We start from the raw sequence: 55,303 nt of genomic DNA, 5'->3' as shown, positions 1-55,303 counted from the left end.
AAAGCGTATAACAAATAGGCATGGAGCGCACGCCTTGAATAAATTGAATTACCGACAGACCGAAATGCTCTGGGCCATCGTCATGGCCGGCTCGATCAGCGGCGCGGCGCGGCTGCTGAACATCTCGCAGCCGGCGGTCAGCCGGATGCTGGCGCAGACCGAGAAGAGCATGGCCGTGACGCTCTTCGAGCGGGTCCGCGGGCGGCTGCGGCCCACCCCGCAAGTCCACAGCCTGTTTGAGGAAATCGAGAAAACCCAGCGCATGATGCAGCGGGTCAACGATCTGGCCGACGCGCTGTCCGAGCACGGCACGGGCGTGCTGCGCCTGGCCTCCATTCCCAGCCTGGCGCAGTTCCTGGTGCCGCGCGCGGTGGCGCGCTTCCAGCGGCGGCATCCGGAGCTGCTGCTGCGGCTGAACACCTCGGCCCTGCCCAGCCTGATCACCGACGTGCTGCAAGGCGAGGCCGAGCTGGGCCTGGTGGTGATGCAGGCGGACCACCCCTTCCTGACCTCCCAGCTCCTGCATGTGGGGCGCATGGTGGCGGCCATCCCCAAGAGCCATGCGCTGGCGGGCCGGGAGTCGGTCAGCCTGGCGGATCTTTCCCCGCATCCGCACATCGTGGTCGGCACCCGCATGCCTTTCGGCATGCTGGTGCTGGGCGCGTTCGAGCAGGCCGGGCTGCCCTGCCGCATGTGCGCCGACGTGCCCTGGAGCCAGTTGGCGTGCGCCCTGGTCAATGCCGGGGTGGGGATCGCCATCGTGGATGAATTCACGGTCATGCAGAACACCATGCCGGACGTCGTGATCGTGCCGCTGCAGGAGCGCATCCCCCTGAATATCTCGGCCGTCTATGCCAGCAACCGGGAGCCGTCGCAGATCGCCATGCAGTTCATCAAGGAGCTGCGCGAGGTGCTGGCGGAGGCGTTTCCCGGCGCGGATAAGGGTTAGTCCTTAACTTGCGGTTATGGTTTGAACTGTTCATAATCGCCTCCAAATAGAGCGGCCATCCAACCCGAGACGGCCCGGAGGAAGACATCATGAGCAGCAGTCCCGCCCTGGCGGCGGGCGCGGCTTCGCATCGCGCGCAGGACCTGCGCGCCGTGCGGTTGCGCACCCGCATCGCAGTGACCCTCTTCGCCGCGCTGGCGGCCGGCCTTGCCGTGATCCCCATGGCGACCTCGAACATCTCCTTCGCGTTCTACCTGATGCTGTGGATCACCATGGCCAGCGCCATGAACATCTGCGTCGGGTTCACGGGCTATCTGCCCTTCGGCTATGTGGTGTTCTACGGCGTGGGCTCCTACGCCACCGGCATCTGCTACAAGATCCTGGGCTGGCCCATCCTGCCGTCGCTGCTGGCCGCGGGCGGCGTGGGCGTGGCGATCGCGCTGCTCCTGGCGCCCACCCTGCGCCTGCGCGGCGTGTACTTCGGCATCGTGAGCCTGGCGCTGGCCACCATCGTCAAGCTGATCATTTCCAATCTGCCGCAGTCGTTCACCGGCGGCAGCATGGGCATCATCCTGTCTTCGGCCAACAATCCCACGCACAGCTACTACGCCATGCTGATCGTCATGGGCGCCACGCTGGCCACCGTCACCTGGCTGTCCGTGTCCGGCCTGGGCCGCGCGCTCAAGGCCATACGCGACGACGACGGCGCGGCCGCCTGCGTCGGGATCCACGTTCCCAATACCCGCCTGAAGGCCTGGCTGCTGGCCGCCCTGTTTCCGGCGCTGGCCGGCGGCATCGAGGCCTGGTACACGAACGTCGTCGACCCGGAATACGCCTTCCATGTGCTGATCACGGCAAAAAGCATCATCTATGCGATGGCGGGCGGCTTCGGCACCATTCTCGGGCCGGTGGTCGGAACGCTGGCGCTGCTGGGCATCGACCACATGATCTGGCAGAAATTCCCGGTGGTGAACCTGCTGCTGCTGGGCCTCATCATCGTCCTGCTGATGCTGTTCCTGCCGCGGGGCATCGTGGGCAGCCTGATCAAACGCAAGCCGCAACTGCGCCGCTACATCGCCTGAGGACCCCGCCATGACCGGACTGCTTATCCAAGGCCTGATCAACGGCCTGATCCTGGGCGCCATCTACGGCCTGATCGGCGTGGGGCTCAACGTCGTCTTCGGCGTGCTGCGGGTGGTGAACTTCGCGCACGGCGAGTTCCTGGTGCTGGGCGCGTACTTCGCGTTCTACCTGCTGGAGTACGCGGGCATCAATCCGCTGGCGGCCCTGCCGCTGGCGTTCGCCGCCTTCTTCCTGGCCGGCTACCTGCTGTACTTCGTGCTGATTCCCAGGCTGTCGAAGGCGGACGATCCGGAGATCAGCTCGCTGCTGCTGATGTTCGGCGTGTCCATCATGCTGGGCGCGCTGATGCTGCTGGCGTTCGACGCGGATGCCCGCTCCCTGCCTTACGAGATCCAGCCCGTCTTCCTGAAGTTCGGCCCGGTCCTGATCCCCACGGTGCGCCTGCTGGCGCTGGCCATTGCGCTGGCCATCATCGCCGCGCTGACGGTGTTCCTGTACCGCACCCAGTTGGGCAAGGCGCTGCGCGCCATCATCATGAACCGCGACGCGGTGCGCATCGTGGGCATCAACGCGGAGCGGCTGTCGGCCGTGGCGTTCGGCCTGGGCGTGGGCCTGGCGGCGGCCAGCGGCGTGCTGGTCGCCATGGTGTTCCCGGCGTTCTCGCCGTTCATGGGCAACGACTACACGCTGATCGGCTTCATCGTCATCGTGCTGGGCGGCCTGGGGCATCCGGTGGGCGCCCTGGTCGGCGCGTTGCTGTTCGGCATCACCGAGCAGGTGTCGGTGGTGTTCTTCAACCCCTCCATCGCCACCATCTGCGGTTTCGCGCTGATGGTCGCCACCATCTTCATCCGGCCCAGCGGCCTGTTCGGCCGCCAGGCGCTGCGCTAACCGGGAGCCGGACGCATCATGTTGAAAGTCACGAATCTCAAGAAGCGCTTCGGCGGCCTGGTGGCGCTGCAGGGCGTGGACCTGGAGGTGCCGAAGGGCTCCATCCTGGGCATCATCGGCATGAACGGGTCGGGCAAGACCACGATGCTCAATTGCATCAACGGCATCTACACGCCGGACGAGGGCCGCATCGAGCTGGACGGCCGCGACATCGGCGGGCGCCCGGTGCACGAGGTGGCCCGGCTGGGCGTGGGGCGCACCTTCCAGGTGCCGCGCATCTTCCGCCAGCTGACGCTGCTGGACAACCTGGAGGTGGCGCAGCAGCAGACAGGCCGCAGCGCCGACGAGCGCTACGCGCAATCCGAGTACTGGCTGCACAAGGTGGAGCTGCACCGCTTGCGGCACAACTACGCCGAGGAGCTGTCGGGCGGCCAGCAGAAACTGGTGGAGCTCGCGCGCATCATGGTGGCGCAGCCCAAGGTCGTGCTGCTGGACGAGCCGTTCGCGGGCGTCAACCCGGCGCTCGCGCAGCTGCTGATCTCGGTGATCCGCGAACTGCCCGCCGGCCACGATTGCTCGGTGGTGCTGGTGTCGCACGACCTGACCTCCATCTACCAGCTGTCCCACCACATCATCGTCATGAACGAAGGCGCTATCCTCAGCCAGGGCAACGCCGATCAAGTGCGCGCCGACCCGCGGGTGGTCGAAGCCTATCTGGGAGCCTGACATGAGCACCGCGATCCTTGCGCTGGAAGACGTGACCGTGGCCTATCACGGCGACATCACGATTCTGAACCGCATCAATGTCCAGGCGCGCGCGGGCAAGGTCACCGGCGTGATCGGCCCCAACGGCGCCGGGAAATCCACGGTGCTCAAGACCTTGTTCGGCTTTCTGCCGCCGCGCACCGGCCGCATCACGCTGCGCGGCAAGGACATCAGCGCGCAGCCCTCGCATGAGCGCGCCAGCCACGGCGTGGCGTTCGTGCCGCAGCACCGCAGCCTGTTCGGCGACCTGTCCGTGCACGACAACCTGCTGCTGGGCTGCTGGCCGTTTCGCCGCGACAAGGCGCGCGTGCGCCAGCGCATCGACTCGGTCTACGAGCGCTTTCCCATCCTGGCGCAAAAGCGCAACGACCCGGTGTCCAGCATGAGCGGCGGGCAGCAGCGCTTCGTGGAATTCGGCCGGGCGCTGCTCATCGAGCCTTCGGTGATCCTGCTGGACGAGCCCACGGCGATGCTGGCGCCCAAGATCTCCAAGGAGATCTACGCGCTGATCCGCGGCTTTGCGGACGAAGGCATGACGGTGGTGCTGGTGGACCAGAACGTGCGGCGCTGCGCCGAGGTGTCCGACTATATGTACATCCTGGAGCTCGGGCGCAACAAGGCGGAAGGTTCGCGCGAGGCGTTCGAGGAAGAAGGCGGCCTGCGCGAGATGGTCGCCTCGTGGATGGACTACAAGATCGACTGAGGCCCGCCGGGGCGAGCCCCGGCGGACCCGGCGTCAGATGACGCCGCGTATGCCGGCAATGCCGTGCGCGCCGTGGCGCAGCGCCTGCGACACGGTCTGGGTGGACTGCCCGCCCAGCGCGAACACCGGAATGCCGGCGTCGCGATTGCCTTCCACAAAGCCTTCCCAGCCCAGCGTCTGCGCGCCGGGGTGGCTGGGCGTGTCCAGCACCGGGCCCAGCACCGCGAAGTCGGCACCGATGTCGCGGCCGTGGACGACCTGGGCGTTGTCGTGCGCGGAAATGCCGACCAGCGCGCCCTTGGGCAGTTCGGGGCGGGCGGCCAGCCGCGCCGCGTCCGCCGTGCGCAGATGCACGCCGTCGGCTTCCTTCCACCAGGCGGCGGGGTGGACGCTGTTGACCAGCACGCGCGCGCCGGCGGCGCGGCAGCGCTTGATCATCTGCTGCAGCACCTCATGCAGCGAGCTCGCGCCCGGGCCGTCGGGCCACTGCGGCTCGCGCAATTGCACGAGCTTCACGCCCCGCGCCAGCGCGGCCTCCAGGCGGCCCAGGAATGCGGCGACGCCCGCTCGCGAACCGATGGAGCTGATGCCGTAGGTGGTGGGCAGCTGCAGCCAGCGCAGCGGGGGCAGGGTGGCGGGCAGCAGGTCGCCCACCGATGCCGCGTTGGCGGGATTCACCCATTCCAGGCGCTGGTTTTCCAGGCTTTGCGGCTCGCCTTCCCAGCCGGTGACGTGGCAGAACGCCAGCCGCACCGTGGTGTGCGGGTAGACGTGCACGTAGGTGACCCAGCGGCGCGACTGCGTGACGCGGATGCCGATCTCTTCCTGCAGCTCGCGAGCCAGCGCCTCCAGCACGGTCTCGCCGGGCTCCAGCTTGCCGCCCGGCAGTTCCCACCAGCCGGACCACGGCTTGCCTTCGGGCCGCTGGCCCAGCAGCAGCATGCCGTCCGGACGCAGGATCAGGCCGGCGGCGACGTCGACGATTTTTTCAGACATGGCGGGCCGCCCAGTCGCGCGCGAATTGATAGGCCACGCGGCCGGACCGCGAGCCGCGCTCGATCGTCCATTGCAGCGCTTCGGTGCGCGAGGGCTCGATCTGCGATTCCGGGCAGCCGAGTTCGCGCAGCCAGTGGTACACGATGTCCAGGTAGTCGTCCTGCTTGAAGGGATAGAACGACAGCCACAGGCCAAAGCGCTCGGACAGCGAGATCTTTTCCTCGACGGTCTCGCCGGGGTGGATCTCGCCGTCGGGCTGGTGCTTGGCCTGCAGGTTCTCGCTCATGTATTCCGGCATCAGGTGGCGCCGGTTGGACGTGGCGTAGATCAGCACGTTGTCGCCCGAGGCCGAGACCGAGCCGTCCAGCACCGATTTCAGCGCCTTGTAGCCGGGTTCGCCTTCCTCGAAGGACAGGTCGTCGCAAAACACGATGAAGCGTTCGGGGCGCGCGGCCACCAGCTCGACGATGTCGGCCAGGTCGCCGAGGTCGGACTTGTCCACTTCGATCAGGCGCAGCCCGCGCCCGCCGTAGGCGGCCAGCATGGCCTTGACCAGCGAGCTCTTGCCGGTGCCGCGGGCGCCGGTCATGAGCACGTTGTTGGCGGGCTTGTTCTCAAGGAACTGCAGCGTGTTGCGGTCGATGGTGGCCTTCTGGCGCTCGATGTGCTGGAGGTCTTCCATGTCGATGCGCGCCACGTGGCGCACGGCGTCCAGCCAGCCGCGCGCGCCGCGCTTGCGCCAGCGGAACGCGTGGGCGCTCCAGTCGATCTCGGGCGTGGCCGGAGGCAGAAAGGCCTCAAGCTGCGCCAGCACGCGCTCGGCGCGCTGGATAAGGGTGGTGAACTCGGTGGCCGTCATGGTCGATCAGGAGCGGTAGTCGGCGTTGATCGAGACATACTCGTGGGAGAAGTCGCAGGTGTAGACAGTGTCGCTCACCTGGCCGCGGCCCAGCGCGATGCGCACCGAGATCTCGGCCTGCTTCATTACGCGCTGGCCGTCGGCTTCCTGGTAGTCGGGGTTGCGTCCGCCGTCCTTGGCCACCAGCACGTCGTCCAGCCACAGGCGGATGTTGGACACGTCCAGGTCATCGATGCCGGCGTAGCCGACGGCGGCCAGGATGCGTCCCAGGTTGGGGTCGGACGCGAAGAAGGCGGTCTTGACCAGCGGCGAGTGCGCCACGGCATAGGCCACCTTCAGGGCTTCCTCGGTGGTGCCGGCTTCTTCGACGCGGATGGTCATGAACTTGGTGGCGCCTTCGGCGTCGCGCACGATCTTGGTCGCCAGGTCCAGCGCGGCGGCCGTCAGGGCCTCGCGCACGGCGGCGTAGGCGGCGTCGGATTCGCTATTGACGTTGACGCCCGACTTGCCGGTGGCGGCGATGATGAAGGAGTCATTCGTGGAAGTGTCGCCGTCCACGGTGATGCGGTTGAACGAGGCGTCGGCGATTTCCACGGCCAGCTTGCGCAGGAGCGGCTGGGCGATGCCGGCGTCGGTGGCCAGGAAGCTCAGCATCGTGGCCATGTTGGGGCGGATCATGCCCGCGCCCTTGCTGATGCCGGTGAAGGTGACCGTCTTGCCGCCGATCTGCGCCTTGGCCGACGAGATCTTCGGCAGCGTGTCGGTGGTCATGATGCCGTGGGCGGCGCTGGACCAGTGGTCGGCCGCCAGGTCGGCGATGGCGCCCGGCAGGCCCGCGACCAGGCGGTCCAGGGGCAGCGGCTCCAGGATGACGCCGGTGGAGAACGGCAGGATCTGCGAGGCGGGCACGCCCAGCAGCTTGCCCAGCGCGTCGCAGGTGTCCTTCGCTTTCTTCAGGCCTTCTTCGCCGGTGCCGGCGTTGGCGTTGCCCGTGTTGATGACCAGCGCGCTGATGGGGCCGCCGGCGGCCAGATGGGCCTGGCAGACTTGCACGGGGGCCGCGCAGAAGCGGTTGCGCGTGAACACGCCGGCCACGCTGGCGCCTTCGGCCAGCCGGAACACCGTCAGGTCACGTCGGTTGGCTTTGCGGATGCCGGCCTCGGTGACGCCGATTTCTACACCGGCAACAGGAAAAATTTCGGACTCGGAGGGGATCTGCAAATTAACGGCCATGACTTCGTCTCTTGAAGTGAGCGGGACGGAACCGCCGCCAGGCACGGCGGCGCGCGGGGGAAAGCTTCGTATTATCCCACCGCTTTGCGGCAGGGGCTTGTCAGCCGGCGGTCAGGGGCCGATCCGCATGGCGGCCACGTCCAGCACGCCGGCTTCGCGGTTGTTGAGCACGCTGCGCACGGTGCCGTCCGGCGCCTGCAGCACCGATTTGCCCGCCGGCACGTCTTCGCCGCCGGCCCGGCGCGCCGAACGCCCGCGCGAAGGCGAGAACAGCAGGTCGCCCGGCTGGGCGCCCGGCACCCGCGTGGTGGCGGCCAGCACGCGGGTGCCGGGCGGATAGCTCATGTCGCCCAGCACGGTGTCGCGGGCCATCAGGCCCTCGAAGCCAAGCATGCGGCGCTGGTTGTCCAGCCGCACGTCCACTTTCAGCAGCGGAATCTGGCCGACGGTCAGGGAGTCGCTGCCTTCGGTGCGCAGCAGCCAGCGGGGCGCGGCGCTGGCCGCGTCCAGCGGGGTGCCGCGGGCGGCGTCCTCCACTTTCAGCCATGCGCCCGGGGGCACCGGCTGCTGATCCAGCATATTGCCGATGGCCAGGTGACAGCTGGCGAAGCGGGGGTGTCCGCCCTGCATCACGAATTCGATCCGGTGGCCGTGCGCGCAGAGCCAGCCTTCCAGCGCCTGGTCGCGGGCGATCTCCACGGAGAGCGTCTCGGCCTGCCGGCTGGTGGCCGGGTAGCGGAACAGGCGCGAGGCCACGATGCCCTGGACGGGGGCGGGATGGGCGTCCGGGAATACCGCGCGGTCGAACGAGGCCAGTTCGCCGGGCGTGGCCAGGCTGAGCACGGTGCCGGCGGGCATCTGGACGCCGGCCAGCTGGGTGGGCTGGGCCAGCACCGTCTTGCGGCTGTCGTCGGCCCGCGCCTCGCGCTGGGCCGAGAACCACAGGCTGAACTGCTGGTAGGGGAAGATGGCGCCGACGGCCGCCAGAAAGGCCAGCATCAGGCTGCCGGCGCGCCGGTGTTCGCCCAGCCACAGCCGGGCGCTGCGGGAGGTGGCCAACACGGCCAGCCAGGTCAGCAGCGTAGAGAGGCAGGCCAGCGAGACCGCCATCAGTACGTAGAAATTACCGCCAGGAAGAGAAACCGGAATCATGGCGGCAATTATGCGCCAATCCGGGCGCCGGATTCAGCGCCGCGGAGGGATCAGTCCTTGGCGGATTCGGACCGGGTGGCCACGACCTGCAGCTTGAGTTCGCCCAGCGCCTGGAACAGCGCATTGCGGCTGGCCTCGGGCAGGTCCTCGAACATGGACTTGACCCAGGATTCATGGGCGCGCGCCATGCGGGCAAAGCTCTTCTTGCCCTGCGGCGTCAGCTTGATCAGGGAACTGCGGCGGTCGGATTCGACCTTGGCGCGCACCACCAGCCCTTCTTTTTCGAGCTGGTCGGTGATGCCGGTGATATTGCCGTTGGTGACCATCATGTGGCGCGACAGCTCGCCCATCTTCATGCCCTTGGGCGCGCGCTGCAGCTGCGCCATCAGGTCGAAGCGGGGCAGGGTGGTGTCGAATTCGTTGCGCAGGCGGCTGCGGATCTCGCTTTCGATGAGATTGGCGCAGGTCAGCATGCGCAGCCACAGGCGCAGCGCGTGGTGATCGTCGGGCGCGGCGCGGGATTCCAGGTCGGGGGCGTCAGTCATGGCTAAGAAGATTACCGGGAATGCGTGAAGGTGCGGGCATCAGCCCCATCTGATCGAAGATGGCTTGGGTCAGCGGGCTGTGCGGGTCGTTGAGCGTCAGGACGATATCGTAGTGATTTGTGCCGGGCATGGGGACATAGCGTCCGGGAAAGCCGCGCTCGCGCCACGCGGCGAGGTAGTCGTCGCTCTGGCGCTTGAACTCGTCGGTCTCGGTTTCGCCGTAGCTCAGCACCAGCGGGCAGCCTGTCTGCGGCAGGTGCAGCGCCGGGCTGTTGCGGATGGCGTCGGCCTCGCTCATGCGCATCCACTCGTTGATGTGGGTGTGCACCAGCGGGCGCAGGTCGAACAGGCCGGACAGGGGGGCGGCGCCGCGGATCACGTCGGGCGGCACCTCGTAGCTCGCATGCCAGCCGCCGGCCAGCAGCGCGCCGACCAGGTGCCCGCCCGCGGAACTGCCGCAGACGTGGATGCGCGCGGGATCTCCGCCGTACTCGGCGATGTGGCGATGGATCCAGGCCAGCGCGCGCCGGTTCTGGTCCACGATGCGGTCCAGCGTCACGGCGGGCGCCAGCGAATAGTTCACCGATACGACCACCGCGCCCGCGTTGGTGAACGCCGGCGCCATGCTGCTGGATTCGTTCTTGGACAAGAGGCGCCAGTAGCCGCCGTGGATGAACACGAACACCGGCGCGCCGGGCGCCGCTTGGGCGGGCAGGAATATGTCCAGCAGCTCATCGGCGTGGTCGCCGAACGGCACGTCCAGCGCGCAGTCCAGCGCCTGTCGCGCCGCGGCGCTGTCCTCGGCGTACTTCTTGAGTATCGGCTGGATGTCGGGTACTGTCGCGCGAGCGTTGTACTGGACGTCCAATTCGGCGCGGTCGTAGTTGCGGTAGAGGGTGGCCATGGCGAGACGCTGGTGGGAACAATCGGTGGATAAATTCGGTAAGTAAAGTTGGTGGGTAAAGCCGATGGGCAAAACCCGTTAGTAAAAACCCTTTGGTAAAAACCCTAGACTTGTTTTGACGAATACTTTAAACCTAAACTATGAACCACGCCAGTTTTCCCTATGCTGCATAACGGGATTGCGGTGTTGCTAGACCATTATTGCAAGCCACAGTTTGACGGCGGCGCAACGGCGCCGGCAGGCCGGGCATAGAAGTCTTTCGAATCGCACCTTCAAAAAGAACACCCTCTGCGCGGGCTCGCGCACGGAGCACACCACCATGCGTTTGATCACTTCCCTTTTGGCCGCTGCCGCGCTCGTTCCGGCACTGGCCTCGGCCGATCCCGTCAAGGTCGGCATCGCCAACGATATTTCCGGCCCGTTCTCGGCGCTGGGCGCCGAAGCCCGCGACGGCTTCAACCTGGCCATCAAGCAGCTGGGCAGCAAGCTGGGCGGACAGCCCGCCGAATTCGTGCAGACCGACATGGGCGGCAACCCCGACCAGGCCCGCCAGCTCGTCACGCGCTACATCCAGCGCGACAAGGTCGACTTCTTCACCGGCCCCATCGGCTCGAACGTGGCCCTGGCCGTCGGCCCCGCGCTCTTCGCCGCCAAGGTGCCCTACCTGTCGAACAACCCCGGCCCCAGCCAGTTCGCCGGCGCCCAGTGCAACAACTACTGGTTCGGCACGTCCTACCAGAACGACGCCTTCCACGAAGCGGCCGGCAAGGTCGCGGCCGACCGCGGCTTCAAGAAGATGTTCATCATGGCCCCGGACTACCCGGCCGGCAAGGATGCGCTGAACGGCTTCAAGCGCGGCTACAAGACCGCGCCGGGCGAAGAGGTCTACACCAAGCTCGGCCAGATCGACTACGCCGCCGAGATCGCGCAGATCCGCGCCGCCAAGCCGGACGCCGTCTACATCTTCCTGCCGGGCGGCATGGGCATCAACTTCGTCAAGCAGTTCGTCTCCGCCGGCCTGTCGCAAAGCGTCAAGCTGATCGGCCCGGGCTTCTCGGCCGACGAAGACGTGATCCAGGCCGTGGGCGAACCCATGCTGGGCATGTACAACACGGCGCAATGGTCGCATGACCTGGACGTTCCGCAGAACAAGGCTTTCGTCGAGGCCTTCCGCAAGGAATACAACGGCCGCTATCCCTCGGTCTACGCCGCCCAGGCCTACGACGTGATCATGGCCATGGACGCCGCCGTCAAGCAGGCCGGCGGCAAGGCCTCCGACCGCGAAGCCATCGTGAAGGCGCTGGAAAAGGCCGACTACCCGTCGGTGCGCGGCAGCTACACCTACGGCAAGAACCACTACCCCATCCAGGCCTACTACCTGCGCGTCGTGGACAAGGACGGCAGCGGCCGCATCACCAACAAGCTGGTGGGCAAGGTGTTCGACAAGTACCAGGACGTCTACGTCGGCGAGTGCAAGCTCTAGGGTGGAGCCCACGGCCGAAGCGCTGCGCATTTTCCCTCAGGCGGGCCCCCCTCAGGCGGGCCCCCCTCGCGGGGGCGTCGCGGCGGACCGGCAAAGCCGGTTCCGCGCGACCCCGCCTGCCGGGGGGCGTTTCATGCGCTGCGGATAGTGGGCCGCACGATGCATATTTAGGTGGCTTTGGTGATTTGGCCGCGAACGAGGCCATCGGCAATTCGCGGCAAGGGGGAAGTTTTCATGACGTTTACGCTGATCGTCGAGCAATTGCTGAACGGTCTGCAGTTTGGGTTGATGTTGTTTCTGATCGCGGCCGGGCTGACCCTGGTGTTCGGCATCATGGACATCATGAATCTGGCTCACGGCTCGCTGTACATGGCCGGCGCCTATGTCGCCGCCGAAACCATGCAGCGCACAGGTTCATTCACCGCGGCCGTCCTGGTGGCGGCCGTCGCCACCGGCCTGGTCGGCGTGGCGCTGGAACTCACCCTGATACGCCGGCTGGCGCTGCGCGACCACCTGGCCCAGGTGCTGGGCACCTTTGCCGTCATCCTCATCGCCAATGACCTGGTCAAGATGATCTGGGGCCCGGCCCCGGTCATGCTCAACATGCCGGCGATGCTGTCCGGCCCGGTGCGCCTCTTGCCCGACCTGCTGTATCCCGCCTACCGCCTGATGATCATCGTATTCGGCGTGGCGTCGGCCGTTGGCCTGTACTGGTTCGTGACGCGCACCCGGGCCGGCGTGCTGGTGCGGGCGGGCGCGTCCAACCGCCAGATGGCCACCCTGATGGGCGTGCGCGTGCCCCTGCTTTTCCTGGGCGTGTTCGTGCTGGGCGCGATGCTGGCCGCCGTTGCCGGCGCGCTGCTGGGCCCGATCACCTCGGTCCAGGTGGGCATGGGCGAGGAAATCCTGATCCTGGTGCTGGTGTGCATCGTCATCGGCGGCATCGGCTCCATCCGGGGCGCCTTCGTCGGCGCCTTGCTCGTGGGCATGGTCGACACGGCGGGGCGGGCATTCCTGCCCATGCTGCTGCGCCAGGTCTTTTCCCCGGCCGTGGCTTCCAGCGTCGGGCCGACGCTGGCGGCCATCGCCATTTATGTACTGATGGCGGCTGTGCTGGTGTTCCGGCCCTCCGGCCTGTTTCCGGCGCGGGGCTGATCATGAGAACCACACTCTGGACCGTGGTCCTGCTGGCCGCGCTGGCGGTATTCCCGCTGGTCGCGCCGGCGCTGGGCCTGGACTTCTATATTTCCTTCGTGCGGCGCGTGCTGATCTACGCGCTGGCCGCGACCAGCCTGAACCTGATCCTGGGCTATGGCGGCATGGTGGCGCTGGGGCATGCGGCGTTCTTCGGCGCGGGCGCCTATGCGGTGGGCATCCTGGCCATGGCGGGCGTCACGTCCGCCCTGATCGTGTGGCCCGCGGCCATGCTGCTGGCGGCGGTGCTGGCCTGCATCACGGGCGCGATCTCGCTGCGCACCCGCGGCGTGTACTTCATCATGATCACGCTGGCGTTTGCGCAGATGCTGTTCTATATCTTCATCTCGCTGCGCCAATATGGCGGGGAAGACGGGCTGAACCTGCCCGGCTATTCCACCTTGCCCGGCATCGACCTGGCCCACGACGTGAGCTTCTACTACCTGGTGCTGGCGCTGTTCGCGCTGTCCATGTGGGTGTTCGGGCGCGTGGTCGCCTCGCGCTTCGGCACGGCCCTGCAGGGCATCCGCGAGAACGAGTCGCGCATGGAATCCATGGGCTACCCGGTCTACCGCATCAAGCTCATGGCCTTCACGCTGAGCGGCGCGGCCGCCGGGCTGGCCGGCGCGCTGCTGGCCAATCACAACCTCTTCATCTCGCCCAGCCTGATGCACTGGACCCAGTCGGCCAACCTGCTGATCATGGTGCTGGTGGGCGGGATCGGCCTGCGCTATGGCGGCGTGGTCGGCGCGGTGGTGATGCTGACCCTGGAAGAAACGCTGCGCATGTGGACCGAATACTGGCATCTGCCCCTGGGCGTGCTGCTGCTGTGCGTGGTGTTTGGCGCGCCGCGCGGCCTGGTGGGCCTGTTCGGCCCCTTGTTCGGCGGACGCGCCGCCCCGCAATCCGGCAAGGTGGGATCATGACCGCTGCTACGAACGCTTCTACAAAGGCCGCGGCGCCCGCCTTGCAGGCTTGCGGACTGGTGCGCCGCTTCGGCGCGCTGGTGGCCACCGACAATGTGTCGCTGTCCCTGAACCCGGGCGAGATCCACGCCCTGATCGGCCCCAACGGCGCGGGCAAGTCCACGCTGATCCACCTGCTGTCCGGCACGCTGTCCGCCGATTCGGGCTCCCTGACCGTGGGCGGGCGCGACGTTACCGGCATGAACGCGCACCAGCGCGTGGCCGCGGGGCTGTCGCGGTCCTACCAGATCACCAATATCTTCAAGCAGTCCAGCGTGCTGGACAATCTGGTGCTGGCCGTTCAGGCCCATGCGGGCAGCAGCTTCCGCTTCTGGAAGCCGCGCGCGGCCGAATCCGCGCTGTATGAACAGGCGCGCGAGCTGGCCCGGGAATGCGCCATCGACGCCAGCCTGCTGGAACGCCCGGCCGGCACCCTGCCGCACGGCGAGCAGCGCAAGGTGGAGTTCGCCCTGGCGCTGGCCGCCCGGCCCAGCGTGCTGCTGCTGGACGAGCCCATGGCGGGCATGGGGCCCGACGAGACCGTCCGGCTGACCGAACTGATTGAATCCATGCGGGGACGCGCCGCCATGCTGCTGGTCGAACACGACATGCAGGCGGTGTTCCGCCTGGCCGACCGCCTGTCGGTGCTGGTGTACGGCCGTGTGATCGCCACCGGCGCCCCGGACGAAATCCGCGCCAACCCGGAAGTGCGGCAAGCCTACCTGGGCGACGAGGAGACCGCGTGATGCTGACCATTGAATCGGCCAAGAGCGGCTACGGCGCGAGCCAGGTGTTGTTCGGCGTGGACCTGGAGATCGGCGCGGGCCAGGTCGTGACCCTGCTGGGCCGCAACGGCATGGGCAAGACCACGCTGCTGCGCACGCTGTTCGGCCAGTTGCCGCTGCGCGGCGGCAAGATCCATTTCGCGGGGCAGGACATCAGCGGCTGGACCCCGGACCGCATCGCGCGAGTCGGCATGGCCATCGTCCCGGAAGGGCGGCAGTGCTTTCCCAACCTGACCGTGCGCGAGCACCTGACGGCCTTCGTGGCGTCGCGCAACCCCGATATCCGCGAACCCTGGACGCCGGAACGCGTGTTCGAGCTCTTTCCCCGGCTGAGCGAGCGCGCCCGCAACATGGGCAACCAGCTCTCGGGCGGCGAGCAGCAGATGCTGGCGATAGGCCGGGCGCTCGTGACCAACCCCCGGCTGCTGATCCTGGACGAGGCCACCGAAGGTCTGGCGCCGAAGATCCGCGAGGAAATCTGGAATTGCCTCGCGCGCCTGCGCGAGGCGGGGCAGACCATCCTCGTCATCGACAAATATGTCGAAAGGTTGCTGAGCCTGGCGGACCGCCACGTCATCCTGGAACGCGGCAAGGTGGTGTGGACGGGCGACTCCCCCGCCCTCGACGCCGACCGCGGCCTCTGGGAACGCTACCTTGGCGTGTAGCGGGAAAGCCTCACCGGCGGCCGGTCAGGCGTAACAGCAAATGATATAAATCGCAATAAATCAGGATTTATATTGCTGGCTTGCAACTTAAGGTGTCCCGGACGCATCCGGATGTATACACCTGTTTCAATTGCCCCCGCTGTTCTCTACACTAGCCGCGCCAGGCCCACCGCACCGGTGCGCCGGCGATCAGGCTGAGGGATGAGTTCGCATGGCGAAATGGGGTTTGCGCAGAAAATCACTGATGGCGCTGCTGTTGGCGTGCCTGGTCGCCCTGGCGCCGGCCGCCTTGATCGGCTGGCAGGTGCTCGACGGGGTCAGGGACCACTTCGGCCGCGCCTTCGCCGACAATTTCACGCAGCTGAACCGCCAGCGCATCCTGGCGCCGGTGTCGCGCGAGCTGGCGCTGTCCCAGCGCCTGGCCGACAGCGAGGTCACGCGCCGCTGGCTGCGCAACGAGAGCGATCCGGCCGCCCGCGAGCTGTTCTTCCGCGAGGCCGACGGCTACCGCCGCGACCTGCTGGGCCGCGCCTATTTCATCGCCAGCGCCGCCACCGGCAACTACTACTTCAACGACGACCAGCCTCTGTCCGAGACGCCGCGCTACACGCTGAGCAAGAGCGCCGCCGACGACGGCTGGTTCTACGCCACCATCAAGTCCCCGGCCAGGTACAACATCAACGTCAATCCGGACCTGAAGCTCAAGACCACGAAGGTCTGGATCAACGTGCAGGTCCGGGACGGCGACAAGGTCATGGGCCTGACCGGCGCGGGCCTGGACGTGGGCGGCTTCCTGCGCGAATTCGTCAATAGCGGCCAGCCCGGCGTCACCCCCATCATCGTCGACGAAGAAGGCGCCATCCAGGCGCACATGGACCCCTCGCTCATCGCCTACAACTCGGGCGCGGGCGGCGCGGGCGGCAAGGGCATGGTCTTCAACCTGCTGGACGCCGGCGAAGGCCGCGCCGAACTGCTGTCGGCCATGCACGCCGCCCAGGCCGATCCGCAGTCCGTGCAATCGGCCTGGGTGAAGATGGACGGCGTGCGCCAACTGGTGTCCGTGGCCTACATGCCCGAACTGCACTGGCACGTGCTGACCGTGGTGGACCTGGGCGCCGCCCGCGTGCTGGACACGGATTGGCTATGGCCGGCGGCGATCGGCCTGGTGGTGCTGTTCGCCGCCATGCTGCTGTGCTTTGGCTACGCGATCGAACGGCTGATGCTGCGCCCCTTGCGCCGCCTGCAGCAGTCGGCCCGCGCCATCGCCGACGGCAGCTACGACGTGCGCCTGCCGCCGGGCGGGCAGGACGAGATCGGCGACCTGAGCCGCGCCTTCGGGGTCATGGCCGACAAGGTGCGCAAGCACACGGCCGAGCTGGAGACCAAGGTGCGCGAACGCACCTCGGAACTGGAGGACGCCAACCGCGCCATGGCCGCGGCGCACAAGAAGATCGGCGATTCGATCGACTACGCCAGCCTGATCCAGCGCGCCATCCTGCCGGACCGCCAGCTCACCCAGTCGCTGGGCGCGCACCATTTCGTGCTGTGGAAGCCCCGCGACGTGGTGGGCGGCGACTTCTACGTGTTCCGCTCCGACGGCGCCAACTGCCTGCTGGGCATCATGGACTGCGCCGGCCACGGCGTGCCCGGCGCGCTGATGACGATGCTGGCCCGCGCCGCCATCGACCTGGCGATCACCGAAGTCGGGCCGGGCGATCCGGCAGGCATCCTGACGCGCACCGACAACGCCATCCGGGCCATGCTTGCGGATGCGCAACTGCCGCGGGCCCTGGCCACCAATACCGATGCGGGCCTGGTATATATTGACCGCCAGACCGGCCGGCTGCTGTACGCGGGCGCGAAGATCAGCCTGTACGCAAGCGACGGCGAGAGCCTGCGCGAGGTGCCCGGCGCCAAGCGCGCGCTGGGCGACAAGCGCATGGGGGTTTACGAGAATATTGCGCTGCAGATGGAGCCGGGCTGGACCTATTACCTGGCGACCGACGGCTTTCTCGACCAGGCGGGCGGCGAGCACGGTTTCGGTTTCGGCAACACGCGTTTCGCCGACATGCTCAAGAGACACGCCCGCCGGCCGTTAACTGAACAGGCAATCGCCTTCACCCAGGCGCTTGCCGAGTATCAGGGCGGCCGGCCACAGCGTGACGACATTACCTTGCTGTCTTTCCGTTTCGAATAATCGTTATCAGGGCGGTACCCCCATGAATGCCTCCGATCTCTACGCGTTGGGCGAGCGGTTCGACCAGAACCGCACCCTGCTGTGTTTCAACGGGCCGATCTCTCGCAGCCTGATCGAGGAAATCGGCAATGCGCTGAAGAATTACCTGAACGCCGAGCATGTGCGGCCCGCGGAAGCCATGGACGTGTTTTCGGTCTATATCGAGATGATCCAGAACATCCGCCAGTACGCGGCCCTGAACGGCGACGTGGACGCCTCGGCCACGGTCGTGATCGGCCGCCGCGACGAAAGCCGCTACGTGGTGTCCGCCGGCAACCTGGTGAAATCCGAGGACGGGCACAGCCTGGTCGCGCGGATCCAGGAACTGGCCGAACTGGACAAGGCCGCGCTGAAGGCCGAATACAAGGCGCAGCTGCACAAGCCGCGCACTCAGGGCGTGGCCTCGGGCGCGGGCCTGGGGCTGATAGACATCGCGCGCCGCGCCGGCGCTCCGCTGGAAGCCAGCCTGACCCCTGCCGCGCAGGCGGGCAAGGCCTTCTTCAGCCTGAGCGTCGTGGTCTGAGGGCGCGCCCGCTTCAAGGATTATTTTCGGAGTATTTGATGAAAGACCTGAACATTCCCGGGACCCAGTCCACGCCCGCCATCACCGCCGACGCAGCCGCCGGCGTGCTGGCGATGCGCGGCGATTCCTATCCCGAGAATTCCTTCGAACTGTTCGGCCCCGTCATCGAATGGGTCGAGGCGTACCTGCAAGACAGCGCCGCGCCCCTGAACCTGGAACTTGAACTGCTGTATCTCAACACCAGCAGCATCAAGTCGGTCATGGACATCTTCGATGTGTTGGAGGCGGCGCACCGCAAGGGCCGCCAGGTCAACGTCACCTGGTTCTACGACATGCGCAACGAGCGCGTCGGAGAGCTGGCAGAGGAATTCAAGGAAGACTGCACCTTTCCGTTTTCGGTCGTCGGCCGCCAATGAAGCCGGGCGCCGCCGAACTGGATCAGCGCATCGCCGAACTGCTGGCGGACCCGGCCCATGCCGGCCACCCGCTGCGCGAGGCGCTGGAAGCGCTCTGGCGGCACACCGGCGATCAGATGGCGCGCATCCAGCGGGTGACCCAGCTGTCGGACGCCTACCAGACCATGGCGCACGAGCGCGAGCTGGGGCTGTGCGACCAGTTCGACCGGCATTTGCGCCGGCTGACCCGCATCGCGCGGATCTCGGATCACTACCAGAACATGATGCGGGATCTGAACAAGGCGCTGGAAGAAACCTCCAGCCGCGATCCCCTGACGGGCCTCTTGAACCGGCGCGCCCTGATGGAAATGATCAAGCAAGAGGTCCAGCGCGTCTCGCGCAGCGGCGAGAGTTTCGTCGTCGCCATGCTGGACGTGGATCACTTCAAGGCCGTCAACGATCGCTACGGCCATGAAACGGGCGACCGCGCGCTGGTGGAGCTGGCGGGCGTGCTGGGCGTAAGCCTGCGCGAGTACGACCTTTGCGGCCGCTGGGGCGGCGAGGAATTCCTGGTGCTGCTTCCCCAAACGCAGCCGGACGCGGCGCAGGCCGTCATGGACCGGCTGGTCGGCGACGTGCGCGGCCTGGCGGTCGCCGCGGGCGACGACGTCCTCAGGCTGACGGTCAGCATCGGCATGGCGTATCACCAGCTGGGCGAAACCTTCTCGGAGACGCTCAGCCGGGCGGATCAGGCGTTGTACCTGGCCAAGCAGGATGGACGCGACCGCGTTGCGCTTGGTTTCCCCAGGCGCTGAATGAAACCGGATCAGCTGTTTTCCGGTATGGAGCCCCTTATGCTTGATTCTCATCTTGGCGGTTCGAGCGCGAGCCCCCAAGGCGCCGCGTGGCATGTGGGCAATTACCTGGCGTCGATGAACCGGGCGCTTCTGCTGTTCGACTTCGACGCCACCGGCGCCCTGCTGAACGCGAATGACAATTTCCTGGCCGCGGTGGGCTATGCCCGCGAAGAGACCCTGGCGCTGCGCCACGACATGCTGTGCGACAGCATGGACGAAGGCAAGGGCATCGCCAGCGGCGAGCGGATCTGGGCCCGGCTGAGCCGGGGCCAGCACTTCTCGGGCACCTGCCGCTACCGCAAGAAGGACGGAAGCTCCCTCTGGATCGAGGCGACCTACCTGCCCATGCTGGACGATGCCGGCGAGGTTGGCCGCATCTCGGTCATTTCGCGCAAGTCCATCGCCGACGCCGAGCGCCAGGAAGAGATCCGCCTGCTGCTGCTGGGCATCAACGAAACCGGCAACGCGGTGGCCGTGTCCGGCTGCGACGGGCGCATCGTCTACGTGAACGACGGCTTTCACCGCATGCTGGGCTTTTCCCGCAGCGACGCCGTGGACCAGGAACTGGGCGAGCTGCTGGCCGGCGGCCGGCCCGACGGCGGCACGCGCGAAGAGCTGGACCGCCGCATCGCCTGCCGCGAGGGCTATCACAAGGACGTGCTGGTCTATGACCGCGGCGGCAAGCCGCTGTGGGTCTCCGTCATGGCCAATTCCGTGTTCGACGACCGCGGCACCCTGGTCAATATTGTGGACGTGCTGACCGACATCACGCCCACCAAGGTGCACGAGGTCCTGCAGCGCCGGGTGCTGCAGGCGATGGTCAACGAGGCTTCGGTGGTCGAGGTCATGAACATGGTGTGCCGCGAGGTCGAGCGCCTGGCGCCCGAAGTGGCGGCCACCGTGCTGCGCGTGGACGACGCCGGAATGCTTCGCCCGCTCGCGGCGCCCAGCCTGCCGCAGGCCTACGCGGACGCGCTGGAAGGGGTGGCGATCGGCCCGCAGGCGGGCGCCTGCGGCACCAGCGCGTTCCTGGGGCGTCCGGTCATCGTGCCGGACATCGCCACGGATCCGCTGTGGGACGATTACCGGCATCTGCCGCTGCCCGACGACATCAAGGCGTGCTGGTCGTCGCCAATCAAGTCGAGCGACGGCCGGGTGATCGGCACCTTCGGCTTCTATTTCCGCGAACGCCGCCTGCCGGACGATTTTCACCACCGCCTGGTGGACGTGTGCGTCTACCTGTGCGCGCTGGCGCTGGAGCGCGAGGAAGCCCGCGCCCGGATCCGCCAGCTGGCCTTCTATGACGAGCTGACGGGCCTGCCCAATCGCAACCTGCTGCTGGCGCAGGCCGAGCAGGCAATCGCGCGCGCCGAGCCGGATCGCAAGCGGGTCGCGGTGCTGTTCCTGGACCTGGACCGTTTCAAGCAGGTCAACGACACGCTGGGCCACCCGATCGGCGATGCGCTGCTGCGCGACGTGGCCCAGCGCCTGCGCCGGCTGGCGCGGCCCGCCGATATCGTGGGCCGGCTGTCGGGCGACGAGTTCGTGATGCTGATGCCGGACTTCGAGCACGGCCGCCTGACCGCGGCGGCGGAGCACATCCTGGTGGCGCTGGCGCAGCCCTTCACGGTGGGCGGCGTGACGCTGAATCCGTCGGTCAGCATCGGCATCAGCGTGTTCCCGGAGAACGGGCGCGACATGGACACGCTGCTGCGCCATGCCGACATGGCCATGTACCAGGCCAAGACGGCGGGCCGCAACCGCATTTCGTTCTTCAGCGCGGAAATGAACCGCCAGGCGCAGGAACGGCTGGCGCTGGAGGCGGCGCTGCGCGATGCGCTGGAGGCCAAGGCCTTGCGCCTGCATTACCAGCCGCAGGTGGGCCTGAAGAACGGCAGCCTGTACGGGGTGGAGGCGCTGGCCCGCTGGCGCCATCCCACGTTGGGCGACATTTCACCGGCGCGTTTCGTGCCGCTGGCCGAGGAGTGCGGACTGATCGGCGACCTGGGCGACTGGGCGGTGCGCGAGGCCTGCTCGCAGCTGGCGATCTGGCGCAACAACGGCTTGCGGGTGCCGTCGGTGTCGGTGAACCTGTCGGCCACGAATTTTCACAATCTCAACCTGCCGCGGATGATTGCGGCGACGCTGGCGGAGTTTGGGCTGGCGCCGGCGGACCTGATGCTGGAGATCACCGAAGGCGTGGTGCTGGACGCCACGGCCGGCACGCTGCGGACGATCGCGGAGCTGCATCGGCTGGGGGTGCGGTTGTCGATGGATGATTTCGGGACGGGGTATTCGAGCCTGGGCCATTTGCGGCGGCTGATCGTGGATGAGCTCAAGCTGGACCGGAGCTTTGTCCAGGGGCTGGAGAGCGACGACGCGGCCAGGGCTTTGACGAGCGCGGTGATACGGATCGGGGAGAGCTTGAGTCTGCCTGTGGTTGCCGAGGGCGTCGAGAATGAGGAGCAGCGGCGGTTCTTGATCGAGCAGGGGTGTGCTGCGGGGCAGGGGTTTCTGTTTTCGCCGCCTTTGCCGGCGGGGGATCTTGAAGAATGGCTTCGAGGTAGGCCTTAGGGTTTTTGCTTCGGGCGTGGTCTTCAGGACGCCTGTCGCGTCGGCGGCCTGATACCGAACTAGGTAACTAGGTGTCTGACACCCATGAAACGACGGCTCAAGCTGAAGATCGTCTCACACGGGTGTCAGACACCGGCAGAGAAACTAGGTGTCTGACACCCATGAAACGACGGCTCAGGCTGAAGATCGTCTCACACGGGTGTCAGACACCGGCAGAGAAACTAGGTGTCTGACACCCATGAAACGACGGCTCAAGCTGAAGATCGTCTCACACGGGTGTCAGACACCGGCAGAGCAATGACAGGGCCAAGATTTTCGGTTCGCCGCTAATCGCCATTTCAGCTCCGGCGCCCATCACCACCCCTACCCCCTGATGCTGGAGCCATTAGCAAACCAGCCTCCGCATTCGCGCAAGCGAGCCTCGCCACGACGACCGACGTCGTGTATCCCACTTGCGGCCGCTCGCAGCCATGCCGGCCGCGCCGAGGGGCGGGTCAAGGACTCACGCGAACGCAGCTAAAGACCTCAAACCTCCAAAAAGGTGTCTTTAACATGTCCCCATTTACCTCGCCGATCTAAATACTTTCCCTCATTTGCACACCCCCCGCCTTCAGGTATATATTTCAAGCCTAAACTATCCAGACCTAAATATCTGCGGCGCCCCGCTCCAGCATCAAGAGCGACTGTCGCGTACTTCGGAGCGTATACGGCAATGAAAATAGTCTGCATCGGCGGTGGTCCCGCCGGCCTGTATTTCGGTCTGCTGATGAAACTGCAGAACCCCGCGAACGAAATCACCGTCATCGAGCGCAATCGCCCTTACGACACCTTCGGCTGGGGCGTGGTGTTCTCCGACGCCACCATGCAGAACCTGCGCGAAGCCGACCCCGTTTCCGCCCAGACCATCGGCGATGCGTTCAATCACTGGGACGACATCGACATCAACTTCAAGGGCCGCAGCATCCGCAGCAGCGGCCACGGCTTCATCGGCATCGGCCGCAAGAAGCTGCTGAACATCCTGCAGGCGCGCTGCGAAGATGTCGGCGTAAAGCTGGTGTTCGAGAACTTCGTGCAGGACGACCAGGCCATTGCCCGCGACTACGACGCGGATCTCGTCATCGCATCCGACGGCATCAACAGCCAGGTCCGCACCCGCTACGCCGACACGTTCCACCCCGACATCGATCAGCGCCGCTGCCGCTTCGTGTGGCTGGGCACCAAGAAGGTGTTCGACGCGTTCACCTTCGCCTTCGTGCAGACCGAACACGGCTGGTTCCAGGCGCATGCCTACCGCTACGAGGACGGCATGTCCACGTTCATCGTGGAAACGCCCGAGGAAACGTGGCAGGCGGCCGGCATCGAACAGATGAGCCAGGAAGAGGGCATCGCCTACTGCGAAAAGCTGTTCGCGCCGTGGCTGGACGGCAATCCGCTGATCAGCAACGCCACGCACCTGCGCGGTTCGGCCATCTGGATCCGTTTCCCGCGCGTCATCTGCAACACCTGGGTCCACTGGAACACGCTGCAGACCGCCCGCGGCCTGCGCCGCGTCCCCGTCGTGCTGATGGGCGACGCCGCCCACACCGCCCACTTTTCCATCGGCTCGGGCACCAAGCTGGCGCTGGAAGACTCCATTGAGCTGGCGCGCTGCCTGAGCGGCGCGGAAGGCAGCGTGGAGGCCGGCCTGAAGCACTACGAAGAAGTTCGCAGCGTGGAAGTGCTGAAGATCCAGAACGCCGCCCGCAACTCCACCGAATGGTTCGAGAACGTCGAGCGCTACGCCGACCTGGAGCCCGAACAGTTCGCGTATTCGCTGCTGACCCGCTCGCAGCGCATCTCGCACGAGAACCTGCGCTTGCGCGACCCGGCCTGGCTGGAAGGCTTCGAACGCTGGATCGCGGAACGCGCCGGCGCGGCCACCGCCCAGGGCGAGCGACCCGCCATTCCCATGCTGACGCCGTATCAGGCGCGCGGCGTGCGTCTGAAGAACCGCATCCTGGTGTCGCCGATGGCCATGTATTCCTGCACCGACGGCGTGCCGGGCGATTTCCACCTTGTCCACCTGGGCGCGCGCGCCATGGGCGGCGCGGGGCTGGTCATGGTCGAAATGACCTGCGTGTCGCCCGACGGCCGCATCACCCCGGGATGCCCGGGCCTGTGGAACGACGATCAGCAGCAGGCGTTTGCCCGCATCGTGAATTTTGTGCACGGCAACAGCGACGCCCGCATCGGTATGCAGCTGGGCCACGCCGGCCGCAAGGGGTCGACGCAGCTGGGCTGGCAGAAGATCGATCACCCGCTGGCCGAGGGCAACTGGCCGCTGGTGTCGGCCTCGGCCCTGCCGTACATCGAGGGCGTGTCGCAGACGCCGCGCGCCATGGCGCGCGCCGACATGGACGACGTGCGCGACGACTTCGTCGCCGCGGCCCGCCGCGCCGCCGCCGCCGGCTTCGACTGGCTGGAGCTGCACTGCGCGCACGGCTACCTGCTGTCCAGCTTCATTTCGCCGCTGACCAACCATCGCGAAGACGAGTACGGCGGCAGCCTGGAAAACCGCCTGCGCTTTCCGCTGGAGGTCTTCCGCGCGGTGCGCGCCGTCTGGCCCGAGGACAAGCCCATGTCGGTGCGGATCTCCGCCAGCGACTGGGTGGAAGGCGGTATCACCGCCGACGACGCGGTGGAAATCGCGCGCTACTTCAAGGCTGCCGGCGCCGACATGATCGACTGCTCGTCGGGCCAGGTCAGCAAGGAAGAAAAGCCGGTCTACGGCCGCATGTTCCAGACCCCGTTCGCCGACCGCGTCCGCAACGAGGCGGGCATTCCCACGATCGCGGTGGGCGCCATCTTCGAAGCCGACCACGCCAACGGCATCATCGCCTCGGGCCGCGCCGACCTCTGCGCCCTTGCACGTCCCCATTTGGCTGACGCCTCCTGGACGCTACGCGAAGCGGCGCGGGTAGGCTACCGTGAGGTTGCCTGGCCGAACCAGTATTTCGCCGGCAAGCGCCAGCTGGAAACCAACTTCGAACGCGCCGCCGCCATGGCGCAACTGGACATCAAATGAACGCAACTCCGCTACCGCTTGCCGGGCGCCACGCCCTGGTGACGGGGGGCGCCCGCGGCATCGGCCTGGCCAGCGCCCGGGCGCTGCTGCAGCGCGGCGCCCGCGTCACGCTGCTGGGCCGCGACGGCGCGGCGCTGGACGCCGCGGCCGACAGCCTGGCCAGCCTGGGGCAGGTGCAGACCGTCAGCGCGGACATTGCCGACGAAGCCTCGGTGCGCGCGGCATTCGCGCAGGCCGAGGTCGAGTTCGGCCCCGTGCTGGTGCTGGTGAACAACGCCGGCCAGGCCGTCAGCCAGCGCTTTGACCGCACCGACGCCGCGCTGTGGCAGCAGATGATCGCCGTCAATCTCACCGGCACCTTCCACTGCATCCAGGCCGCCTTGCCCGGCATGCTGCAGGAAAAATGGGGCCGCGTAATCAACGTGGCCAGCACCGCGGGCCTGATCGGCTACGGCTATGTCAGCGCTTACTGCGCCGCCAAGCACGGCGTCATTGGCCTGACCCGCTCGCTGGCGCTGGAAACCGCGCAGAAGGGCGTCACCGTCAACGCGGTCTGCCCCGGCTACACCGAGACCGACATCGTGCGCGGCGCGGTCTCGAACATCGTCGACAAGACCGGCCTCACGCCGGAAGCCGCCCGCGCCAAGCTGGCCGAGCGCAATCCGCAGGGCCGCCTGGTGCAGCCCGAGGAAGTGGCCGAGACGGTCGCCTGGCTGGCCCTGCCGGCCTCGGCCTCCGTCAATGGCCAGGCGATCGCCGTAGACGGCGGCGAAGTGATGACCGGCTGAAGCCGGCAGCCCATCCACCCCAGCATTCACGAACGGAGACACCATGAGCACCCAGCCCGAAGAGCACACCATGAAGCATCACAAGCGTCCTTTTGCCGGCTACCAGGCAAAGACGTTCCTGTGGCAGGTGTCGGCCGACGGCAAGATCGGCACCGTCACGCTGAACCGGCCCGAGCGCAAGAATCCGCTGACGTTCGACTCCTACGCCGAACTGCGCGACTTGTTCCGTTCGCTGGTGTACGCCACCGACGTCAAGGTGGTGGTGGTGACGGGGGCGGGCGGCAACTTCTGCTCCGGCGGCGACGTGCACGAGATCATCGGTCCGCTCACGAAGATGAGCATGCCCGAACTCCTGGATTTCACCCGCATGACGGGCGACCTGGTCAAGGCCATGCGCGCCTGCCCGCAACCCATCGTGGCGGCGGTGGACGGCGTCTGCGCCGGCGCGGGCGCCATGGTGGCGCTGGCGTCCGACATGCGCCTGGGCACGCCGGCGGCGCGCACCGCCTTCCTGTTCACGCGGGTGGGCCTGGCCGGCGCCGACATGGGCGCCTGCACGCTGCTGCCGCGCATGATCGGCCAGGGCCGCGCCTCCGAACTGTTGTACACGGGCCGCGCCATGACGGCCGAAGAGGGCGCGAGCTGGGGATTTTTCAACGCGCTGCATGAATCGGCCGAGCTGGGCGAGGCCGCCCAGAAGCTGGCGGCGCAACTGGCCGCGGGCCCGACCTTCGCCCACGGCGTCACCAAGAAGCTGCTGCACCAGGAATGGAACATGGGCGTGGACGAGGCCATCGAGGCCGAGGCCGAGGCCCAGGCCATCTGCATGCAGACGCGCGACTTCCATCGCGCCTACGAGGCCTTCGTGGCCAAGCAAAAGCCGGTCTTCGAGGGGAACTGATGATGCGCGACTCAAGCTGGCTTGATTGGCCCTTCTTCGACGACGCGCACCGCAAGCTGGCGCATGAGGTCGACGCCTGGTGCGAAAAGTCGCTGAACGACGTGGACCACCACGACGCCGACGGCGCCTGCAAGAAGCTGGTGAAGGCCATGGGCAAGGCCGGCTGGCTGCGCTACGCGGTCGCGGGCGGCCCTGGCGGAGCCTGGGGCGGCGCGCTGCCCGAGGTCGATTCCCGCGCCGTATGCATTCTGCGCGAAACCCTTGCCCGCCACGAAGGGCTGGCCGACTTCGCCTTCGCCATGCAGGGCCTGGGCAGCGGCGCGATTTCGCTGATGGGCTCGGACGCGCTGCGCCAGCGCTACCTGCCGCGCGTGGCAAGCGGCGAGGCGATCGCGGCCTTCGCGCTGTCGGAGCCCGACGCGGGCTCGGACGTGGCCGCGCTGTCGTGCGAGGCCCGGCTGGATGGCGACCACTACGTGCTGAACGGCGCCAAGACCTGGATTTCCAATGGCGGTATCGCCGACTTCTACTGCGTGTTTGCGCGCACCGGCGAGGCGCCGGGCGCCCGCGGCATCAGCGCCTTCGTGGTGGATGCCGACACGCCGGGATTCGAGGTCAGCGAGCGCATCGAGCTGATCGCGCCGCACCCGCTGGCGACCATCACCTTCGACAACTGCCGCATCCCCGCGACGCACCGGCTGGGCGACGCGGGCCAGGGCTTCAAGCTGGCCATGATGACGCTGGACATCTTCCGCGCGTCGGTGGCGGCGGCGGCGCTGGGCTTCGCGCGCCGGGCGCTGGATGAAGGGCTGGCGCGCGCCAAGTCGCGCCGCATGTTCGGCCAGACCCTGGCCGACCTGCAACTGACGCAAGCCGCGCTGGGGGACATGGCGACCGCCATCGACGCCTCGGCCCTGCTGACATACCGCGCCGCGTGGATGCGCGACGTGCAGAAGCTGCGCACCACGCGTGAAGCAGCGATGGCCAAGATGACGGCCACGGAATCGGCGCAGACCGTGATCGACCGCGCCCTGCAGATGTTCGGCGGCGCGGGCGTGGTGTCGGGAATGCCGGTCGAAAAGCTCTACAGGGAAATCAGGGCGCTGCGCATCTATGAGGGCGCCACAGAAGTGCAGAAGTTGATCATCGCCCGTGAACTGCTGAAGGCGTAAAGGCCATCGAGCTCTTGCCTTAGCACCGCAAACCAAGGGGAATTTCATGGAAGTATCCGCCCACATCGACACCTTCGCCCGGGACAACCTGCCGCCGGGCGAACAATGGCCTGAATTCCTGCTCGACGGGCCCGACGTGGCCTATCCCAAGCGCTTCAACTGCGCCGTGGAACTGGTGGACGCCATGGTCGAGCGCGGTCACGGCGAACGCCCGGCGCTGCGCTGGCGCCAGGACGGCAAGCCGGCCGCGATGACCTACCGCGAACTGGCCGCGCTGACCAACCGCATCGCCCGCGTCCTCGCCGAGGACATGAAGCTGGTGCCCGGCAACCGCCTGCTGCTGCGCGGCCCCAACAACCCCATGATGGCCGCCTCCTGGCTGGCCGCGATCAAGGCGGGGCTGGTCACCGTGCCCACCATGCCGCTGCTGCGCTCCAAGGAGCTCAAGCAGATCATCGACAAGGCGCAGATCCAGGCCGTGCTGTGCGACGCGCGCCTGAAGGACGAGGCGCAGTTCTGCACGCAGCCGGATCACGAGCATCACTGCCCCGGGCTGTCCCAGGTCATGTACTTCAATGACGCGGCGCCCGGCTCGCTGGACGCGCTGGCCGCGGCCAAGCCGGACACCTTCGATGCCTGCGACACGGCGGCCGACGACGTCTGCCTGATCGCCTTCACCAGCGGCACCACGGGCTCGCCCAAGGGCTGCATGCATTTCCATCGCGACGTGCTGGCGATGTGCGACCTGTTCCCCAAGCATGTCATCAAGCCGGGGCCGGACGATATCTTCTGCGGCACGCCGCCGCTGGCCTTCACGTTCGGCCTGGGCGGCTTGCTGTGCTTCCCGCTGCGGGTGGGCGCGAGCACGGTGCTGGCCGAAAAGCTGTCGCCCGAAAGCCTGCTGGAGGTGATCCAGGACTTCCGCGCCACCACCGTGTTCACCGCGCCCACGTTCTACCGCCAGATGGCGGCGCTGGTGGACAAGTTCGACCTGTCCTCCCTGAAGAAGAGCGTGTCCGCCGGCGAGGCCTTGCCCGACGCCACGCGCCAGCTCTGGAAGGAGGCGAGCGGCGTCGAGATGATCGACGGCATCGGCGGCACGGAAATGATCCACGTGTTTGTCTCCAGCCCTCCGGAGGCGGTGCGCCGCGGCGCAATCGGCCGCGTGGTGCCGGGCTATGTGGCGCAGATCGTGGACGACGACATGAACCCCGTGCCCAACGGCGCGGTGGGCCGGCTGGCCGTCAAGGGCCCGACGGGCTGCCGCTACCTGGCGGACGATCGCCAGCTGCGCTTCGTGCAGAAGGGCTGGAACCTGCCGGGCGACACCTTCGTGCAGGATGACGACGGCTATCTGTTCTACCAGGCCCGCAACGACGACATGATCGTTTCGGCCGGCTACAACATCGCCGGTCCCGAGGTCGAGGACGCGCTGCTGCGCCACGAGGCGGTGGCCGAGTGCGGCGTCGTCGGCGCGATGGACGAAGAGCGCGGGCAGCTGGTGAAGGCGTTCGTGGTGCTCAAGCCGGGCTATGCGCCCAGCGGCGAACTGGTGGCGGCGATGCAGGCCTTCGTCAAGGCGAGCATCGCGCCGTACAAGTATCCGCGCGCGATCGAGTTCGTGGACGCGCTGCCGCGCACGGAAACCGGCAAGCTGCAGCGCTTTGCGCTGCGCAAGATGGCATGAACAGGCATTAAGGAAACACCATGGCAGCACCATTCATCAGTCAGGTCGAAGTCCGGTTTCGCCATTGCGATCCGGCGGGCATCGTGTTCTACCCGCGCTATTTCGAGATGATCAACGATTTTGTCGAGGAGTGGTTCGACAAGGGAATGGGGCTGCCGTTTCATGCGCTGCACGTGGACCGGCACATCGGTACGCCGATGGCGTCGGTGACCTGCGATTTCAGCGCGCCCAGCCGCTGGCATGAAAGCCTGCGCCAGACGCTGGAAGTGCAGCGCATCGGCGGCGCGTCGTTCAAGGCGCTGGTGCGTTTCGAGGGGCCGGACGGGCAGTTGAGGCTGTCGGCCACGTTGACGATTGTGACGGTGGATTTGCGGACGATGAAGTCCATGCCGCTGCCTGCGGATCTGCGGGAACGCATGCAGGATTATCTGGCGCCCGCGGCGTAAGCGGCAGGCGTCACCCTGTAGTTTGTTTATTTATCAATAGGATGAGACGTTATGAAGATTCTGCAACCGCCGGATTGGATGGCGCCCCGGGGCTATTCGAATGGTGTGCTCACGGAAATGCAGGTGGGCAGCAAGCTTGTGTTCGTGGGCGGGCAGGTGGGGTGGAACGGCCAGCAGCAGTTCGAGTCGGACGATCTGGCGGACCAGGTGCGGCAGACCCTGGCGAATATTGTCGCCATCCTGGCTGAAGGCGGCGCCAAGCCCGAGCATATTGTCCGGATGACCTGGTATGTCACGGACAAGAATGCGTATGTGGCGGCGTATCCGGCTATCGGCAAGCACTACCGGGAGTTCATCGGGCGGCATTTTCCGGCGATGACGGCGGTGGAGGTGGCGGATCTGGTTGAGGAGCGGGCCAAGGTGGAGATTGAAGTGACGGCGGTTGTGCCGGCGGGTTAGCGCTGGCGGTAACGGTGTATCGAAGGTTCGCTGCTTTTGCTTTCTGGCCGGCACCAGGGGGTTGGGGTGGCGGGCCTTCGGTGCTTCGGGGTTTGCTTAGGCGGCCCCCCCTTCGTCATCGTCATTGTCGCCCTCGGCGACTGCATGCAGGTGTCTGACACCCTTCGATGCAGGTGTCTGACACCCTTGGGACGCCGGCTCAGGCGCAAGCAAGTCTCCCCGGGTGTCAGACACCGGGCCGCGCAATCCGACCGTCAATCCCACCCGCCCGAGCGGCTTTCTTCGAGCCCGCGCGGCATCCCGCGCTGCAGGTCATCCGCCGCCGCGCCGCGTTTCCCTTGGCAATTCCCCGAATCGCTCGCGGTAATACTCCGAGAACCGTCCCAGGTGTCCGAAGCCCACGCTCAGCGCGACTTCGGTGACGCTGGCGTCGGCGTTCATTCTCAGCCTGGCTCTTGCGGCGTCCAGCCTGAATGCGCGCAGCGCGTTCATGGGGGTGGTGTTTCTGTGCTGCTGGAACAGCCGGGTCAGGGCGGTGGCGCTGGCGCCGGCGTGGCGGGCGATGTCGGTCAGGGTCAGGGGGGCGCCCAGGCGGCCGCGCATGTAGGACTCGGCGATGCTGAGCCGGCGCGGGACGGACGAGGCGTCGCCGGCGTGGGCTTGCCAGGTGTTGGGCTGGTTGTAGAGCAGGTGCAGGACCAGCGTGTCTTCCAGATGGTCCAGCCAGGCGGCGGGCGGGCGGCGGGCGCCGTCGTCCAGGGTGGGCAGCAGGTGGATCAGGCTGGTCATCATGCTGCGCCAGGCGGCGCCGATGGGCGTGTCCAGGCGCAGCGCGGGGCTGAAGTCCAGGGGGCCGGCGGCGGCGTCGCCGAAGGCGCGCTGGCCGATGGCTTCGAGCTTGCCCCGGGGGATCTTCAGCAGCAGTTGTTCGCAGCCGGCTTCCCAGTGCAGCCGCAGCGGGCGGTTGGGGGCGATGACGGCGGCGCAGTCGGGGTTGGCGTTGACGCGTTCGTCGCCGCAGTCGATGCAGGCGCGGCCGCGCAGGGGGACCTGCACCAGCATGAAGTCCTGGAGGCGGTCGGGTTCGATGTGGACTTCGGCGCCGTAGCGCAACGTACAGACCGTCAGCGAGCCGAAGCGGCCACGGTTCAGTTCGGCATCCACGCGGCCGCCCTTCCAGGTCAGGCGGTGTTCCTTCAGGGCTTCGGACACGCGCGCCCGCGTTTCGTCCTGCTGGGTGGAGCTGAAGACGCGCCGTTTGAACAAGGGCGCCAGCGCAAGTCGGGACCAGCCGTGCATGGATGCCTCCGGGACGGGACCGCTCCCGTATCAGCGGCCAGCGTAATTTAAACGGCCCGGGTTGGGAATTAAGTGAATCCCGGATAAGACTGGCGGTATTCGGATAGAGCGGCGGGAGCGGGAAGCCTACTCTAGCCGCAGGCCCTGCAAGCGTCTGTTGGAGGGCGGCGCCGCGGCGCGTAAGCTTGGCGACTTCGATCGGCGGCATGCGTGAACCGACGGCAGACGGGTTCTGTCAGCTTTCCGCCGGCACGGCTGGCGGCGAAAACGGGGTGGCTCATGAATCGAAATCTCTGGAGCCGGCGCGCGCTGGCGGCGCTGGTTTGCATGACGGCCGCGGCGGGCGCTTCGGCGGCGGACAAGGTCAAGGTGGGCCTGCTTACCACCCTGTCCGGGCCGGGCGCGGCGCTGGGCAACGAGATCCGCGACGGCTTCAATCTGGCGCTGCAGCATACCGGCGGCAAGCTGGGCGGGGTGGCGGCGGAGGTGGTGGTCGCCGATGACCAGCAGAAGGCCGATGCCGGGCGCCAGGCGGTCGAACGCCTGCTCAAGCGCGACCGCGTGGACGTGATGACGGGCATCGTGTTTTCCAATGTGCTGCTGCCGGTGATGCCGGCCATCCTGCAGTCCGGCACGATCTATCTCAGCACCAACACGGGGCCGGAAAACTATGCCGGCGTGGGCTGTAATCCGAATTTCTTCGCGGTGGCCTGGCAGAACGAGGACATCCCGGCCGCCATGGGCAAGTACGCCGCCGACCAGGGCTACAAGCGCGTGGCGCTGATTGCTCCGGACTACCCGGGCGGACGCGAATCGCTCAACGGCTTCAAGCGCCTGTACAAGGGCGGGCTGTCCGAAGAGATCTACACCCAGCTCGGCCAGCTGGACTACGGCGTCGAGATCACGCGGCTGCGCGCGAGCAAGCCCGACGCGGTGTTCTTCTTCCTGCCGGGCGGCATGGGCGTGAACTTCATCAAGCAGTTCAACGGCGCGGGGCTGTCCAAGGAGATCGCGCTGCTGGCGCCGGGCTTCTCGGGAGACGAGGACACCATCGCCGCGGTGGGCGCGCCCATAGAAGGCCTGCGCAACACGTCCCAGTGGGCGGCCGACCTGGACAACCCGGCCAACCGCAAGTTCGTCGAGGACTTCAAGAAGACCTACAACCGCAGCCCGACGCTCTATGCCTCGCAAGGCTACGACGCCGCCATGCTGTTGGACAGCGCGGTGCGCCAGACGGGCGGCAAGCTGGACGCGGACGCCCTGCGTCCGGCCCTGCGGCGCGCCGACTTCAAGTCCGTGCGGGGCGACTTCAAGTTCAACCGCAACCAGTATCCGGTCCAGAACTACTACCTGCGCGTCATCGAGGCGGGCGCGGGCGGCAAGCTGGCCAACAAGCTGTCGGGCACGGTGCTGACCGAGTACCAGGATCCCTTCGCCGCCGCTTGCCAGATGAAGTAGGGCGGCCACGCACGCATCACAGGAGACACGCATGACCCAGAACATTACGACGCGCGAGACGACGGTCGCCTCGCACGATGGCAAGTCCTTCGGCGCCTACCTGGCCGTGCCGGCCTGTGGCCGCGGGCCCGGCCTGGTGCTGTGCCAGGAGATCTTCGGCGTCAATGATTTCATGCGCCGCGCCGCGCAACTGTTGGCCGAGGAGGGCTACGTGGTGCTGGTGCCCGACCTGTTCTGGCGCCAGCAGCCGGGCATCCAGCTGACGGACGGCCCCGCCGACATGCCGCGCGCCTTCGAGCTCTACAAGGGATTCGACGTGGAGCTGGGGGTCAAGGACATCGCCTCGACGCTGGCCGCCCTGCGCGCCCTGCCCGAGCAGGAAGGCGGCGCGGGCGTGCTGGGCTACTGCCTGGGCGGCAAGCTGGCCTACCTTGCCGCCTGCCGCACGGACGCGGACGTGGCGGTGGGCTACTACGGCGTGGGCATCGAGGACAGCCTGGAAGAAGCGTCCGCGCTGCGCGGCCGGCTGGTGCTGCACATCGCCGAGCAGGACGGCTTCTGTCCGCCCGAGGCGCGCGGGCGCATCCTGGAGGCGCTGGGCGGCAAGCCGGGGGTGGAGCTCTATGTCTACCCGGGCATGGACCACGCTTTTGCGCGCACGGGCGGCGAGCACTACGACAAGCCGTCCGCGCTGATGGCGCACCAGCGCAGCATCGCCGCGCTGCAGCGCGCCATCGGCCCGGAGTTCGATTACTCGTATCTGTGGGACAAGCACTGCGAGTACGAATTCGGCACGCGCGACGTGGCCGCCACCATGGCGACGATGGTGGCCGAGCCCTACGTGAACCACATCCCCACCATGACGGGCGGCGTGGGCCACAAGGAGCTCTCGCGCTTCTACCAGCATCACTTCGTCAACAGCAACCCGCCCGACACGCGCCTGGTGCCCCTGTCGCGCACGGTCGGCGCCACGCAGATCGTCGATGAATTGCTGTTCTGCTTCACGCACACCACCGAGATCGACTGGATGCTGCCCGGCGTGCCGCCCACCGGCAAGTACGTCGAGATCCCGCTGGTGGCCATCGTGAAGTTCCGCGGCGACAAGCTCTACCACGAGCACATCTATTGGGACCAGGCCAGCGTGCTGGTGCAGGTGGGCCTGCTGGATCCGAAGGGCCTGCCCACGGCGGGCCGCGAAACCGCCGCCAAGCTGCTGGACGAGACGCTGCCGTCCAACACGCTGATGGCGCGCTGGAAAGACAGCGAGAACAAGTAGGAGGCCGGCATGTCTTATAGCGACGAACAACTGGCGTCCATGGTGCGCGGCGACAGCGTGCATCGCGGCGTCTATACCGATCCCGCCATCTTCGACCTCGAAATGCAGCGGATCTACGGGCGCGCCTGGATCTACGTGGGCCACGAGAGCCAGGTGCCCAGGACGGGCGACTATCACACCACCCGCGTGGGCGACCAGGACGTGCTGATGGTGCGCGCCGCCGACGGCCGCGTGCATGTGCTGTACAACCGCTGCCCGCACAAGGGCGCGAAGGTGGTGGCGGACGGCGAAGGCTGCGTCGGCAAGTTTTTCCGCTGCCCGTACCACGCCTGGACCTTCAAGCTGGACGGCAGCCATCTGGGCGTGCCCTTGAAGCAGGGCCTGGAAGGCACGTCCTACGATCCCGCCGATCCGTCGTTTTCCATGCGGCGCCTGCCGCGCGTGGAAAGCTACCGGGGCTTCGTGTTCGCCAGCCAGTCCAAGGACGGCCAGGCGCTCGAAGACTTCCTGGGCGGCGTGCGCTCGTCCATCGACAACCTCTGCGACCGTTCGCCGGTGGGCGAGGTGGAGGTGGCAGGCGGCGTCTTTCGCGTCATGCAGCGCTCTAACTGGAAGGTGTTCTACGAGAACCTGCACGACACCATGCACGCCCGCGTCACCCATGAATCGTCCTACGCCGCCGCGCGCGACGAGGCCAAGGAAATGGGCGAGATGCCGCTTGAGCTGCACATCATGGACGGCAACGGCGAGCCCTACGAGTTCTGGGAAAAGCTGGAGCTGCGCGCCTACGACAACGGCCACGGCTACATGGAAGGCATCTTCAATCCCGGCGCGGCCGAGCGCGACCCCGTGTCGCGCGCGCACTTCGAGGCCCTGACCGCCGCCTATGGCGCAGAGCGCGCCCGCGGCATCCTGGGCATGAACCGCCACAACACGGTCATCTATGGCAGCGGCTCGCCGCATACCGTGTTCCAGCAGTTCCGAGTGATCCGCCCCATCGCGGTCGACCGGACCCTGATCGAGATCCAGACGTTCCGCTGCAAGGGCGCGCCGGACGGCGTGTTCAAGCGCGCCATGTTGTACGCCAATGTCATCAACTCGCCGTCGTCCAACGTCATGCCGGACGACATCGAGCTCTACAACCGCTGCCAGGAAGGCAACGCCACGCGAGGCGGGGAGTGGGTCAGCATGCACCGCTACCACGGCAGCGACCGCAGCGATGCCGACGGCATGGTGTCCGTGAATGGCACCAGCGAATTGCCCATGCGCAACCAGTTCCGCGCCTGGAAAGCCTATATGGAGGCCGGGGCGGCCCCGATGGACGCCACGGCCAAGGGAGACGGCGCATGCTGCTAGACCTTGATTTCGACGTGGGCGCTACGGACCTGGCGCCGGCGGACGTGCCGGCCGACGCCTATCACCGCATCGCCCAGTTCCTGTACCGCGAGGCGCGGCTGCTGGACGAGCGGCGCTACGGCGACTGGCAGTCCCTGTGGACGCCGGACGGCATGTACTGGATGCCCCGGACGCCGGGCCAGCAAAGCCCCTACGATCACATCTCGCTGTTCTGGGAAGACCGCATGCTGCGCGACGTGCGCATCCGCCGCCTGGAGCACCCGCGCAACTGGTCGCAGCAGCCGCCCACGCGCAGCGTGCGGATGGTGGGAAGCGTCCAGGTCGAAGGCGTGGACGCGGGCGGCAACCTGGTGGTGCATTCGGCCTTCCAGATGACCGAATGGCGCAAGCGCCAGCCGCGCCAGCTGGCCGGCCGCTACACCCACAAGCTGGCGGCCGAGGGCGAGGGCTGGCGCATCCGCATGAAGCGGGTGGACCTCGTCAATTGCGACGATGCGCATGATGTCTTTGAGGTCTTCGTGTGAAAGACGCGGACGCCGCGGTGCTGGCGCTGCACTACCAGAACGATGTGCTGCATCCGGACGGCAAGATCCGCGTCGGGCTGGATGCCGACGGCGGGGCGCGCCAGCGCCTGCTGGACCATGCGGCGGCCTTGCTTGAAGGCGCGCGCGCCCACGGACTGCCCATCGTGCATGTGCGCATCGCGTTCCGCCCGGACTACGCCGACCTGCTGCCCAACTGCGCGATCTTCCGCAACGTGGCCACGATAGGCGCGGTGGCGGAAGGGCAGTGGGGCAGCGCGTTCTATGACGGGCTGCAGCCGCTGGCCGGCAGCGCGCGCGAGTTCGTCGTCAAGCACACCCGCATCAGCGCTTTCTACGGCACGCCGCTGGAAGAGACCTTGCGGGTGCTGGGCGCGCGGCGGCTGGTGGTGGCCGGGGTGGCCACGCATTCCGTGGTGGAGGGCACCGTGCGCCACGCCGCCGACATCGGCTTTGACGTGATGGTCGCGCAGGACGCCTGCGCCTCCGCCCAACTGGCGGTGCATGAGGCCTCGCTGGCCAGCATGCGGCTGGTTGCGCAAACCGGCTCGGTGGCGGAAGCTGTGCGCTGGGCCGCCGCGCCATACTGATCAAGGACTGTTCATGGATTTCACAGGCTTTCCCGGCCTGGCGGGCAAGACCGCCATCGTCACCGGCAGCACCCAGGGGCTGGGCGCGGACATCGCGCGCGGATTCGCGGCCGCCGGCGCCAACGTGGTGCTGGTCGGGCGCAATGCCGAGGCCGGCCGGGCGCTGGAACAGGCGCTGGGGGGCCGGGCGCTGTATTGCGAAACGGATATCGGCCAGGACAGCCAGATCCAGGGCTGCGTCGATGCCGCCCTGGCGCGATTTGGGCGGCTGGACATCCTGGTGAACAACGCCTGCCAGTACGCCGACCGCGGCCTGGCCTCGAGCCGCGAGGAATGGCACCGCACGCTGGATACGAACCTGGTGTCGGCCGCCATCTTCACGCAGCTGGCGGCGCCGTTCCTGCCGCGCGGCGGGGTGGTGGTGAACATGGGCAGCACCGGCGGCAAGTTCGGCGCGGCCGGACGGGCGCTGTACCCGGCCTCCAAGGCGGCGCTGCTGCAGATCACCAAGAATTTCGCGGTGGAGCTGGCGCCCGCGGGCGTGCGCGTGCTGGCGGTGTCGCCGGCCTGGACCTGGTCGCCTTCGGTCGAGCAGTTGTCGGGCGGCTCGCGCGAGGCCGCCGATGCCGTGGGCGCGCATTTCCATCCGCTGGGCCGGGTCGGCTCGGGCGAAGAAATCGCCGCCGCCGTGTGCTTTGCGTGCTCGGACGCCGCGTCGTGGATGACCGGCGTGGACATCCCGGTGGACGGCGGGTTTTCCATCCTGGGGCCGGACCGGGGCATTTCGCCGCGGACCTGGTTCAAGGAGCTGGCGCCCTGAGACGCGGGCTCAGCGGATGACGATTTCGCCTTCTTCCAGGCCGGCCTTGCCGCCCACCTGGTCTTCCAGGAACTCCTGCGTCTTGTTGCCGAGCTGAATCGTCGCGCCGCTGCAAAAGCGCCGGCTGGCGGCGATGGTGGCGTTGTGCTGGGGCAGGAGGTCTCGCACCAGCTGGGCTTCCTCTTCTTCGAGCGCCGCCAGATCCCCGATGAGCTTGGCGTGGGTGTTGCGCGCGCGCTCGACCACGTCGCCCGTGGCCCGCTGGGGATTGGCCTGCAGGAACATCAGCAGCTGTTCCAGCTTGGCCTTGTCTTCGTTCATCTTCAGGCGCTTGCGCGTCAGCGCCGTGCGCTTGATGTCCGCGTGCGGGTCCAGGCCCGCCTGCACGCGGGTCGGGATGCCCGAGGGCGAACCGATGGTGCCGGCGCGGATCGCCAGCAAGGCGCGGGTCTCGCCGCCCGTGATGGCGCTTTGCTGGGTATTGGGCGGGCCGACGTTCACGCTGCCGCCGGCGGCGATGCTGCTTTGCCGGATCTCGCGTTCGACATCGATGTCCTGGCCCGCGCTGATGACGGCGTTCTCGATGAACTTCGCGCGCAGCGCGCCGCCACAGACGATGTGGGCGGTGCGGGCGGTGGCCGTGGCGTCGTGCAGGGTCTCGGCCATGCCGATGATGCCGCCCTTGACCGTGATGTTGCCGCCGGCTTCCACCAGGGCCGCCTCGATGGTGCCGTTGACGACCACGTCGCCGGTCACGCGGACTTCCATGGTGGCGCTGATGTCGCCGCGCACCTGCAGCGATCCCTCGAACGTGATGTTGCCCGTGGACAGGTTGACGGCGTCCACCTCCACCATCGGGTTCACCTGCACGCCCTGGCTGATCAGCGTGGGCGTGCCTGCGATGGCCGCGCGCAGCAGCAGCGGATCTTCCGGGTCGACCGCGACGCCGGACAGCTCCTTGGAGAACGGAGTGTCGGGCAGTTCCTCCGGAAGAACGGGTTCGCCCAGCACGTTGGTTCCGTCCACGCCGGGCAGCGGCGGAATCCGGCGCATCAGCGGCGTGCCGGGCGACACCAGCAGCAGGCTGCCGAGATCGCGGTAGTCCACCTGGGCCAGTTCGTCGATGTCTTCGGCGCGGGGCTTCAGGCGGTCCAGCAGGCTTTCGAAGCGGGTCGGGGTGCCGCGCGTGGGCGGCGTGCCCTGGGCGATAAGAACGGTTTCGCGGCGCCCTTGTTCCACGGCCTCGGCCAGCGCCTGCGCCATCACGCCATGGACGATGCCTTGATCGACCAGCGCCTGGCGCACCGTGTCCAGCGCGACGGGCTTGCCGCCCTTGGGCGGCTCCAGCGTCAGCGTCGCGGCCATGCGGCTGGCGTCCAGCTCCACCTCGAAGGCGCCGTCCACGACCTTGCCGACAGGGCTCTGCACGGCGTCGGGAGCGGTCCGGCACAGGTCGATGAAGGCCAGGATGGCGTGGTTGTCGAGCGCCTCGGCCGTCCAGCCCTGGGCGACGGCCGCGGCCACCAGGGTGTCCCAATTGGGCAGGTCGGCATTGATGAAGGGAGGAGCTTCGGCGGCCTCGGAGCCGACCGCGACGGCGATGTCGGCGGCTTGGTCGTCGGAGGAGGCTTCGGGGCCGGGCGCGGGGCCGGCGGGGTCGAACGTGTCCTCTGTCGGCGCGGCACCGCTTGCGGGGGCAGCGACGGGCTCGGGCCGCGGAGGCGGGGTATATACGGCCGTCAGGACGTTGGTATTGGCATCCAGCACCAGCTGGAGCGTGTTTTCTGCGCCCATTTCACCCTCTCTCCTGCCTGGCACGAGGCGGCCAGGTTCAATCATTTAGTAATTGAACGAAATATTACGACATATTCTAAGCAAGCCATCAGAGTTATCGCCGAGTAGGGCCAAATATATCGGCCGCCCGCCGTAGTTCTGTCCCTGTTTATCAGAGGGACACGGGGCGGCCGGGCAGGACTAGGGCATAGGCAGGAAAGACAAACCGGTGCGCCCGCAGCAGCATAGGACCTCGCCAACGCGTCTCAGGACGCCGCCGGAGCCCCGTCCCATGTCCTCACCACCCCTACCCATTCCTTCGGCCTTGCGCGCCCTTCTGGCGCGCGCCGGCGGGATGGCGGCGGTGGCGGCCTTGATGGCGGGCGCTCTGGCGCTGGCGCCTTCCGCGCCGGCCCACGCCGCAGAAACCTACCGTTACAAAGACCCCTACGGCAACTGGCGGGCGATGAAGGTGCCCAACGGCTACGGCAAATACTACAAGCGGGCGCAGACGCGCAGCGCCTTGCGCGGGGGCGGTCCCGGCAAGCTCTGCCTGTCCTGTGCTCCCGAGGCCGGGGACGGCGCGCGGCTGGCCTCGCTGGGGCCGACGGCGCGCGCGCTGCGCTGGGGCGACGTGAAGCCCACGACCAAGCACGACAGCCTGATCGCCCGCGCCGCGCAGGACTCCGGCGTGGACCGCGCGCTGCTGACGGCGATCATCGCGATCGAATCGGGTTTCCGCAGCGATGCCCGCTCGCCCAAGGGCGCGCTGGGCCTGATGCAGCTGATGCCGGCCACGGCCGCGCCGCTGCTGTCGGTGGATGATGTCGAGCGCGCGCTGGTGGACCCGGCGACGAATGTGCAGGCCGGCTCGCGCCACCTGCGCCGGCTGATCGACCGGTATCCCGGCCGGCTGGACCTGGCGCTTGCCGCCTACAACGCGGGCGAGGGCGCGGTGCGCAAGTACGACGCGGTGCCGCCGTATGCGGAAACGCAGGCCTATGTGCGGGATGTGACGGCCTTGTACGAGCAGTACAAGGCGCCTTGAAGGGAGCGGGCCGGCTCCCCTTCTGCCGGTCAGAGGGCCGCGAAGACCTTCTCGGCGATGTCCAGCGTCGACTGGATCACGGCGTCGTCGTGCGTGGCCGAGACAAAGCCCGCCTCGAACGCGGACGGCGCGAAGTGCACGCCGTGGTCCAGCATGGCGTGGAAAAAGCGGTTGAACGCCGCCGTATCGCAGGCCGAGACCTCGGCGAACGAGGTCGGGACCGCGTCGCTGAAGTAGATGCCGAACATGCCGCCCACCGAATCGGCCGAGAAGGCCAGGCCGGCGGCGCGGGCGCGCTCCTGCAGGCCCTGGGCCAGCTTGGCGGTCTGGGCCGACAGCTTGTCGTAGAAGCCCGGCGCGGCGATCAGGCGCAGCGTGGCCAGGCCTGCGGCGACGGCCACCGGATTGCCCGACAGCGTGCCCGCCTGATAGACGCCGCCCAGCGGGGCGATGTGCTTCATGATCTCGGCGCTGCCGCCGAAGGCGCCCACCGGCATGCCGCCGCCGATCACCTTGGCCAGCGTGGTGATGTCCGGCTTGACGCCGGTCAGCCCCTGCACGCCTTGCGGCCCGACGCGAAAGCCCGTCATCACTTCGTCGAAAATCAGCAGCGCGCCGTGCTGCGTGCAGACCTCGCGCAGGCCTTCCAGGAAGCCCGCCGCCGGCTTGATCAGGTTCATGTTGCCGGCGACCGGCTCCACGATGATGCAGGCGATGTCGGCGCCATGCTGGGCGAAGGCCTCGCGCACGGCGTCCAGGTTGTTGTATTCGAGGGTCAGCGTGTGCGAGACGAATTCGGGGGGAACGCCTGCCGAGCTGGGGTTGCCGAAGGTCAGCAGGCCGGAGCCGGCCTTGACCAGCAGGCTGTCCGAATGGCCGTGGTAGCAGCCTTCGAATTTCACGATCTTGGCGCGGCCGGTGGCGCCGCGCGCCAGGCGGATGGCCGTCATGGTGGCTTCCGTGCCGGAGCTGACCAGGCGCACCTGTTCCAGCGAGGGCAGGCGCGAGATCAGCACTTCGGCCAGTTCGATCTCCGCTTCCGTGGGGGCGCCGAAGGACAGCCCGTTGACGGCGGCTTCCTGCACGGCGCGCACGACTTCAGGGTGCGAATGGCCGAGGATGGCCGGGCCCCAGGAGCCCACGTAGTCGATGTACTGCTTGTCTTCCGCGTCCCACACGTACGGGCCTTGCGCGCGCTTGATGAAGCGCGGCGTGCCGCCCACGGAGCGGAAGGCGCGCACGGGCGAGTTGACGCCGCCGGGGATGCTGCGGCAGGCGCGTTCGAAAAGCTGAGCGTTACGGGACATGGCGTTCAAGGCTTGCGGTGAGGGTTGGCTGAATAGGGCGCGGAGCAGGCCGCCGCGGCGGCCCGGATGCTGGGCGCTTCGAACAGTGCGGTGATGACGGCGATGGAGTCGGCTCCAGCCTGCGCCACCAGCAGGGCGTTGTCGGGCGTGATGCCGCCGATGGCGACCACGGCGGGCCGGGGCGCGTCGCGGTCTTCCACCAGGCGGCGGGCTTCGGTCAGGACGGACAGCGGGGCGCGCACGGTGTCCGGCTTGACGGTGGAGGCGAACATGGCGCCGAAGGCGATGTAGTCGGCGCCGGCGTCCAGCAGTTCCCGCGCGCGGTTCAGGTCGTCGTAGCTGGATCCGCCCAGGATCAGGTCGGGGCCGGCTTCCTTGCGGATGCGCGCCAGGCTGTCGTCGTCGCGGCCCACATGCGCGCCGTCGGCGCCCACGTCCAGCGCCAGGCGCCAGTCGTCGTTGATCAGGAAGACCACGCCCAGTTCGCGGCACAGCGGCGCCAGCGCGCGGGCCTGCTCGGCGCGCACCGAATCGGGCACGTTCTTGCGGCGCAGCTGCAGCGCGCGCATGCCGCCGTCGGCGGCGCGGCGCACCGCCAGCATCAGGCGGTCGGTGTCGTCCCATTCGGGGGTGACGCCATACAGGCCGGAGGGAAAGCGCAGCGGTTTCATTGCGGCAGGATCCGGTTGGGAATGCGCCGGCCCATGCCCGGCAGGAAGCTGGCGGCGACGGACGCGTCGGCGTGCGCCAGGCCCTGGCGCACCGCTTCCGGCATGTCCAGGCCGCGCGCCAGGAGGGCGGTGATGGCGGTGGCGGCCAGGCCGCCGGCGTCGCCGTTGCGGTCCGGGGGCGCTTGCCACGGCCAGGTATGCGTCTGGCCGCTGGGGCCCAGCAGTACATTGGCGAAATGGCCGGGGCGCTGGGGGCTGCCCAGCACCAGAACCCATTCGGCGCCCGCCGCCACCAGGGCGTGCATGGGCGACGCTGCGTCCCCGATATCGATGTCGCCGTCGGCGTGCCACTGCGCCAGGCGCAGGTGCTCGATGACCAGCAGGTCGGTCTGCGGCAGCACGAGCTCCAGCGTCGCGGCCAGCAGGTCGTCGGCCTCGTCCTCGTCGGCGGCGTCGGCCGGCAGCTGGGCGCGTTGGCCCAGGTGCAGCACCAGCGGCACCTGGCTGTAGTCGGCGGCGACCTGCGCCGCAACGCTGGCAGTTTCCGCGGTGTATAGTCCGCCCACCTTGATGGCCTGCACGGACATATCTTCGAGCAGGCAGCGTGCCTGGTCGTCCAGCAGGTCGGGCGAAACGGGATGGATTTCTTCGATGCCGGCAGTGTCCTGCACGGTCAGCGCGGTTACGGCCGCCAGGCCATGACAGCCCAGGCGGGCGCAGGTAACGGCGTCCGCGGGCAAGCCGTCGGAGCCCGAGGGATCGAGCGGGCCGAAGACCAAAACGAGAGGGGGAGTAACGGGGGCCACTTGACTGCGCTTAAGTTAGGGTGCCCGGACCCAATTGAGGTGAATCAGGGGAACCCCTATTGGGTTTCGGTAAGATTGTCCCCATTCTAATGGAAGCCCCCCACCTTTGCCCCGCCGCGGGGATGACGGCGGGGAATTGATGTAAGAGAGAACTATGCGTACTTGGATGTGTCTGATTTGTGGCTGGGTCTATGACGAAGAGGCCGGCCTGCCCGACGAAGGTATCGCTCCCGGCACCCGCTGGGAAGACGTGCCGCCGAACTGGGTCTGTCCCGAATGCGGCGCCCGCAAAGAGGACTTTGAGCTGATGGAAATCTGAACCTGTAGCCGACATATTCCGCCAGGGCTCGTAAGATGGGGCTATACCCCCATCCCTCGTAACCGTCGGACTGCCGCCAGGCAAGATGGGCCGCGTTCGCGCGGCCTCTCCCACGGTTCTCTCAGACTACCCAAGAAGGGGTTGCCATGACGGAAAAACACCACGAAGACGCCACGACGCAGGCGGCCAACTTCGCCAATCAGTTCCTGATCGCCATGCCGGGCATGGTCGAAGGAAGCCTGGCGGGTTCCGTCATCTATGTGTGCGAGCACACCGAGCGCGGCGCGCTGGGCCTGGTCATCAACCGCCCCACGGACCTGACGCTGGGCACGCTGTTCGAGCGCATCGACCTGACGCTGGAGATCGGGCCCGTCAAGGATACCTTTGTCTTCTTTGGCGGTCCGGTGCAGACCGACCGCGGTTTCGTATTGCATGCGCCCGCCGGCGACTACAGCTCCAGCATCAAGATGGGCGGCATGGCGCTGACCACCTCGCGCGACGTGCTGCAGGCCGTGGCCGACGGCAACGGGCCCGCCCGCATGCTGGTCACGCTGGGCTATGCGGGCTGGGGCGCCGGCCAGCTTGAAAGCGAAATGGGCCAGAACGCCTGGCTCAGCGTCGGCGCCGACGACCACATCATTTTCGACGTGCCGCCCGAAGACCGCTATCCCGCCGCGCTGAAGCTGCTGGGCATCGATCCCGTCATGTTGGCCGGCGACGCGGGCCATGCCTGAAGAAACACTGCTTGCCTTCGACTTCGGCGAGAAGAAGATCGGCATCGCCATCGGCAACACGCTGACGCGCCAGGCGCGTCCCCTGGAAATCATTTTCAGCGAGATCCGCGACGCGCGCTTTGGCCGCATCGCGGCGCTGCTGCAGGAATGGCAGCCCCACCGCGTGGTCGTGGGGCTGGCGCTGGACGCCGATGGCGGCGATCAGCCCGCCACCGCGCGTTGCAGGCGCTTCGCCAACCAGCTCCATGGCCGCTTCGGCGTCGCCGTCGAACTGGTGGACGAGCGCGGCTCCAGCATGGAGGCGCAGCGCCTGCTCGGCACGCATGCCGCGGATGACGCGATGGCGGCGGCTGTTATCCTGCAACGCTATCTGGATAACCTGCCTGCGTCCTGATGGCCGCGGCCCGTCCTGCCCATGCTCAATCCGCAACTTGACCGCCGCGGCGAACTCATTCATCTGCTGACCACGGAAGGGCTGCCCCGCCGCCATGTCGAGCGGCTGCTGGACGCGGCGCGCGCCGACGCGGCGGCCGGCGGCGCGCAGCCCGATGCGGCGCCGGCGCTGCCGGTCTTCCTGTCCCTGCCCGAAGCCGCCTCGGCGGACCGCGAAGCCTACGCCGCCGCGGCGGCCCGGCTGTCGATGCTGCCGGTGACGCTGAATGCGCCGGCCGTCGGCGCGCTGGCCGAAACCGCCGGCGCGCTGGCCCCGGGCGTGCTGGTGCTGCGCCACGAGGAAAGCGGCGCGGCCCATTGCGCGGCGGCCCACGCCGCGCCGGGCCTGCGCGTCATCAACGCGGGCGATGGCCGGCACGCGGACCCCTTGCCCGCCCTGGCGCTGGTCCAGGCCATCATCGAGATCAAGCACGACCTGACGAACCTGGCCGTGACGTTGGTGGGCGACATCAGCCATTCGCGCCTGGCGCGTTCCGTTATCCATCTCCTCACCACCCTGGGCGTGCCCGAGGTGCGCGTGGCGGCCCCGCGCACGCTGCTGCCCGAGGGCCTGCCGCAGCTGGGCGTGCGCGCCTGCGCCACCCTGCGGGAAGGCCTGCAGGATGCCGATGTCGTCATCGTGCTGCCCTTGCGCGTCGAACAGATCAGCGGCGCGCTGCTGCCTTCAGCGCGCGAATATGCCTACACGCACGGGCTGACGCCCGCCGCGCTTGCCGCCGCCAGGCCCGATGCCTTGCTGTTGCCCGCCGACCGGCTCGCGCCCGGCGTGGAGGTGGACGGCGACATCGCGGCCAGCGTTGCGCCCATCGAGGCGCGCCTGGCCGAACTTGAACAGCACTTGCGCCTGGCCGCCCTGCGCGTGCTGGCCGGAGACGCGCCATGAGGCTGCACATCGCCAACGGCCGGCTGATCGATCCCGCGCACGGGGTGGACGGGCGGCATGACCTTTACATCGCCCACGGCCACGTGGTCGCCGTGGGCGACGCGCCCGACGGCTTTCAGGCCGACCGCCGCCTGGACGCCGGCGGACTGGCGGTGCTGCCGGGCCTGATCGACCTGTCCGCGCGCGTGGCGCAGCCCGGCGCCGCCGGATTCGCGCCAGCCGAACTGCGCGCCGCGCTGGCCGGCGGCGTGACGCGCCTGGTGCTGCCGCCCCACGCGGACGCGCCCCTGGACGAACCGACCAAGGTGGAAGCGCTGATGCGCCATGCGCAGCCAGGACAGTGCGCGGTCCATCCGCTGGGCGCGATGACCGTGGCGCTGGCGGGCGAAACGCTGACGGAAATGGGGCTGCTGGCCCAGGCCGGCTGCATCGCCTATGCGCAGGGCGAATCCGGCATCGCCGACACGCGGGTGCTCTGGGGCGCCTTGCGGTACGCCGGCGGCCTGGGCCATGCGCTGTGGCTGCGCCCGCAAGACCCGTGGCTGGCGCGCGGCGCGTCGGCCGCCAGCGGCGCCTATGCGGAACGCCTGGGCCTGGAGGGATTGCCCGCGCAGGCGGAAACGGTGGCGCTGCACACGATCTTCGAATTGCAGCGCGCCACCGGCGCCCGCGTGCACCTGGCGCGCCTGTCCACCGCAGCGGGGCTGGAGCTGCTGCGCGCGGCCAGGCGCGAGGGCTTGCCCGTCACCGCCGACGTGTCCGCCAACAGCCTGCACCTGACCGACGTGGACATCGGCTTCTTCGACACGAATTTCCACCTGCGCCCGCCCTTGCGCGGCCAGCGCGACCGCGACGCCATCCAGGCGGCGCTGGCCGATGGCGTGGTCGACGCGCTGTGCTCAGACCACACGCCGGTCGACGGACGCGGCAAGGCCGCGCCATTCCCGGCATCGGCGCCCGGCGCCACCGGCCTGGAGCTGCTGCTGTCTTTGACCTTGAAGTGGGTGCGCGACAGCCGCCGCCCGCTGGCCGAGGCGCTGGCGCGGGTGACTTCCGGCCCCGCCGCCGTGCTGGGCAAGATCGCGCCTCACGCGACGCCCGCCGGGCACCTGGGCGTGGGCGCGCCAGCCGACCTGTGCCTGGTGGACCTGGATGCGGAATGGATAGTGACCCCCGCCGCGCTCCAGAGCCGCAGCGGCCACACCCCTTTCGCAGGTATGATGCTGCCCGGTCGTGTGCGCGCCACCGTGGTAGGTGGCCAGCCGGCCTGGGAGACTCCAGTTTGAAGCTGCTGCGCTTTGTCTTACGCCTGAGCCTTGTCCTGCCCTTGATCCTCTTCGGCCTGCTCTGCGTAGGTCTGGTGTATCCCCTGCTGCGTCCCACGGCGCGAGCCTGGCTGAACCGCAGCTGGTCGCGCTGCCTGATGGCGGCCTGTGGCCTGCGAGTCATCTTCAAGGGCCAGCCGCGCATGACGGGTCCGGTGCTGCTGGTGGCGAACCATGTCTCCTGGATCGACATCTTCGTGCTGAACTCTGCCCGGGCGACTTCCTTCGTCGCCAAGAGCGAGATCCGCAGCTGGCCCGTCATCGGCTGGCTGGTGGCCGGCGCCGGCACGCTCTTCATCGAACGCGGCCAGCGCCACGCGGTCCATGCGATGGGCGAGTCGATGCAAGCCCGCTTCAAGCAGGGCGATGCCGTCGGCCTGTTTCCCGAGGGCACGACGACCGAAGGCTTCGAGCTCCTCCCTTTCCACGCCAGCCTGTTCGAGCCGGCCCGCGCCGCCGCCATCGACATCCAACCCGTGGCCCTGCGTTTTCTTCAGCACGGCAAGCGCAGCGGCTATGCGGCGTTCGTGGGGGAGGAGTCGCTGGTGGCTAATCTTTGGCGGGTGCTGGGGGTGACGGGGTTGGCGGTGGAAGTGGTGTTCTTGCCTGCGTTGGAAACCCGGCATCCGGATGGAAGTCTGCCTACGCGGCTGGAGCTGTCTCACCAGGCTCGGGATGCGATTCTTAGTGTGCTTTGAGCTTTAAGGCGACGTCTTTTGGCTTCGTAGGTGCTAGCTGTCGGATCGTCGCAGGTAGCAGCGAGCCAGAAAATCCTCGCCTGTCGCTGCTCCGCCGGTGTCTGACACCCGTGTGAGACGATCTCCAGCTTGATCCGCCGTCTCATGGGTGTCAGACACCTGGTTCGTGGCCTGTCGCTGCTCTGCCGGTGTCTGACACCCGTGTGAGCCGATCTTCAGCTTGATCCGCCGTCTCATGGGTGTCAGACACCTGGTTCGCATCAGGCATTGGAGTTGAAATGGCGATTAGCAGCGAGCCAGAAAATTCTGGGCCTGTCACTGCTCCGCCGGTGTCTGACACCCGTGTGAGCCGATCTCCAGCTTGAGCCGCCGTTTCATGGGTGTCAGACACCTGCTCATAGGTGTCAGACACCTGGTTCGAGCCCCGTCACGTCAGGCGCCTTAAGAACCACCTCCAAGCCGCCAAAAAAACCCCTTACTTCCACCCCCCGGAAAACTCGCAGCAACTCTCAGCCAACTCCGCCACGCTCTCGCAAAAAGCCACATCCGCATCTCGGCGGAACATTGCGCTGTAGACCGATTGCGGCGGCGCGGTGCTCGTGCGGGCGATCACCAGCTGCTTGGCGCTAACCATGTCCGCGAAGTAATCGCGCGGCAGGCAGCTCACCCCGAAGCCCGCGGCGGTCAGGCCCGCCATGGCGATCAGGCTGTTGATGGTGAAGATATTGCTGGCCGGCGTGTGGGGACGCAGCCAGCCGTCGTAGATCATGTTCAGCCCCGACTCCCGGCTCTGCCGCAGCAACGGCAGCCGCGCGATGTCGGCGGGCGTGTAGATGCGGCTCGCGTCGATCAGGTCGGGGCTGCCCATCCATGCGAACTCCAGCCTCTGCAGCGCCACCACCTGCAGATTCGGTTCCGCGAACTCGCCGTGCAGGAACGCCATGTCCAGCTGCCCGGCCTGCAGGCGCTTGAGCAGGTCGGCGCCCAGGTCGATATGCGGTTCCAGCGTGATGCGCGGGTAATGCGCGCGCAACAGCCGGATCAGCGCGGGCAGCCAGGTCATCGCCGTGATCTCGGTGATGCCGAAACGGAACGTGCCGGTCAGCGTGTGCTGGCCCTTCAGGCGGACCAGCAACCGGTCGCGGTGGCCCAGCATCTCCTCGGCCAGCGCATAGACCTCATGGCCGCGCGCCGTCAGTTCGGCGCGGTGGCCCGAGCGGTCGAACAGCGCAATGTCGAAGTCGGCCTCCAGCTCCTGGATGCGCTTGGTGATCGCCGATTGCGTCGTGTGCAGCTTTTGCGCCGACGCCGAGAAAGTGCCCAGCCTGACCGTCCAGTACAGCGCTTCGATCTGTTTGAAAGTCAGCATGCGGGTCCCCCTTGCGAGCCGTTATTCATTCCAAAATTTCCATTAAGGGCTAACCCTTATATTCCTAAAAGGGATAAAGTTCGTGGAAATTTAATCCCTTTTTCGGAATCGGAAAAGCTCGCACCATTCGATCTGACTTACTTCCCGACCGTCCGGCGCCTGGGCCTGAAACCACCAGAACCCGGCGGCTCCCGACTCAGGATACGCAGACCTTCATGGCTACCATTTCCACCGGCGCCCGCATATTGCCGGCTTCTCCCGTCGCTCCCGCCTCCATCCTGGAGGCGCTGGCCGGCATCGTCACCCCGCATCTGAGCGACAACCTCGCGCGCCGCGAGGGCATCTCCGGCCTGCGCCGCTACAACGGCAGCGGCAAGCTGGCCGGCACCGCGCTGACGGTCAAGACCCGGCCCGGCGACAACCTGCTGATCTACAAGGCGATGATGCAGATCCAGCCCGGCCACGTGCTGGTGGTGGACGCGGGCGGCGACCTGTCCAACGCCGTGCTCGGCGAGATCATGAAGCGCTACCTGCAGGTCCATGGCTGCGCGGGCGTCGTCGTCGACGGCGCGATTCGCGACGTGGCGGCCTTCGAAGCCGACAGCTTCCCCTGCTACGCGCGCGGCCACATCCACCGCGGCCCCTACAAGGACGGCCCCGGCGAGGTCAACGTGCCGGTGTCCATCGGCGGGCAGGTCATCAACCCCGGCGATATCGTGGTGGGCGACGAAGACGGACTGGTCAGCTTTGCGCCATCCGACGCCGAAGCGCTAATCGCCGCGGCGCGCGCGCACGCCGACAAGGAGGCGCGCATCATGGCCGAGATCGCCGGCGGCGAGAAAAGCCAGAGCTGGATGCAGGCCGCGTTTGCCGCCAAGGGATTGGCATGAGCGGCGCCGAGCACGAATTCCTGGCCGAGCGGGCGCGCGTCATCAAGCCGTCGCCCAGCATGATGGCCAAGAGCCGCGTCGACCAGTTGCGCGCCCAGGGCCGCGACATCATCGACTTCACCGTGGGCGAACCCGACCTGCCCACGCCCGCGCACATCGTCCAGGCCGGCATCGACACGCTCAACAGCGGCGACATCCGCTACACCTCGTCCACCGGCGCGAAGCCCCTGCTGGAAGCGGTGCGCGCCAAGTTCCAGCGCGAAAACGGACTGGACTACGGGCTGGACGAACTTATCGTCGGCGTGGGCGCCAAGCAACTGATCTTCACCGCGCTGGCCGCCACCGTGCAGGCTGGCGACGAGGTCATCATTCCGGCCCCGTACTGGGTGTCCTATCCCGACATGGTGCTGGTCAACGACGGCACGCCGGTGGTGGTGGCCTGCCCGGAGTCCGACGGATTCAAGCTCACGCCGCAGGCGCTGGAACGCGCCATCACGCCCCGCACGAAGTGGGTGCTTCTGAACACGCCCAGCAACCCCACCGGCGCGATGTACGACGCCGCGGAGCTGCGCGCGCTCGCCGAGGTGCTGGCGCGCCATCCGCGGGTGTGGCTCATGACCGACGAGATCTACGAACACCTGGCCTACGGCGATGCTCGCCATGTGTCGCCCGCCGCCGCGGCGCCGGCGCTGGCCGGCCGCACGCTGACGATCAACGGCGTGTCCAAGGCCTACGCCATGACGGGCTGGCGCCTGGGGTACGCGGGCGGTCCGAAGGCGCTGATCAAGGCCATGGCCACGCTGATCTCGCAAAGCACCAGCTGCGTCAGCGCGATCAGCCAGTCGGCCGCGCGCACCGCGCTGACCGCCGACCAGCAATGCGTGCGCGATGCGGCTGCCGTCTTCCACGAGCGGCGCGACCGCATCGTGGCGCTGCTGAACGCGGTGCCCGGCATCCGCTGCCCGCTTCCGCTGGGCGCGTTCTACGTCTATCCGTCGGTCGAAGGCCTGCTGGGCAAGCGCACGCCGGCCGGGCGCAAGCTGGAAAGCGATCTGGATGTGGTGATGTTCCTGCTGGACGAGGCGGGCGTGGCCGGCCTGGACGGCGCGGCCTACGGCCTGTCGCCCTATCTGCGGCTCAGCTTCGCGACATCGATGAGCAATATCGAGGAAGGCTGCCGCCGCATCCGCGAGGCGTGCGCAAGCCTGGCATGAAAACGGGCGGCCCTCATCGGCCGCCTCGCGTCCGCCGCGTCGCGGCGTTCGTTCAGCATCACCGGCAGTACCCATACCTATATTTTTTCAGGGGAAATAGCATGAAGACACTGATCTCTTCCTTCGTCGCCGCCGCCGGCCTGGCCGCCGCGCTGGCGCCCGCCGCCCATGCCGACACGCTGCAGGACATCAAGGCGCGCGGCAAGTTCATCTGCGGCACCATGGGCACGGCCGAGCCGTTCAGCTTCCAGGACCCGAAGACCCGCGGCATCGTCGGCTATGAAGTCGATATGTGCCAGGCAGTGGCCGACAGCCTGGGCGTGCCGCTGGAGCTCAAGCTGATCGCCGTCGAGGCCCGCATTCCCGAGCTGATCGCCGGCCGCGTGGACGTGGTGGCCGCCAACCTGGGCTGGAGCCCGGAACGCGCCCAGCAGATCGACTACTCGCACCAGCATTTCGTGAGCCTGCAGAAAGTGCTGGCGCGCGATTCCGAGAAAGACCTGAAGGCGCCCGCCGACCTGGCCGGCAAGCGCGTCAGCGCGGTGCGCGGATCCTCGTCGGAACTGGGCGCGCGCAAGAACATCCCCAACGTCGAGCCCGTGACGTTCAAGGACCCCAGCGGCGCGTTCCTGGCCCTGCAGCAGGGCAAGGTCAGCGGCTTCGTGGGGTCGGAACTGATGCTGGTCAAGCTCCAGGGCCAAGCGGCCAAGAGCGCGGTCCCGGTCAAGATTCTTGAGCCCGCCCTGTTCGTCGAGCCGTGGGGCATGGGCGTGCGCAAGGGCGACGCCGGCATGCTGAACCAGGTGAACAAGGTGCTGGACGGCATGGAGGCTTCGGGTCAGGCCGCCAAGACCTTCGACAAGTGGTTCGGCTCCGGCACGCAGTTCAACATCAAGCGCGACTTCCGCATCGAAGCCATCAAGGGTTGATGCGCCGAGCGCGCCGGAGCCTGGTTCGATGCACTACGTCTTTGATTTCAATGCCATTTTCCAGGGCGAGTATCCGGCCTGGCTGCTCAGGGGGTTCATCACCACCCTGGCGCTGGCCGGGCTTGCCTGGATTCTGGCGTTCTTCGTGGGCAGCCTGCTGGCGGTGATCCGCCTGACCGGCTCGCCCGTGGCCAACGGGCTGATCGCGACCTATGTCGCGTTTCACCGCAACGTGCCCATGCTGGTGCACATTCTTTTCTGGTACTTCGGCGTGCCGGCGCTGTTGCCGCAGCCCGTCACCGACTGGCTCAACAGCCACGGCAGCGAGTTCATCCTGTCCTGCATCGCGATCGCGCTGGTGATGTCGGCCTACATCTGCGAAGACCTGCGCAGCGCCGTGCGCGGCATTGCCCCGGGGCAGGTCGAGGCGGCGCGCGCGCTGGGCCTGAGCTTTCTGAAGACCATGCGCAAGGTCGTGCTGCCGCAAGCCTTCCGCATCGCGATCCCGCCGCTGCTCAACCAGACGCTGCTGCTGCTCAAGAACACCAGCCTGGCGATGGCCATCGGCGTGACCGAGCTGACCGCCGCCGGCCGCGAGATCGAGAACAGCACGTTCCGCACGTTCGAGGCCTACGCCGTGGTGACGGCCATCTACCTGGCGCTGTCGTTTCTGATCATGGGCGGCGGGGCGATCCTGCAACGACGCTATCGTCCGCTGGGAGCGCGCTGACCATGTGGGACATACTCAAAGACAACTGGCTCCTGCTGCTGATCGGGCAGTATCCGCACGGCCCTGTCGGCGGCCTGGCGGCCACCCTGGGACTGGCCGCCGTCAGCCTGGCCCTGGCGCTGCCCTGCGGGGTGCTGCTGGCGCTGGGCCGGATCAGCCCCTACCGGATCTTCTACTGGCCGTCCTCGGCGGTGGTCTACCTGGTGCGCGGCCTGCCGCTGCTGATGTTCATTTTCTGGGCGTACTTCTTCGTGCCGCTGATCATCGGCCGTCCCGTGGCGGGCACGACCACGATGGTGGTGGCGCTGGTCTGCTACGAAAGCGCCTACCTGGCCGAGATCATCCGCGCCGGCATCCAGGCGCTGCCGCCGGGCCAGCAGGAAGCCAGCCGCGCGCTGGGGCTGTCGTACATGCAGACCATGCGGCAAGTGATCCTGCCGCAGGCGCTCTACAACATGCTGCCCAGCATGCTGAGCCAGTTCGTGTCCACGGTGAAGGAGACGTCGCTGGCCTATGTGATCAGCGTGCAGGAACTGACCTACGCGGCCAACCAGATCAACAGCGTGCTGCTGACCAAGCCGTTCGAAGTCTTCGGGCTGCTTGCGCTGACCTATTTCGTCCTGAACTTTGGCCTGAGTTCCCTGGTGCACCTGACCGAACGCCGCATCGGCAGGCGGCGCGCCGGACTCTCGCCTGCCCCTAAAGTGGTGCCGACATGATCCGATTTTCCGAAGTGCAGAAGTGGTACGGCGATTATCAGGCGCTGGCCGATGTGACCGAGCAGGTCAAGAAGGGCGAGGTGGTGGTGGTGTGCGGGCCGTCGGGCTCGGGCAAGTCCACGCTGATCCGGACCGTCAACCGGCTGGAGCCGATCCAGAAGGGCCTGATCGAGGTGGACGGCAAGGACATCTACGGCGGCCAGATCCACCTGGATACGCTGCGCAGCCACATCGGTTTCGTGTTCCAGCAGTTCAATCTGTTCCCGCATCTGTCGGTGATGGAGAACCTGATGCTGGCGCCGCTGCAGCTCAAGCGCGCCCGCCGCCCGGAAGCCCGGGACCGCGCGATGCAGCTGCTGGAAAGGGTGGGGCTGGCGCACAAGGGGGAGGCCTATCCGGCGCAGCTTTCCGGGGGCCAGCAGCAGCGTGTGGCTATCGCCCGGGCGCTGGCGATGAACCCCCCGGTCATGCTGTTCGACGAGCCGACGAGCGCGCTGGACCCGGAGATGGTGGGCGAGGTCCTGCAGGTGATGAAGGGCCTGGCGAAGGACGGGATGACGATGGTGTGCGTGACGCACGAGATGGGGTTTGCTCGGGAGGTGGCGGATCGGGTGTGGTTCATGGATGCGGGGCGGATTGTGGAGACCGGGACGCCGGAGGGGTTCTTTACTCGGCCTGGGACGGTGCGGGCGCAGAAGTTTCTGGCTGAGATTCGGCATTGATTCTTTTGGACGGTGCTGGTTCTTGGGAGGCCGCTGGTTCTTAAGACGCCTGTCGCGCCGGGGGGCCTGGGGTGCGCGGGGCTGCGATTGCGGTCCGGAGCCTTCGCTCCGGACTGCCCCTTCGTCATCTTCGTCAGCGCCCTTGGCGCTTCCTTCAGATTCCCTCGGGCTTATCGACGCCCCGCGGACCCCAGGCCCCCGGGCGCGACAGGCTCTGTTGGTTTCAGCTTCACTGGCGCGAGGGCGGGCGGGGTTCTTGAGGTTCTCGCCACGGGTGAGGTGTGGCGGTGGATCTTGCGGGGCTCGCCCCCCGGCCGGCCGCGCGGGCGGCCTAGGGGGCTTTGGCGGTGTTTTGCGGTTGATGATGCTGCTGCGCGACGTTAACGGCCAGATACCGTCTGACCAGGGTCTGATACCGATAAGGCGCCGAACCAGGTGTCAGACACCCATGAGACGGCGGCTCAAGCAGGAGATCGGCTCACACGGGTGTCAGACACCAGCAGATGCCGATAAAGCGCCGAACCAGGTGTCAGACACCCATGAGACCGCGGCCCAAGCTGGAGATCGTCTCATACGGGTGTCAGACACCGGCAGATACCGATGAAACGCCGAACCAGGTGTCTGACACCCATGAGACGGCGGCTCAAGCTGAAGATCGTCTCACACGGGTGTCAGACACCGGCCGAGCAGTGACAGGCCCAGAATTTTCGGCCCGCCACAAATCGCCATTTCAACTCCAGTGCCCGATGGGCGGCGCGCGCGTACAGGTCTGCAGGCGCAAGCGGCTCGTTGTCGCGCGCCGCCCATCACCGCCTCTCCCTCCTGATTGCGGCGCCATTAGCAAGCCAACCGACGCATTCGCGCAAGCGACCACCGCCTCAACGCCCCAACACCCATATGCCGAATGCTGCCGCCCGCGCGGCTGCATTTCGGCGGCCCCGCAGATTCCCTGCCCTGATCACAGCTCTAGCAGCGTAGCAAACCCAGACACCCGTAGCCCGGTGGCGCGGGCGGTGGGGCTGCGAGCAACCTCCATGCGCCCGAGGGAATCTGAAGGCAGTCGCCGAAGGCGACAACGAAGATGACGAGGGGGCAGTC

General features: G+C 67.5%; 53 protein-coding genes. 41 read left to right on the top strand and 12 right to left on the bottom strand.

Annotated features, from left to right (window positions below; all coding sequences use genetic code 11):
- Positions 1-64 precede the first annotated feature (64 nt).
- The 5 genes from ACFWP0_RS26725 (at position 65) to ACFWP0_RS26705 (ending at position 4,391) form a co-directional block, all read left to right on the top strand.
- Positions 65-949, top strand: a complete 885-nt coding sequence (locus tag ACFWP0_RS26725) for a LysR family transcriptional regulator (RefSeq protein ID WP_377847428.1) — start codon at positions 65-67, stop codon at positions 947-949.
- Between the two features lie 89 nt (positions 950-1,038).
- Positions 1,039-2,031, top strand: a complete 993-nt coding sequence (locus ACFWP0_RS26720; protein ID WP_377847356.1) for a branched-chain amino acid ABC transporter permease — start codon at positions 1,039-1,041, stop codon at positions 2,029-2,031.
- A gap of 10 nt (positions 2,032-2,041) precedes the next feature.
- Positions 2,042-2,923, top strand: coding sequence for a branched-chain amino acid ABC transporter permease (locus tag ACFWP0_RS26715; protein WP_377847354.1), 882 nt, complete (start codon positions 2,042-2,044; stop codon positions 2,921-2,923).
- 18 nt (positions 2,924-2,941) lie between these two features.
- Positions 2,942-3,649 (top strand): ABC transporter ATP-binding protein, encoded by a 708-nt coding sequence (locus tag ACFWP0_RS26710; protein WP_377847352.1) that lies wholly within the window; start codon positions 2,942-2,944, stop codon positions 3,647-3,649.
- 1 nt (position 3,650) lies between these two features.
- Positions 3,651-4,391: an ABC transporter ATP-binding protein gene (locus ACFWP0_RS26705; protein ID WP_377847350.1), complete on the top strand. Its 741-nt coding sequence runs from the start codon at positions 3,651-3,653 to the stop codon at positions 4,389-4,391.
- Between the two features lie 33 nt (positions 4,392-4,424).
- On the opposite strand, the gene ACFWP0_RS26700 is transcribed toward ACFWP0_RS26705, so the two are convergent.
- The 6 genes from ACFWP0_RS26700 to ACFWP0_RS26675 all read right to left on the bottom strand — a co-directional run bounded on the left by ACFWP0_RS26700 (position 4,425) and on the right by ACFWP0_RS26675 (position 10,080).
- On the bottom strand, positions 4,425-5,387 hold the full coding sequence (locus tag ACFWP0_RS26700) for a Nudix family hydrolase (protein ID WP_377847348.1): 963 nt from the start codon (positions 5,385-5,387) through the stop codon (positions 4,425-4,427).
- On the bottom strand, positions 5,380-6,246 hold the full coding sequence (locus tag ACFWP0_RS26695; RefSeq protein ID WP_377847347.1) for an ATP-binding protein: 867 nt from the start codon (positions 6,244-6,246) through the stop codon (positions 5,380-5,382). Before ACFWP0_RS26695 ends, ACFWP0_RS26700 begins: the two co-directional genes overlap by 8 nt.
- Before the next feature lie 6 nt (positions 6,247-6,252).
- Positions 6,253-7,479 carry a bifunctional glutamate N-acetyltransferase/amino-acid acetyltransferase ArgJ gene (argJ, locus tag ACFWP0_RS26690; RefSeq protein ID WP_377847345.1) on the bottom strand — a complete coding sequence of 409 codons (1,227 nt, stop codon included), beginning with the start codon at positions 7,477-7,479 and terminating at the stop codon, positions 6,253-6,255.
- A 111-nt stretch (positions 7,480-7,590) separates the two neighbouring features.
- Complete coding sequence (locus tag ACFWP0_RS26685; RefSeq protein ID WP_377847343.1) at positions 7,591-8,631, bottom strand: hypothetical protein; 1,041 nt, start codon at positions 8,629-8,631, stop codon at positions 7,591-7,593.
- A gap of 50 nt (positions 8,632-8,681) precedes the next feature.
- On the bottom strand, positions 8,682-9,176 hold the full coding sequence (locus ACFWP0_RS26680) for a MarR family winged helix-turn-helix transcriptional regulator (RefSeq protein ID WP_377847342.1): 495 nt from the start codon (positions 9,174-9,176) through the stop codon (positions 8,682-8,684).
- A complete protein-coding gene (locus ACFWP0_RS26675) occupies positions 9,169-10,080 on the bottom strand; it encodes an alpha/beta hydrolase (RefSeq protein ID WP_377847340.1) in 912 nt (303 codons plus the stop codon). The genes ACFWP0_RS26680 and ACFWP0_RS26675 overlap by 8 nt, the downstream gene beginning before the upstream one ends.
- A 319-nt stretch (positions 10,081-10,399) precedes the next feature.
- On the opposite strand from ACFWP0_RS26675, the gene ACFWP0_RS26670 reads away from it, so the two are divergent.
- The 17 genes from ACFWP0_RS26670 (at position 10,400) to ACFWP0_RS26590 (ending at position 30,274) form a co-directional block, all read left to right on the top strand.
- Positions 10,400-11,563 carry an ABC transporter substrate-binding protein gene (locus ACFWP0_RS26670; RefSeq protein WP_377847339.1) on the top strand — a complete coding sequence of 388 codons (1,164 nt, stop codon included), beginning with the start codon at positions 10,400-10,402 and terminating at the stop codon, positions 11,561-11,563.
- 234 nt (positions 11,564-11,797) lie between these two features.
- Positions 11,798-12,718, top strand: coding sequence for a branched-chain amino acid ABC transporter permease (locus ACFWP0_RS26665; RefSeq protein ID WP_377847337.1), 921 nt, complete (start codon positions 11,798-11,800; stop codon positions 12,716-12,718).
- On the top strand, positions 12,718-13,683 hold the full coding sequence (locus ACFWP0_RS26660) for a branched-chain amino acid ABC transporter permease (RefSeq protein ID WP_377847426.1): 966 nt from the start codon (positions 12,718-12,720) through the stop codon (positions 13,681-13,683). The genes ACFWP0_RS26665 and ACFWP0_RS26660 overlap by 1 nt, the downstream gene beginning before the upstream one ends.
- Positions 13,680-14,468 carry an ABC transporter ATP-binding protein gene (locus tag ACFWP0_RS26655; RefSeq protein WP_377847335.1) on the top strand — a complete coding sequence of 263 codons (789 nt, stop codon included), beginning with the start codon at positions 13,680-13,682 and terminating at the stop codon, positions 14,466-14,468. Before ACFWP0_RS26660 ends, ACFWP0_RS26655 begins: the two co-directional genes overlap by 4 nt.
- Positions 14,468-15,172: an ABC transporter ATP-binding protein gene (locus tag ACFWP0_RS26650; protein WP_377847333.1), complete on the top strand. Its 705-nt coding sequence runs from the start codon at positions 14,468-14,470 to the stop codon at positions 15,170-15,172. Before ACFWP0_RS26655 ends, ACFWP0_RS26650 begins: the two co-directional genes overlap by 1 nt.
- A gap of 211 nt (positions 15,173-15,383) precedes the next feature.
- Positions 15,384-17,369 (top strand): biofilm regulation protein phosphatase SiaA, encoded by a 1,986-nt coding sequence (gene siaA, locus ACFWP0_RS26645; protein ID WP_377847331.1) that lies wholly within the window; start codon positions 15,384-15,386, stop codon positions 17,367-17,369.
- A 22-nt stretch (positions 17,370-17,391) separates the two neighbouring features.
- Entirely contained in the window at positions 17,392-17,931 is a 540-nt protein-coding gene (gene siaB / locus ACFWP0_RS26640) for a biofilm regulation protein kinase SiaB (RefSeq protein ID WP_377847329.1), read from the top strand.
- Between the two features lie 38 nt (positions 17,932-17,969).
- Entirely contained in the window at positions 17,970-18,347 is a 378-nt protein-coding gene (siaC, locus tag ACFWP0_RS26635) for a biofilm regulation phosphoprotein SiaC (protein ID WP_377847327.1), read from the top strand.
- Positions 18,344-19,141 carry a biofilm regulation diguanylate cyclase SiaD gene (siaD, locus tag ACFWP0_RS26630; protein ID WP_377847325.1) on the top strand — a complete coding sequence of 266 codons (798 nt, stop codon included), beginning with the start codon at positions 18,344-18,346 and terminating at the stop codon, positions 19,139-19,141. Before siaC ends, siaD begins: the two co-directional genes overlap by 4 nt.
- 39 nt (positions 19,142-19,180) lie before the next feature.
- A complete protein-coding gene (locus ACFWP0_RS26625) occupies positions 19,181-21,757 on the top strand; it encodes an EAL domain-containing protein (protein ID WP_377847323.1) in 2,577 nt (858 codons plus the stop codon).
- A gap of 712 nt (positions 21,758-22,469) precedes the next feature.
- Positions 22,470-24,821 carry a bifunctional salicylyl-CoA 5-hydroxylase/oxidoreductase gene (locus tag ACFWP0_RS26620; RefSeq protein ID WP_377847321.1) on the top strand — a complete coding sequence of 784 codons (2,352 nt, stop codon included), beginning with the start codon at positions 22,470-22,472 and terminating at the stop codon, positions 24,819-24,821.
- A complete protein-coding gene (locus tag ACFWP0_RS26615; RefSeq protein ID WP_377847319.1) occupies positions 24,818-25,609 on the top strand; it encodes an SDR family NAD(P)-dependent oxidoreductase in 792 nt (263 codons plus the stop codon). Before ACFWP0_RS26620 ends, ACFWP0_RS26615 begins: the two co-directional genes overlap by 4 nt.
- Positions 25,610-25,652: 43 nt before the next feature.
- Entirely contained in the window at positions 25,653-26,510 is an 858-nt protein-coding gene (locus ACFWP0_RS26610; RefSeq protein WP_377847317.1) for an enoyl-CoA hydratase family protein, read from the top strand.
- Between the two features lie 2 nt (positions 26,511-26,512).
- Complete coding sequence (locus ACFWP0_RS26605) at positions 26,513-27,682, top strand: acyl-CoA dehydrogenase family protein (protein WP_377847424.1); 1,170 nt, start codon at positions 26,513-26,515, stop codon at positions 27,680-27,682.
- Positions 27,683-27,728: 46 nt separating this feature from the next.
- Positions 27,729-29,369: an AMP-binding protein gene (locus ACFWP0_RS26600; protein ID WP_377847316.1), complete on the top strand. Its 1,641-nt coding sequence runs from the start codon at positions 27,729-27,731 to the stop codon at positions 29,367-29,369.
- 20 nt (positions 29,370-29,389) lie between these two features.
- Complete coding sequence (locus tag ACFWP0_RS26595) at positions 29,390-29,815, top strand: acyl-CoA thioesterase (RefSeq protein ID WP_377847314.1); 426 nt, start codon at positions 29,390-29,392, stop codon at positions 29,813-29,815.
- Positions 29,816-29,866: 51 nt separating this feature from the next.
- Complete coding sequence (locus ACFWP0_RS26590) at positions 29,867-30,274, top strand: RidA family protein (RefSeq protein WP_377847312.1); 408 nt, start codon at positions 29,867-29,869, stop codon at positions 30,272-30,274.
- Positions 30,275-30,586: 312 nt separating this feature from the next.
- On the opposite strand, the gene ACFWP0_RS26585 is transcribed toward ACFWP0_RS26590, so the two are convergent.
- A complete protein-coding gene (locus tag ACFWP0_RS26585) occupies positions 30,587-31,573 on the bottom strand; it encodes an AraC family transcriptional regulator (protein ID WP_377847310.1) in 987 nt (328 codons plus the stop codon).
- Between the two features lie 279 nt (positions 31,574-31,852).
- Here ACFWP0_RS26585 and ACFWP0_RS26580 point away from each other — a divergent pair, with 279 nt between their 5' ends.
- From ACFWP0_RS26580 to ACFWP0_RS26555, 6 genes are read left to right on the top strand one after another with little or no spacing between them, the layout of a single operon-like run.
- Entirely contained in the window at positions 31,853-33,031 is a 1,179-nt protein-coding gene (locus ACFWP0_RS26580; RefSeq protein ID WP_377847308.1) for an ABC transporter substrate-binding protein, read from the top strand.
- Positions 33,032-33,062: 31 nt separating this feature from the next.
- Positions 33,063-34,307 carry a dienelactone hydrolase family protein gene (locus tag ACFWP0_RS26575; RefSeq protein ID WP_377847306.1) on the top strand — a complete coding sequence of 415 codons (1,245 nt, stop codon included), beginning with the start codon at positions 33,063-33,065 and terminating at the stop codon, positions 34,305-34,307.
- 9 nt (positions 34,308-34,316) lie between these two features.
- Entirely contained in the window at positions 34,317-35,663 is a 1,347-nt protein-coding gene (locus ACFWP0_RS26570) for an aromatic ring-hydroxylating dioxygenase subunit alpha (protein WP_377847305.1), read from the top strand.
- A complete protein-coding gene (locus tag ACFWP0_RS26565) occupies positions 35,654-36,187 on the top strand; it encodes an aromatic-ring-hydroxylating dioxygenase subunit beta (protein WP_377847303.1) in 534 nt (177 codons plus the stop codon). The genes ACFWP0_RS26570 and ACFWP0_RS26565 overlap by 10 nt, the downstream gene beginning before the upstream one ends.
- Entirely contained in the window at positions 36,184-36,795 is a 612-nt protein-coding gene (locus ACFWP0_RS26560) for a cysteine hydrolase family protein (protein ID WP_377847301.1), read from the top strand. The genes ACFWP0_RS26565 and ACFWP0_RS26560 overlap by 4 nt, the downstream gene beginning before the upstream one ends.
- 13 nt (positions 36,796-36,808) lie before the next feature.
- Entirely contained in the window at positions 36,809-37,615 is an 807-nt protein-coding gene (locus ACFWP0_RS26555; protein WP_377847299.1) for an SDR family oxidoreductase, read from the top strand.
- Positions 37,616-37,624: 9 nt separating this feature from the next.
- Here ACFWP0_RS26555 and ACFWP0_RS26550 read toward each other — a convergent pair whose 3' ends face one another.
- Positions 37,625-39,409, bottom strand: a complete 1,785-nt coding sequence (locus ACFWP0_RS26550) for a DUF342 domain-containing protein (protein WP_377847297.1) — start codon at positions 39,407-39,409, stop codon at positions 37,625-37,627.
- Positions 39,410-39,680: 271 nt separating this feature from the next.
- Here ACFWP0_RS26550 and ACFWP0_RS26545 point away from each other — a divergent pair, with 271 nt between their 5' ends.
- The gene (locus ACFWP0_RS26545; protein WP_377847295.1) at positions 39,681-40,436 is read left to right on the top strand and encodes a lytic transglycosylase domain-containing protein; all 756 of its coding nucleotides are present in this window, start codon (positions 39,681-39,683) and stop codon (positions 40,434-40,436) included.
- Between the two features lie 29 nt (positions 40,437-40,465).
- Here the strand turns inward: ACFWP0_RS26545 and hemL are convergent, their stop codons facing one another.
- From hemL to ACFWP0_RS26530, 3 genes are read right to left on the bottom strand one after another with little or no spacing between them, the layout of a single operon-like run.
- Positions 40,466-41,743 carry a glutamate-1-semialdehyde 2,1-aminomutase gene (gene hemL / locus ACFWP0_RS26540; protein WP_377847293.1) on the bottom strand — a complete coding sequence of 426 codons (1,278 nt, stop codon included), beginning with the start codon at positions 41,741-41,743 and terminating at the stop codon, positions 40,466-40,468.
- Between the two features lie 5 nt (positions 41,744-41,748).
- The gene (thiE, locus tag ACFWP0_RS26535; RefSeq protein WP_377847291.1) at positions 41,749-42,414 is read right to left on the bottom strand and encodes a thiamine phosphate synthase; all 666 of its coding nucleotides are present in this window, start codon (positions 42,412-42,414) and stop codon (positions 41,749-41,751) included.
- On the bottom strand, positions 42,411-43,220 hold the full coding sequence (locus ACFWP0_RS26530; RefSeq protein ID WP_377847290.1) for a hydroxymethylpyrimidine/phosphomethylpyrimidine kinase: 810 nt from the start codon (positions 43,218-43,220) through the stop codon (positions 42,411-42,413). The genes thiE and ACFWP0_RS26530 overlap by 4 nt, the downstream gene beginning before the upstream one ends.
- A gap of 154 nt (positions 43,221-43,374) precedes the next feature.
- On the opposite strand from ACFWP0_RS26530, the gene ACFWP0_RS26525 reads away from it, so the two are divergent.
- The 6 genes from ACFWP0_RS26525 (at position 43,375) to ACFWP0_RS26500 (ending at position 47,632) form a co-directional block, all read left to right on the top strand.
- Positions 43,375-43,539, top strand: coding sequence for a rubredoxin (locus ACFWP0_RS26525; protein WP_003814980.1), 165 nt, complete (start codon positions 43,375-43,377; stop codon positions 43,537-43,539).
- A 146-nt stretch (positions 43,540-43,685) separates the two neighbouring features.
- Positions 43,686-44,273, top strand: a complete 588-nt coding sequence (locus ACFWP0_RS26520) for a YqgE/AlgH family protein (RefSeq protein WP_377847288.1) — start codon at positions 43,686-43,688, stop codon at positions 44,271-44,273.
- Complete coding sequence (gene ruvX, locus ACFWP0_RS26515) at positions 44,266-44,667, top strand: Holliday junction resolvase RuvX (RefSeq protein ID WP_377847286.1); 402 nt, start codon at positions 44,266-44,268, stop codon at positions 44,665-44,667. Before ACFWP0_RS26520 ends, ruvX begins: the two co-directional genes overlap by 8 nt.
- 21 nt (positions 44,668-44,688) lie before the next feature.
- A complete protein-coding gene (locus ACFWP0_RS26510) occupies positions 44,689-45,609 on the top strand; it encodes an aspartate carbamoyltransferase (protein WP_377847284.1) in 921 nt (306 codons plus the stop codon).
- The gene (locus ACFWP0_RS26505; protein ID WP_377847282.1) at positions 45,606-46,895 is read left to right on the top strand and encodes a dihydroorotase; all 1,290 of its coding nucleotides are present in this window, start codon (positions 45,606-45,608) and stop codon (positions 46,893-46,895) included. The genes ACFWP0_RS26510 and ACFWP0_RS26505 overlap by 4 nt, the downstream gene beginning before the upstream one ends.
- Positions 46,892-47,632: a lysophospholipid acyltransferase family protein gene (locus ACFWP0_RS26500; RefSeq protein ID WP_377847280.1), complete on the top strand. Its 741-nt coding sequence runs from the start codon at positions 46,892-46,894 to the stop codon at positions 47,630-47,632. The genes ACFWP0_RS26505 and ACFWP0_RS26500 overlap by 4 nt, the downstream gene beginning before the upstream one ends.
- A gap of 475 nt (positions 47,633-48,107) precedes the next feature.
- On the opposite strand, the gene ACFWP0_RS26495 is transcribed toward ACFWP0_RS26500, so the two are convergent.
- A complete protein-coding gene (locus tag ACFWP0_RS26495) occupies positions 48,108-49,001 on the bottom strand; it encodes a LysR family transcriptional regulator (RefSeq protein ID WP_377847278.1) in 894 nt (297 codons plus the stop codon).
- A gap of 215 nt (positions 49,002-49,216) precedes the next feature.
- On the opposite strand from ACFWP0_RS26495, the gene ACFWP0_RS26490 reads away from it, so the two are divergent.
- The 6 genes from ACFWP0_RS26490 to ACFWP0_RS26465 all read left to right on the top strand — a co-directional run bounded on the left by ACFWP0_RS26490 (position 49,217) and on the right by ACFWP0_RS26465 (position 54,205).
- Positions 49,217-49,891: an RraA family protein gene (locus ACFWP0_RS26490; protein ID WP_377847276.1), complete on the top strand. Its 675-nt coding sequence runs from the start codon at positions 49,217-49,219 to the stop codon at positions 49,889-49,891.
- Positions 49,888-51,105, top strand: a complete 1,218-nt coding sequence (locus ACFWP0_RS26485; RefSeq protein ID WP_377847274.1) for an aminotransferase class I/II-fold pyridoxal phosphate-dependent enzyme — start codon at positions 49,888-49,890, stop codon at positions 51,103-51,105. The genes ACFWP0_RS26490 and ACFWP0_RS26485 overlap by 4 nt, the downstream gene beginning before the upstream one ends.
- A gap of 101 nt (positions 51,106-51,206) precedes the next feature.
- Positions 51,207-52,034, top strand: coding sequence for an ABC transporter substrate-binding protein (locus tag ACFWP0_RS26480; protein ID WP_377847272.1), 828 nt, complete (start codon positions 51,207-51,209; stop codon positions 52,032-52,034).
- A 28-nt stretch (positions 52,035-52,062) separates the two neighbouring features.
- On the top strand, positions 52,063-52,764 hold the full coding sequence (locus ACFWP0_RS26475) for an amino acid ABC transporter permease (protein ID WP_377847270.1): 702 nt from the start codon (positions 52,063-52,065) through the stop codon (positions 52,762-52,764).
- Between the two features lie 2 nt (positions 52,765-52,766).
- Positions 52,767-53,483, top strand: coding sequence for an amino acid ABC transporter permease (locus tag ACFWP0_RS26470; RefSeq protein WP_377847269.1), 717 nt, complete (start codon positions 52,767-52,769; stop codon positions 53,481-53,483).
- The gene (locus tag ACFWP0_RS26465) at positions 53,480-54,205 is read left to right on the top strand and encodes an amino acid ABC transporter ATP-binding protein (protein ID WP_377847267.1); all 726 of its coding nucleotides are present in this window, start codon (positions 53,480-53,482) and stop codon (positions 54,203-54,205) included. Before ACFWP0_RS26470 ends, ACFWP0_RS26465 begins: the two co-directional genes overlap by 4 nt.
- The last annotated feature ends 1,098 nt before the right edge of the window (positions 54,206-55,303 follow it).

It is taken from the genome of Achromobacter sp. NPDC058515 (genome assembly GCF_042721735.1).
Lineage (GTDB): Bacteria > Pseudomonadota > Gammaproteobacteria > Burkholderiales > Burkholderiaceae_B > Achromobacter.
This window is presented reverse-complemented; position numbering and strand designations above follow the sequence as displayed.

What these genes read in the sequence shown, in the direction of transcription:
- ACFWP0_RS26725 (WP_377847428.1), top strand. Translation starts at nt 65, where the DNA reads ATGCTCTGGGCCATCGTCATGGCCGGCTCGATCAGCGGCGCGGCGCGG.
- ACFWP0_RS26720 (WP_377847356.1), top strand. Translation starts at nt 1,039, where the DNA reads ATGAGCAGCAGTCCCGCCCTGGCGGCGGGCGCGGCTTCGCATCGCGCG.
- ACFWP0_RS26715 (WP_377847354.1), top strand. Translation starts at nt 2,042, where the DNA reads ATGACCGGACTGCTTATCCAAGGCCTGATCAACGGCCTGATCCTGGGC.
- ACFWP0_RS26710 (WP_377847352.1), top strand. Translation starts at nt 2,942, where the DNA reads ATGTTGAAAGTCACGAATCTCAAGAAGCGCTTCGGCGGCCTGGTGGCG.
- ACFWP0_RS26705 (WP_377847350.1), top strand. Translation starts at nt 3,651, where the DNA reads ATGAGCACCGCGATCCTTGCGCTGGAAGACGTGACCGTGGCCTATCAC.
- ACFWP0_RS26700 (WP_377847348.1), bottom strand. Translation starts at nt 5,387, where the DNA reads ATGTCTGAAAAAATCGTCGACGTCGCCGCCGGCCTGATCCTGCGTCCG.
- ACFWP0_RS26695 (WP_377847347.1), bottom strand. Translation starts at nt 6,246, where the DNA reads ATGACGGCCACCGAGTTCACCACCCTTATCCAGCGCGCCGAGCGCGTG.
- argJ (WP_377847345.1), bottom strand. Translation starts at nt 7,479, where the DNA reads ATGGCCGTTAATTTGCAGATCCCCTCCGAGTCCGAAATTTTTCCTGTT.
- ACFWP0_RS26685 (WP_377847343.1), bottom strand. Translation starts at nt 8,631, where the DNA reads ATGATTCCGGTTTCTCTTCCTGGCGGTAATTTCTACGTACTGATGGCG.
- ACFWP0_RS26680 (WP_377847342.1), bottom strand. Translation starts at nt 9,176, where the DNA reads ATGACTGACGCCCCCGACCTGGAATCCCGCGCCGCGCCCGACGATCAC.
- ACFWP0_RS26675 (WP_377847340.1), bottom strand. Translation starts at nt 10,080, where the DNA reads ATGGCCACCCTCTACCGCAACTACGACCGCGCCGAATTGGACGTCCAG.
- ACFWP0_RS26670 (WP_377847339.1), top strand. Translation starts at nt 10,400, where the DNA reads ATGCGTTTGATCACTTCCCTTTTGGCCGCTGCCGCGCTCGTTCCGGCA.
- ACFWP0_RS26665 (WP_377847337.1), top strand. Translation starts at nt 11,798, where the DNA reads ATGACGTTTACGCTGATCGTCGAGCAATTGCTGAACGGTCTGCAGTTT.
- ACFWP0_RS26655 (WP_377847335.1), top strand. Translation starts at nt 13,680, where the DNA reads ATGACCGCTGCTACGAACGCTTCTACAAAGGCCGCGGCGCCCGCCTTG.
- ACFWP0_RS26650 (WP_377847333.1), top strand. Translation starts at nt 14,468, where the DNA reads ATGCTGACCATTGAATCGGCCAAGAGCGGCTACGGCGCGAGCCAGGTG.
- siaA (WP_377847331.1), top strand. Translation starts at nt 15,384, where the DNA reads ATGGCGAAATGGGGTTTGCGCAGAAAATCACTGATGGCGCTGCTGTTG.
- siaB (WP_377847329.1), top strand. Translation starts at nt 17,392, where the DNA reads ATGAATGCCTCCGATCTCTACGCGTTGGGCGAGCGGTTCGACCAGAAC.
- siaC (WP_377847327.1), top strand. Translation starts at nt 17,970, where the DNA reads ATGAAAGACCTGAACATTCCCGGGACCCAGTCCACGCCCGCCATCACC.
- siaD (WP_377847325.1), top strand. Translation starts at nt 18,344, where the DNA reads ATGAAGCCGGGCGCCGCCGAACTGGATCAGCGCATCGCCGAACTGCTG.
- ACFWP0_RS26625 (WP_377847323.1), top strand. Translation starts at nt 19,181, where the DNA reads ATGCTTGATTCTCATCTTGGCGGTTCGAGCGCGAGCCCCCAAGGCGCC.
- ACFWP0_RS26620 (WP_377847321.1), top strand. Translation starts at nt 22,470, where the DNA reads ATGAAAATAGTCTGCATCGGCGGTGGTCCCGCCGGCCTGTATTTCGGT.
- ACFWP0_RS26615 (WP_377847319.1), top strand. Translation starts at nt 24,818, where the DNA reads ATGAACGCAACTCCGCTACCGCTTGCCGGGCGCCACGCCCTGGTGACG.
- ACFWP0_RS26610 (WP_377847317.1), top strand. Translation starts at nt 25,653, where the DNA reads ATGAGCACCCAGCCCGAAGAGCACACCATGAAGCATCACAAGCGTCCT.
- ACFWP0_RS26605 (WP_377847424.1), top strand. Translation starts at nt 26,513, where the DNA reads ATGCGCGACTCAAGCTGGCTTGATTGGCCCTTCTTCGACGACGCGCAC.
- ACFWP0_RS26600 (WP_377847316.1), top strand. Translation starts at nt 27,729, where the DNA reads ATGGAAGTATCCGCCCACATCGACACCTTCGCCCGGGACAACCTGCCG.
- ACFWP0_RS26595 (WP_377847314.1), top strand. Translation starts at nt 29,390, where the DNA reads ATGGCAGCACCATTCATCAGTCAGGTCGAAGTCCGGTTTCGCCATTGC.
- ACFWP0_RS26590 (WP_377847312.1), top strand. Translation starts at nt 29,867, where the DNA reads ATGAAGATTCTGCAACCGCCGGATTGGATGGCGCCCCGGGGCTATTCG.
- ACFWP0_RS26585 (WP_377847310.1), bottom strand. Translation starts at nt 31,573, where the DNA reads ATGCACGGCTGGTCCCGACTTGCGCTGGCGCCCTTGTTCAAACGGCGC.
- ACFWP0_RS26580 (WP_377847308.1), top strand. Translation starts at nt 31,853, where the DNA reads ATGAATCGAAATCTCTGGAGCCGGCGCGCGCTGGCGGCGCTGGTTTGC.
- ACFWP0_RS26575 (WP_377847306.1), top strand. Translation starts at nt 33,063, where the DNA reads ATGACCCAGAACATTACGACGCGCGAGACGACGGTCGCCTCGCACGAT.
- ACFWP0_RS26570 (WP_377847305.1), top strand. Translation starts at nt 34,317, where the DNA reads ATGTCTTATAGCGACGAACAACTGGCGTCCATGGTGCGCGGCGACAGC.
- ACFWP0_RS26565 (WP_377847303.1), top strand. Translation starts at nt 35,654, where the DNA reads ATGCTGCTAGACCTTGATTTCGACGTGGGCGCTACGGACCTGGCGCCG.
- ACFWP0_RS26555 (WP_377847299.1), top strand. Translation starts at nt 36,809, where the DNA reads ATGGATTTCACAGGCTTTCCCGGCCTGGCGGGCAAGACCGCCATCGTC.
- ACFWP0_RS26550 (WP_377847297.1), bottom strand. Translation starts at nt 39,409, where the DNA reads ATGGGCGCAGAAAACACGCTCCAGCTGGTGCTGGATGCCAATACCAAC.
- ACFWP0_RS26545 (WP_377847295.1), top strand. Translation starts at nt 39,681, where the DNA reads ATGTCCTCACCACCCCTACCCATTCCTTCGGCCTTGCGCGCCCTTCTG.
- hemL (WP_377847293.1), bottom strand. Translation starts at nt 41,743, where the DNA reads ATGTCCCGTAACGCTCAGCTTTTCGAACGCGCCTGCCGCAGCATCCCC.
- thiE (WP_377847291.1), bottom strand. Translation starts at nt 42,414, where the DNA reads ATGAAACCGCTGCGCTTTCCCTCCGGCCTGTATGGCGTCACCCCCGAA.
- ACFWP0_RS26525 (WP_003814980.1), top strand. Translation starts at nt 43,375, where the DNA reads ATGCGTACTTGGATGTGTCTGATTTGTGGCTGGGTCTATGACGAAGAG.
- ACFWP0_RS26520 (WP_377847288.1), top strand. Translation starts at nt 43,686, where the DNA reads ATGACGGAAAAACACCACGAAGACGCCACGACGCAGGCGGCCAACTTC.
- ruvX (WP_377847286.1), top strand. Translation starts at nt 44,266, where the DNA reads ATGCCTGAAGAAACACTGCTTGCCTTCGACTTCGGCGAGAAGAAGATC.
- ACFWP0_RS26510 (WP_377847284.1), top strand. Translation starts at nt 44,689, where the DNA reads ATGCTCAATCCGCAACTTGACCGCCGCGGCGAACTCATTCATCTGCTG.
- ACFWP0_RS26505 (WP_377847282.1), top strand. Translation starts at nt 45,606, where the DNA reads ATGAGGCTGCACATCGCCAACGGCCGGCTGATCGATCCCGCGCACGGG.
- ACFWP0_RS26495 (WP_377847278.1), bottom strand. Translation starts at nt 49,001, where the DNA reads ATGCTGACTTTCAAACAGATCGAAGCGCTGTACTGGACGGTCAGGCTG.
- ACFWP0_RS26490 (WP_377847276.1), top strand. Translation starts at nt 49,217, where the DNA reads ATGGCTACCATTTCCACCGGCGCCCGCATATTGCCGGCTTCTCCCGTC.
- ACFWP0_RS26485 (WP_377847274.1), top strand. Translation starts at nt 49,888, where the DNA reads ATGAGCGGCGCCGAGCACGAATTCCTGGCCGAGCGGGCGCGCGTCATC.
- ACFWP0_RS26480 (WP_377847272.1), top strand. Translation starts at nt 51,207, where the DNA reads ATGAAGACACTGATCTCTTCCTTCGTCGCCGCCGCCGGCCTGGCCGCC.
- ACFWP0_RS26475 (WP_377847270.1), top strand. Translation starts at nt 52,063, where the DNA reads ATGCACTACGTCTTTGATTTCAATGCCATTTTCCAGGGCGAGTATCCG.
- ACFWP0_RS26470 (WP_377847269.1), top strand. Translation starts at nt 52,767, where the DNA reads ATGTGGGACATACTCAAAGACAACTGGCTCCTGCTGCTGATCGGGCAG.
- ACFWP0_RS26465 (WP_377847267.1), top strand. Translation starts at nt 53,480, where the DNA reads ATGATCCGATTTTCCGAAGTGCAGAAGTGGTACGGCGATTATCAGGCG.